The 57,671-nt window shown below is 48.8% G+C and carries 57 protein-coding genes, 1 pseudogene and 1 other annotated feature (1 of these 59 running past the window's edge); of the genes and pseudogenes, 6 read left to right on the forward strand and 52 right to left on the reverse strand.

The genetic code is table 11. The features are described 5' to 3' along the window. Window positions 1-75: 75 nt before the first annotated feature. The 22 genes from truA to rpsB form a co-directional block, all read right to left on the reverse strand. The gene (gene truA / locus DACE_RS02510) at window positions 76-831 is read right to left on the reverse strand and encodes a tRNA pseudouridine(38-40) synthase TruA (RefSeq protein ID WP_005998077.1); all 756 of its coding nucleotides are present in this window, start codon (window positions 829-831) and stop codon (window positions 76-78) included. Between the two features lie 6 nt (window positions 832-837). Further along, window positions 838-1,845 carry an aspartate-semialdehyde dehydrogenase gene (locus DACE_RS02515; protein WP_005998079.1) on the reverse strand — a complete coding sequence of 336 codons (1,008 nt, stop codon included), beginning with the start codon at window positions 1,843-1,845 and terminating at the stop codon, window positions 838-840. 92 nt (window positions 1,846-1,937) lie between these two features. Then, window positions 1,938-3,035, reverse strand: a complete 1,098-nt coding sequence (asd, locus tag DACE_RS02520) for an aspartate-semialdehyde dehydrogenase (RefSeq protein WP_005998081.1) — start codon at window positions 3,033-3,035, stop codon at window positions 1,938-1,940. Between the two features lie 50 nt (window positions 3,036-3,085). Next, complete coding sequence (gene leuB / locus DACE_RS02525) at window positions 3,086-4,177, reverse strand: 3-isopropylmalate dehydrogenase (RefSeq protein ID WP_005998082.1); 1,092 nt, start codon at window positions 4,175-4,177, stop codon at window positions 3,086-3,088. A 309-nt stretch (window positions 4,178-4,486) separates the two neighbouring features. Continuing rightward, window positions 4,487-5,017 (reverse strand): 3-isopropylmalate dehydratase small subunit, encoded by a 531-nt coding sequence (locus tag DACE_RS02530; protein WP_005998083.1) that lies wholly within the window; start codon window positions 5,015-5,017, stop codon window positions 4,487-4,489. Window positions 5,018-5,040: 23 nt separating this feature from the next. Further along, window positions 5,041-6,324: a 3-isopropylmalate dehydratase large subunit gene (locus tag DACE_RS02535; protein WP_005998084.1), complete on the reverse strand. Its 1,284-nt coding sequence runs from the start codon at window positions 6,322-6,324 to the stop codon at window positions 5,041-5,043. 160 nt (window positions 6,325-6,484) lie between these two features. After that, window positions 6,485-8,023, reverse strand: coding sequence for a 2-isopropylmalate synthase (locus DACE_RS02540; RefSeq protein WP_005998085.1), 1,539 nt, complete (start codon window positions 8,021-8,023; stop codon window positions 6,485-6,487). A 225-nt stretch (window positions 8,024-8,248) separates the two neighbouring features. Beyond that, window positions 8,249-8,470: a binding site (T-box leader), on the reverse strand. Between the two features lie 98 nt (window positions 8,471-8,568). Next, window positions 8,569-9,327, reverse strand: coding sequence for a CDP-diacylglycerol--serine O-phosphatidyltransferase (pssA, locus tag DACE_RS02545; protein ID WP_005998086.1), 759 nt, complete (start codon window positions 9,325-9,327; stop codon window positions 8,569-8,571). Then, window positions 9,324-9,968 (reverse strand): phosphatidylserine decarboxylase family protein, encoded by a 645-nt coding sequence (locus DACE_RS02550; RefSeq protein ID WP_005998087.1) that lies wholly within the window; start codon window positions 9,966-9,968, stop codon window positions 9,324-9,326. Before DACE_RS02550 ends, pssA begins: the two co-directional genes overlap by 4 nt. Window positions 9,969-10,141: 173 nt before the next feature. Next, window positions 10,142-10,639 (reverse strand): acetolactate synthase small subunit, encoded by a 498-nt coding sequence (gene ilvN / locus DACE_RS02555; RefSeq protein WP_005998088.1) that lies wholly within the window; start codon window positions 10,637-10,639, stop codon window positions 10,142-10,144. A gap of 82 nt (window positions 10,640-10,721) precedes the next feature. After that, on the reverse strand, window positions 10,722-12,419 hold the full coding sequence (ilvB, locus tag DACE_RS02560; RefSeq protein ID WP_005998089.1) for a biosynthetic-type acetolactate synthase large subunit: 1,698 nt from the start codon (window positions 12,417-12,419) through the stop codon (window positions 10,722-10,724). A 71-nt stretch (window positions 12,420-12,490) separates the two neighbouring features. Next, window positions 12,491-14,341: a dihydroxy-acid dehydratase gene (ilvD, locus tag DACE_RS02565; RefSeq protein WP_005998090.1), complete on the reverse strand. Its 1,851-nt coding sequence runs from the start codon at window positions 14,339-14,341 to the stop codon at window positions 12,491-12,493. A 175-nt stretch (window positions 14,342-14,516) separates the two neighbouring features. Next, window positions 14,517-14,735 (reverse strand): HP1242/YdcH family protein, encoded by a 219-nt coding sequence (locus DACE_RS02570; protein ID WP_005998092.1) that lies wholly within the window; start codon window positions 14,733-14,735, stop codon window positions 14,517-14,519. 101 nt (window positions 14,736-14,836) lie between these two features. Next, on the reverse strand, window positions 14,837-15,535 hold the full coding sequence (gene tsaB / locus DACE_RS02575) for a tRNA (adenosine(37)-N6)-threonylcarbamoyltransferase complex dimerization subunit type 1 TsaB (protein WP_005998093.1): 699 nt from the start codon (window positions 15,533-15,535) through the stop codon (window positions 14,837-14,839). Further along, on the reverse strand, window positions 15,535-16,857 hold the full coding sequence (gene rseP, locus DACE_RS02580; protein WP_005998094.1) for an RIP metalloprotease RseP: 1,323 nt from the start codon (window positions 16,855-16,857) through the stop codon (window positions 15,535-15,537). Before rseP ends, tsaB begins: the two co-directional genes overlap by 1 nt. A gap of 11 nt (window positions 16,858-16,868) precedes the next feature. Further along, entirely contained in the window at window positions 16,869-18,026 is a 1,158-nt protein-coding gene (locus DACE_RS02585) for a 1-deoxy-D-xylulose-5-phosphate reductoisomerase (RefSeq protein WP_005998095.1), read from the reverse strand. Between the two features lie 17 nt (window positions 18,027-18,043). Next, complete coding sequence (locus DACE_RS02590) at window positions 18,044-18,844, reverse strand: phosphatidate cytidylyltransferase (protein ID WP_081449916.1); 801 nt, start codon at window positions 18,842-18,844, stop codon at window positions 18,044-18,046. A 3-nt stretch (window positions 18,845-18,847) separates the two neighbouring features. Beyond that, the gene (locus DACE_RS02595; protein WP_005998097.1) at window positions 18,848-19,555 is read right to left on the reverse strand and encodes an isoprenyl transferase; all 708 of its coding nucleotides are present in this window, start codon (window positions 19,553-19,555) and stop codon (window positions 18,848-18,850) included. Between the two features lie 209 nt (window positions 19,556-19,764). Next, entirely contained in the window at window positions 19,765-20,322 is a 558-nt protein-coding gene (gene frr / locus DACE_RS02600) for a ribosome recycling factor (protein WP_005998098.1), read from the reverse strand. After that, entirely contained in the window at window positions 20,323-21,051 is a 729-nt protein-coding gene (gene pyrH / locus DACE_RS02605; protein WP_005998099.1) for a UMP kinase, read from the reverse strand. 27 nt (window positions 21,052-21,078) lie between these two features. Further along, entirely contained in the window at window positions 21,079-21,993 is a 915-nt protein-coding gene (tsf, locus tag DACE_RS02610; RefSeq protein ID WP_005998100.1) for a translation elongation factor Ts, read from the reverse strand. Between the two features lie 135 nt (window positions 21,994-22,128). Beyond that, window positions 22,129-22,899, reverse strand: a complete 771-nt coding sequence (gene rpsB, locus DACE_RS02615) for a 30S ribosomal protein S2 (protein ID WP_005998102.1) — start codon at window positions 22,897-22,899, stop codon at window positions 22,129-22,131. A gap of 221 nt (window positions 22,900-23,120) precedes the next feature. Here rpsB and lptF point away from each other — a divergent pair, with 221 nt between their 5' ends. Both lptF and lptG read left to right on the forward strand, forming a co-directional pair. Continuing rightward, on the forward strand, window positions 23,121-24,308 hold the full coding sequence (lptF, locus tag DACE_RS02620) for an LPS export ABC transporter permease LptF (RefSeq protein ID WP_005998104.1): 1,188 nt from the start codon (window positions 23,121-23,123) through the stop codon (window positions 24,306-24,308). Continuing rightward, window positions 24,305-25,387: an LPS export ABC transporter permease LptG gene (lptG, locus tag DACE_RS02625; protein ID WP_005998106.1), complete on the forward strand. Its 1,083-nt coding sequence runs from the start codon at window positions 24,305-24,307 to the stop codon at window positions 25,385-25,387. Before lptF ends, lptG begins: the two co-directional genes overlap by 4 nt. Before the next feature lie 169 nt (window positions 25,388-25,556). Here lptG and ahcY read toward each other — a convergent pair whose 3' ends face one another. The 24 genes and pseudogenes from ahcY to DACE_RS02745 all read right to left on the reverse strand — a co-directional run bounded on the left by ahcY (window position 25,557) and on the right by DACE_RS02745 (window position 46,446). Then, window positions 25,557-26,978, reverse strand: a complete 1,422-nt coding sequence (gene ahcY / locus DACE_RS02630; protein ID WP_005998110.1) for an adenosylhomocysteinase — start codon at window positions 26,976-26,978, stop codon at window positions 25,557-25,559. Next, window positions 26,962-28,068: a glycosyltransferase gene (locus tag DACE_RS02635; protein ID WP_040366016.1), complete on the reverse strand. Its 1,107-nt coding sequence runs from the start codon at window positions 28,066-28,068 to the stop codon at window positions 26,962-26,964. Before DACE_RS02635 ends, ahcY begins: the two co-directional genes overlap by 17 nt. Window positions 28,069-28,150: 82 nt before the next feature. After that, a complete protein-coding gene (gene metK, locus DACE_RS02640) occupies window positions 28,151-29,320 on the reverse strand; it encodes a methionine adenosyltransferase (protein WP_005998116.1) in 1,170 nt (389 codons plus the stop codon). A gap of 181 nt (window positions 29,321-29,501) precedes the next feature. Beyond that, on the reverse strand, window positions 29,502-31,283 hold the full coding sequence (gene ptsP / locus DACE_RS02645) for a phosphoenolpyruvate--protein phosphotransferase (RefSeq protein ID WP_005998118.1): 1,782 nt from the start codon (window positions 31,281-31,283) through the stop codon (window positions 29,502-29,504). Next, entirely contained in the window at window positions 31,261-31,530 is a 270-nt protein-coding gene (locus DACE_RS02650; RefSeq protein ID WP_005998120.1) for an HPr family phosphocarrier protein, read from the reverse strand. Before DACE_RS02650 ends, ptsP begins: the two co-directional genes overlap by 23 nt. A 166-nt stretch (window positions 31,531-31,696) precedes the next feature. Beyond that, complete coding sequence (locus DACE_RS16965; RefSeq protein WP_005998123.1) at window positions 31,697-32,455, reverse strand: PTS system mannose/fructose/sorbose family transporter subunit IID; 759 nt, start codon at window positions 32,453-32,455, stop codon at window positions 31,697-31,699. 2 nt (window positions 32,456-32,457) lie between these two features. Continuing rightward, entirely contained in the window at window positions 32,458-33,153 is a 696-nt protein-coding gene (locus DACE_RS02660) for a PTS sugar transporter subunit IIC (protein WP_005998125.1), read from the reverse strand. Between the two features lie 3 nt (window positions 33,154-33,156). Next, window positions 33,157-33,645 (reverse strand): PTS sugar transporter subunit IIB, encoded by a 489-nt coding sequence (locus tag DACE_RS02665; protein WP_005998126.1) that lies wholly within the window; start codon window positions 33,643-33,645, stop codon window positions 33,157-33,159. Further along, window positions 33,645-34,055 (reverse strand): PTS sugar transporter subunit IIA, encoded by a 411-nt coding sequence (locus DACE_RS02670; RefSeq protein ID WP_005998127.1) that lies wholly within the window; start codon window positions 34,053-34,055, stop codon window positions 33,645-33,647. The genes DACE_RS02665 and DACE_RS02670 overlap by 1 nt, the downstream gene beginning before the upstream one ends. Further along, window positions 34,052-34,915, reverse strand: coding sequence for an RNase adapter RapZ (gene rapZ / locus DACE_RS02675; protein ID WP_005998128.1), 864 nt, complete (start codon window positions 34,913-34,915; stop codon window positions 34,052-34,054). The genes DACE_RS02670 and rapZ overlap by 4 nt, the downstream gene beginning before the upstream one ends. 5 nt (window positions 34,916-34,920) lie before the next feature. After that, window positions 34,921-35,895, reverse strand: coding sequence for an HPr(Ser) kinase/phosphatase (gene hprK / locus DACE_RS02680; RefSeq protein ID WP_005998129.1), 975 nt, complete (start codon window positions 35,893-35,895; stop codon window positions 34,921-34,923). Between the two features lie 17 nt (window positions 35,896-35,912). Further along, entirely contained in the window at window positions 35,913-36,371 is a 459-nt protein-coding gene (locus DACE_RS02685) for a PTS sugar transporter subunit IIA (RefSeq protein WP_005998130.1), read from the reverse strand. 53 nt (window positions 36,372-36,424) lie between these two features. Next, window positions 36,425-36,973, reverse strand: coding sequence for a ribosome hibernation-promoting factor, HPF/YfiA family (gene hpf, locus DACE_RS02690; RefSeq protein ID WP_005998132.1), 549 nt, complete (start codon window positions 36,971-36,973; stop codon window positions 36,425-36,427). 28 nt (window positions 36,974-37,001) lie between these two features. Continuing rightward, window positions 37,002-38,457, reverse strand: a pseudogene (gene rpoN, locus DACE_RS02695) (RNA polymerase factor sigma-54). 82 nt (window positions 38,458-38,539) lie between these two features. Beyond that, on the reverse strand, window positions 38,540-39,265 hold the full coding sequence (gene lptB, locus DACE_RS02700; protein ID WP_005998133.1) for an LPS export ABC transporter ATP-binding protein: 726 nt from the start codon (window positions 39,263-39,265) through the stop codon (window positions 38,540-38,542). Then, window positions 39,262-39,696: a lipopolysaccharide transport periplasmic protein LptA gene (gene lptA, locus DACE_RS02705; RefSeq protein ID WP_162013581.1), complete on the reverse strand. Its 435-nt coding sequence runs from the start codon at window positions 39,694-39,696 to the stop codon at window positions 39,262-39,264. Before lptA ends, lptB begins: the two co-directional genes overlap by 4 nt. Before the next feature lie 53 nt (window positions 39,697-39,749). Next, window positions 39,750-40,340 carry an LPS export ABC transporter periplasmic protein LptC gene (lptC, locus tag DACE_RS02710; protein WP_005998135.1) on the reverse strand — a complete coding sequence of 197 codons (591 nt, stop codon included), beginning with the start codon at window positions 40,338-40,340 and terminating at the stop codon, window positions 39,750-39,752. Window positions 40,341-40,386: 46 nt separating this feature from the next. Beyond that, complete coding sequence (locus tag DACE_RS02715) at window positions 40,387-40,905, reverse strand: KdsC family phosphatase (protein WP_005998136.1); 519 nt, start codon at window positions 40,903-40,905, stop codon at window positions 40,387-40,389. Continuing rightward, complete coding sequence (locus tag DACE_RS02720; RefSeq protein ID WP_005998137.1) at window positions 40,902-41,879, reverse strand: KpsF/GutQ family sugar-phosphate isomerase; 978 nt, start codon at window positions 41,877-41,879, stop codon at window positions 40,902-40,904. The genes DACE_RS02715 and DACE_RS02720 overlap by 4 nt, the downstream gene beginning before the upstream one ends. Further along, window positions 41,876-42,700, reverse strand: a complete 825-nt coding sequence (kdsA, locus tag DACE_RS02725; protein WP_005998138.1) for a 3-deoxy-8-phosphooctulonate synthase — start codon at window positions 42,698-42,700, stop codon at window positions 41,876-41,878. Before kdsA ends, DACE_RS02720 begins: the two co-directional genes overlap by 4 nt. Next, entirely contained in the window at window positions 42,701-44,305 is a 1,605-nt protein-coding gene (locus tag DACE_RS02730; protein ID WP_005998139.1) for a CTP synthase, read from the reverse strand. Between the two features lie 155 nt (window positions 44,306-44,460). After that, complete coding sequence (kdsB, locus tag DACE_RS02735; protein WP_005998140.1) at window positions 44,461-45,228, reverse strand: 3-deoxy-manno-octulosonate cytidylyltransferase; 768 nt, start codon at window positions 45,226-45,228, stop codon at window positions 44,461-44,463. Between the two features lie 161 nt (window positions 45,229-45,389). Beyond that, complete coding sequence (locus DACE_RS02740; RefSeq protein ID WP_005998141.1) at window positions 45,390-45,821, reverse strand: Fur family transcriptional regulator; 432 nt, start codon at window positions 45,819-45,821, stop codon at window positions 45,390-45,392. 67 nt (window positions 45,822-45,888) lie between these two features. Continuing rightward, complete coding sequence (locus tag DACE_RS02745) at window positions 45,889-46,446, reverse strand: TlpA disulfide reductase family protein (RefSeq protein ID WP_005998142.1); 558 nt, start codon at window positions 46,444-46,446, stop codon at window positions 45,889-45,891. Between the two features lie 110 nt (window positions 46,447-46,556). On the opposite strand from DACE_RS02745, the gene DACE_RS02750 reads away from it, so the two are divergent. Next, the gene (locus tag DACE_RS02750) at window positions 46,557-47,153 is read left to right on the forward strand and encodes a 50S ribosomal protein L11 methyltransferase (protein WP_005998143.1); all 597 of its coding nucleotides are present in this window, start codon (window positions 46,557-46,559) and stop codon (window positions 47,151-47,153) included. Here DACE_RS02750 and DACE_RS16970 read toward each other — a convergent pair. Continuing rightward, window positions 47,150-50,968, reverse strand: coding sequence for an EAL domain-containing protein (locus DACE_RS16970; RefSeq protein WP_050769959.1), 3,819 nt, complete (start codon window positions 50,966-50,968; stop codon window positions 47,150-47,152). The two genes, DACE_RS02750 and DACE_RS16970, sit on opposite strands and share 4 nt — an antisense overlap. A 388-nt stretch (window positions 50,969-51,356) precedes the next feature. Between DACE_RS16970 and DACE_RS02760 the strand changes: the two genes are divergently transcribed. After that, window positions 51,357-51,848 carry a DUF4124 domain-containing protein gene (locus tag DACE_RS02760; RefSeq protein WP_005998146.1) on the forward strand — a complete coding sequence of 164 codons (492 nt, stop codon included), beginning with the start codon at window positions 51,357-51,359 and terminating at the stop codon, window positions 51,846-51,848. 232 nt (window positions 51,849-52,080) lie between these two features. Further along, the gene (locus DACE_RS02765) at window positions 52,081-53,067 is read left to right on the forward strand and encodes an integrase (protein WP_005998147.1); all 987 of its coding nucleotides are present in this window, start codon (window positions 52,081-52,083) and stop codon (window positions 53,065-53,067) included. A 70-nt stretch (window positions 53,068-53,137) separates the two neighbouring features. Here DACE_RS02765 and DACE_RS02770 read toward each other — a convergent pair whose 3' ends face one another. The 3 genes from DACE_RS02770 to DACE_RS02780 are packed head-to-tail and all read right to left on the reverse strand — an operon-like array spanning window position 53,138 to window position 54,818. Further along, complete coding sequence (locus DACE_RS02770; protein ID WP_005998148.1) at window positions 53,138-53,701, reverse strand: hypothetical protein; 564 nt, start codon at window positions 53,699-53,701, stop codon at window positions 53,138-53,140. Then, the gene (locus DACE_RS02775; RefSeq protein ID WP_005998149.1) at window positions 53,694-54,419 is read right to left on the reverse strand and encodes a hypothetical protein; all 726 of its coding nucleotides are present in this window, start codon (window positions 54,417-54,419) and stop codon (window positions 53,694-53,696) included. Before DACE_RS02775 ends, DACE_RS02770 begins: the two co-directional genes overlap by 8 nt. Window positions 54,420-54,458: 39 nt before the next feature. Then, the gene (locus DACE_RS02780; protein ID WP_005998150.1) at window positions 54,459-54,818 is read right to left on the reverse strand and encodes a hypothetical protein; all 360 of its coding nucleotides are present in this window, start codon (window positions 54,816-54,818) and stop codon (window positions 54,459-54,461) included. A 101-nt stretch (window positions 54,819-54,919) separates the two neighbouring features. Here DACE_RS02780 and DACE_RS02785 point away from each other — a divergent pair, with 101 nt between their 5' ends. Further along, complete coding sequence (locus tag DACE_RS02785; protein WP_005998151.1) at window positions 54,920-55,993, forward strand: SH3 domain-containing protein; 1,074 nt, start codon at window positions 54,920-54,922, stop codon at window positions 55,991-55,993. A gap of 40 nt (window positions 55,994-56,033) precedes the next feature. On the opposite strand, the gene DACE_RS02790 is transcribed toward DACE_RS02785, so the two are convergent. Together DACE_RS02790 and DACE_RS02795 are read right to left on the reverse strand one after the other, a co-directional pair. Beyond that, entirely contained in the window at window positions 56,034-56,849 is an 816-nt protein-coding gene (locus DACE_RS02790) for a DNA/RNA non-specific endonuclease (RefSeq protein WP_040366029.1), read from the reverse strand. Between the two features lie 208 nt (window positions 56,850-57,057). After that, window positions 57,058-57,671: the 3' portion of a hypothetical protein gene (locus DACE_RS02795; protein ID WP_005998154.1), read on the reverse strand. 202 nt of this gene lie beyond the right edge of the window; the window shows 614 of its 816 coding nt (coding positions 203-816); its start codon lies off the right edge, out of view — the gene reads right to left on this strand; its stop codon occupies window positions 57,058-57,060.

A 57,671-nucleotide genomic window follows, 5' to 3' on the forward strand; every position in this document is an offset into this window, starting at 1 on the left:
CCTCTCATCTATTAAAATCTGCGTACTGTACGGGGCTCACAGAAGCACGAAACATAGCCGATTCAAGGATGTTCGTCAAGTGATTTCAATATTTTTTTCATACCAGACCTGCATCAGACACAAGCCCTGTGCAGGCGCAGTCAAACCGGCCCGACAGCGCTGCCCCGAGGCTAGGATTTCGGCAAGTTGACCAGCAGTTAACTTAGCTCGTCCCACCTCGACCAAACTGCCGACAATGATGCGCACCATGTTCTTTAAAAAACCACTGCCACGCACATCAATGATCAACTCATCGCCCTCGTCAATAAGCAACACCTCAAACAGGGTTCGCTGTGTTGTTGCTGCAGCACAGCCTGACGCTTGAAACGCGGCAAAATCATGTGTGCCGACAAGAGCATCCGCAGCCTGTGTCATCGCCTCAACATCCAGGCCACCAGCAACATGCCAACTGGTTAAACGGTGCAAAGGCGATCGAATCCGTCCCCGATAGAGCCGATAACGGTACCATTTGCCCTGTGCATCAAAGCGGGCATGAAAATCATCGGCAACCCGACAGACCTGACGAACCACGATATCCTGCGGCAAAAAACGGTTGACCCCTTCGCGGTAAGCGGACAAAGGCAGCAGGGTCTCGACATCGAAATGAGCCTTCATGTCAATTGCGTGAACTCCTGCATCCGTCCGTCCGGATGAATACACCCGAACTGAAGCGCCGATCACCTGTGCAAGAGCCGATTCAATCTGTTCCTGCACCGTCTGAGCATTGGGCTGCACTTGCCAGCCCCCATAGGAGGTGCCGTCGTATTCAACAGTGAGACACAAGCGCGGCATAGCTACTTAATTTCTCCACGCCTGCTCAACCATCTGAACCATATTGACAGCCGTCCCCTTACGTAAATTGTCCATAGCGACAAACACCTGAAAGGCCGTGGACGCATCATTGGCTGGCCGCAAGCGACCAACCTGAACATCATCCACCCCCGCTGAATCAATCGGCATGGGATATTCTCCCTGCGACGCATCATCCAGCAACTCAATCCCTGGCGCATCGGTGAGGGCCTGCTCAAGACAATTCACGTCTACAGATTGGTCAAATTCAACATAAAGACTCGCACAATCACCGTAAAAAACCGGCACGCGCATCGCGGTTAAAGCAACCTCAAGCCTGTCATTTCCCAGCAAGTGAAGGAGTTCCATCTGCACCCGCTGTTCATGATCCGTTTCTCGCCCTTCACCAAACGTCCCAACCTGCGGCACGCAATTGAACGCCATTTGGTGGGGAAAACAACCTTTCTTTGCCGGACGGCCGTTAAGCAACTCACCGCACTGTTTGCGCAGGTCGTCCACCCCTTTGATGCCACAACCTGAAACCGATTCAAAGGTGGTAATGACCACTTTTTTCAGCGCCACACAAGACGCCAGTTGCGCCAAAGGCAAAGCCAACATCGTTGTTACACTGGCAGGATTGGATAAGACACGATGCTTGGCGCGGTCCAGACTAGCACCATTGATCTCCGGAACCACCAGAGTTGCCGCCTCTCGCGCTATCCACGGTGCAGTTGCATCAACACATAATGCACCGGCCTGCTTGGCACGCGGCAGGAATTCTTCCGAAACACTTTGCGTAGCACAGAAAAAAGCCACATCAACATCAATAAAGGAATCCTTGTCAAGAGCCTGAACCGCGACCGGCTCATCACAAAAGTCGATGAAATCACCGACAGAGTTTTCCGAGGCATACAAGCGCAAATTCCGCACTGGGAATTCCCGTTCTTCCAACACCTCAATCAACTGGCGACCAACAGCTCCTGTCGCTCCAACTACAGCAATCGTTAAAGGGATCATGACGCACTCCTGAAAAAACAACATGGCCCGCCCACATCAGTGCAGACGAACCATGTCATTGTGTCACAAACGTAATCGCTTTGAGCGATTTTTTATTTTTCCAGCAAGATTTGCAACATGCGGCGCAGAGGCTCAGCCGCCCCCCACAGAAGTTGATCACCGCAGGTAAATGCAGAAAGGTACTGCGGCCCCATCTTCATTTTACGCACCCGGCCAACCGGAACGGTCAAGGTACCGGAAACGGCTGCAGGAGTCAGTTGTTGTAACGTCTGCTCTTTGAAGTTGGGAACCAATTGCACCCAGTCATTATCATTGGCGATCAGCCTCTCAATCTCCTCGATGGGGAGATCCTTATTCAGCTTAATCGTCAACGCTTGGCTGTGACAACGCATGGCTCCAATACGCACACAAATCCCATCGATGGGGATTGGACTTTCAGCAGCCAGGATCTTATTGGTTTCCGCATAGCCCTTCCACTCTTCACGACTTTGACCATCTTCCACTTCACGATCAATCCACGGCAACACACTGCCAGCCAAAGCATGGCCAAATTCCGAAGTCGGCAATTGATCACTGCGCAGCATCTCGGTCACTTTTTTGTCAATATCAAGGATTGCTGAAGAAGGATCAGCCAGTAAGTCGGCGACAGAATCTTCCAGCACACCCATCTGTCCAAGCAATTCGCGCATATTGGGCGCACCGGCACCGGATGCCGCCTGATAGGTCATGGAAGACACCCATTCGACCAAACCGGCACGGAACAGCCCTCCGATAGCCATCAGCATCAGGCTAACGGTGCAATTACCGCCAATAAAGTCCTTCTGACCAGCAGCCAATGCTTTATCAATCACCTGACGGTTCACCGGATCAAGGACGATGACAGCATCATCAACCATGCGCAATGAGCTGGCCGCATCAATCCAATAGCCCTGCCAGCCGGCTTCACGCAGAGGGCCGTGCACAGCCTTGGTGTAATCGCCCCCTTGGCAGGTCACAACGGCATCCAAGGTTTTAAGCTCGGCAATATCGGTGGCATCCTTGAGCGTTCCCGCCCCCATAGGAGCATCTTGCCCCACCTGCGAGGTGGAGAAAAAGACCGGCTCAATCCCGTTGAAATCATTTTCCTCCTGCATACGCTGCAGAAGCACAGAACCAACCATACCGCGCCAACCGATAAATCCGACTTTCATCCTTTTGTTCCTTTACTGAAAAAACATCGTTGTTTTAAAATATTGCAGCGCTAAAGCGCCGCAACAATGGCATCACCCATCTCGCAGGTGTTTAATTTCTTTTCATCACTGGTCCCCTGGTAGATATCACCAGTACGGTAGCCCTGATTAAGCACCGTTTCTACGGCTTTATCAATAGCATCCGCTGCATCGCCCATGGAGAACGAGTAGCGCAGCATCATCGATGCAGACAAAATTTGAGCAATGGGGTTCGCAATCCCCTGACCTGCGATATCCGGAGCACTGCCGCCTGACGGCTCATACATACCGAAGGAACCTTCCGCCAGCGAAGCGGACGGTAACATCCCCAGAGAACCGGTCAACATGGCAGCTTCATCGGAAATGATATCGCCAAACATATTCCCGCACAACATGACATCAAATTGCTTTGGCCAGCGCACCAGCTGCATGGCCGCATTATCAACATACATATGTGACAGCTCAACATCAGGGTAATCTTTGGCGACACGCTCCACCACTTCACGCCAGACAACAGATGTTGACAGGACGTTCGCCTTGTCAATGCTGCACACTTTACTGCCACGCTTACGCGCCACATCAAAAGCTACACGCGTGATCCGCTCAATCTCCGGCTCGGTGTACATCATGGTGTCAAAACCACGCTTGACGCCATCAACCGTTTCAACCCCCTTGGGTTCAGAGAAGTAAATGCCGCCGGTCAGCTCACGCACAACCAGGATATTAAAACCACCTTCGATCACTTCTTCCTTCAAAGAAGAGCTGCCGGTCAATGCTGGGAAGATGATCGCCGGACGAAGATTGCAAAACAGACCGAAAATCTTACGCAACGGCAACAGTGCGCCGCGTTCTGGTTGCTCATCCGGAGGCAGGGTTTCCCACTTCGGGCCACCAACGCTGCCAAACAGGATGGCATCGGACTGCCGACAGGTTTCCACAGTTTTTTCGGGCAGAGCCTTGCCATCATTATCAATACCGGCACCGCCGACATTGGCCATGGTCTTGTCAAAAGACACATCGTATTTTTTCTCAATGGCATCAAGAACCTTGATTGCCTCAGCCATCACCTCGGGACCAATACCGTCACCGGGAAGAACCGCTACCTTAAATGTTTGCGTTGCCATAGTTGTCTCTCCTCCTCACCTTTCATTTGAGGCACCATTGCTTAAGCCATGCGAGCACAGCCTGCCGATTCAATGCGTCCGGTACCGTCATAAAAGTGTCATTACTATAGAAATCGGCTCAAATAATTGTCAAACAGTTTTGTCATTAATCAGCTCAAAACGCACCTACATGTGCCACAAACGTCACACATAATGAGCCAAACGAGACACATAGCCTTACATAAAAAAGGGCTGGAGAACTCCAGCCCTTTTCAACAAACAGTTCGGCTGGACACAGCTGAATAATCTCAGAAATGCCCACTCGTTGAATTAATAGCGTTCGTCAGCAAATTCAACCCAGCCACCGGCCTTAACCAGAGCTTTGTCAAATTCAGAGATTTCAAAATTAAACATCTTCTCCTGACCGGCACTACATGCCTTAATTTTCTGACCGTCAACATCAACGTCAATCGTCACCTGACCTGACTTGGCCAGCTCAAACAACAGATCAATATCCGACTTAGGCAATTCAATGGCCAGCATACCACCGTTAAACATATTTTGACGGAAGATACGCGCATAACCTTCAGCTATGATCGTATGAACATCATTGACCTCGAACACCCAGGGCGCATGCTCACGAGATGAACCACAACCAAAGTTTTGCCGTGAAACCACAACACGTGCATTTTTCAGCGCTTCACCCTTCGGATCAAAACCATCCAACTTGAGATCCTCAAGCATATACGGCTTCAAGGCATCCTTAGTGACTTCGGTCAGATACTTGGCCGGAATAATTTCGTCGGTATTAATATCAGAACGATCGAGAAAGATCGCCGGACCTTTAAAGATTTTTTCCATAACTGCGCTTTCCTTTCGTTCGTCTATTTCAATGTCCGTGCATCGGTGATTTTACCGGTAATAGCCGTTGCTGCAGCTGTTGCCGGACTCATCAGATGGACCATACCGCCCTTGCCCATGCGGCCATTGAAGTTACGGTTACTGGTAGAAGCACAGACCTCCCCTTCAGCCAATACGCCGTTACTCATCCCGAGACAGGCACCGCAGGTTGGATTGGTGACACAGAAGCCGGCATCCATAAAAATTTGGATAATCCCTTCAGCCAAAGCATCACGGAAAATCTTCGGCGTTGCCGGAGAAACAATGCCACGGACAGTATCCGCAATTCGCCGGCCCTTTAAAATCGCTGCCGCCTCGCGCAAATCTTCAATACGGCCATTGGTACAGGTGCCGATATAGATCTGATCAACAGGAGCGCCTGCCATTTCAGACACCGGTTTCACACAGTCAGGCTTGTAGCCATAGGTCACATGGGGCTCAAGGGTCGAGATATTGAAATCCAGCACCTGATCATAACTGGCATCCGCATCAGAATGCCATTTTTTGAAGTCCGCAGCCGCCGCAGCTTTATCAGCATACTCATCCTGGATAAACGGCCACAGATAATCCACGGTCACCTCATCCGGCATACAGATACCACAGGTGCCCCCGGCCTCAATCGCCATATTACACAGAGTCATGCGTGACTCCATACTCATGGCATCCACCACGGGTCCGGCAAACTCAATCACCCGGTCAGTGGCGCCATTGACGCCCAACTGGCCGATCACGTAGAGAATAACATCCTTGGCAAAAACGCCATCAGACAAGGCGCCATTGAGATTCACGCGAATGGTCGCAGGCTCACGAAACGCACAAACACCCTTGAGAATCCCCACTTCCAGGTCAGTGGTACCAACACCAGCGGCAAACGCACCGAACGCCCCATGGGTACAGGTGTGGCTATCGCCCATGATGGCGGTAAAGCCGGGACGGATGAACCCTTTTTCAGGAAACAGGGCATGGCAAACACCGTTGTGGCCGACATCAAAAAAGTCGGTGATTTCATGACGACGCGCCCAATCGCGCAGCATCTTCGCCTGAATGGCTGTTTTGGTATCTTTGGACGGAGTGACATGATCGATCACCGCCTTGATTTTTTCCTTGTCAAAAACCCGATCCTTACCGCGCCATTCCAGATCTGCTATAGCGATCGGGGTAGTGATCTCATGACACAACACACGGTCCAGATCCAGAACTTTTGTTCCGGAAAACGGCTCATCACGCAGATGGCTCGCAAAGATTTTTTCTGCAATCGTCTTTCCCATAATCTCTCCTTCACTCTATCTTTTACACGATCAATCGTGTCAGCACAAAACAGTCTGCCGACAAATCCCTATAACAGCGTAAACAGCAACGCACACCATACAGCAAAACGGGACGCCTGAACAGCGCCCCGTGATGCCAGCCTGTATTTTTACACCGATTCTACAGATCTACCGGTGTGCGTTTTTGCAACGAAGCAATCTTGTTCAGAGCGTTGATATAAGCCTTGGCAGCCGCAACAATAATATCAGGGTGAGCCCCCTGTCCTAATTGCTCACGACCTTGCTCTTCCAAACGCACTGTACACTCGCCCTGAGCATCTGTACCGCCGGTAATAGCGCCCACTGAAAAATGCAACAGCCGCACATCACAGCCGGAGAGATCTTTGATCGCTTTGAAGGTTGCGTCAACCGGACCGTCACCAATCACAGCCGTCTTGCATATTTCACCATCCACTTCCATTTGAACCGTTGCCGTCGGTGCGGCAAAGGAACCAGATGACACATTCATCTGCAACAACTTGTAACGCTCGGGAACGCGGATAATCTCATCGGCAACAATCGCATCAAGGTCTTCATCAAAGATCTCTTTTTTCACATCAGCCAACGCCTTGAAGCGGACAAAAGCTTTCTCAATATCCTCTTTGGACAGATCGTAGCCAAGGCTTTCCAAACGCTGAATAAATGCGTGGCGACCGGAGTGCTTGCCGAGAACCAACTTATTTTGATTGAGACCGATGGATTCCGGCGTCATGATCTCATACGTCGATTTCTCCATCAGCACACCATGCTGGTGAATTCCAGCTTCATGGGCAAATGCGTTAGCACCGACAATCGCCTTATTCGGTTGCACAACGATCCCGGTAATAGTCGTCAGCAAACGGCTGGTGGCATAGATGTGTTCGGTAACCACATCGGTCTTATAGGGCATGATATCCTGACGTGTCTTAAGCCCCATCACCACTTCCTCTAAAGAACAGTTACCGGCCCGCTCGCCAATTCCGTTCACAGTACACTCCACCTGCCCCGCCCCGGCGCGGATAGCGGCCAGAGAGTTAGCGACAGACAAACCGAGATCATTATGGCAGTGAACTGAGATCACCGCCCTTTCAATATTCGGCACATTCTCCTTCAGATAGCGGATAATGTCATAGTATTCATTGGGCATGGTGTAGCCGACTGTATCGGGGATGTTCACGGTAGTGGCACCGGCATCAATCACCGCCTCGACAATCCGTGCCAGAAATGGCAACCGGGTACGAACCGCATCTTCGGCGGAAAATTCAACATTAGGCGTATAGCCGGCAGCACGCTTAACGGCCTTAACCGCCGTTTCAACCACCTCATCCTCGGTCATTTTCAGCTTATGTTTCATATGAATATCGCTGGTCGCGATAAACGTATGAATACGGCCACGATCACCGGCATATTTCAAAGCTTCCCAAGCGCGGTCAATATCCTTGTCGTTGGCTCGCGACAGGCCAGCAATCTGCGGTCCCTTGATGGTCTGGGCAATCTTTTTGACCGCCTCAAAATCACCTTCCGAGGCGATGGGGAAACCGGCTTCCATAACATCAACATTCATTTTTTCAAGCTGATGAGCGATACGCAGCTTCTCCTCAATGGTCATACTGGCACCGGGAGACTGCTCACCATCACGTAACGTGGTATCAAAAATCAAAATCTTCTTGGGTTCAGACATATTGTCCTCCTGACATAACGCCCCGGCTATAACGAACAGGGGCCTGCGTAGAATAAGGGTACAGTGTAACAAAACAAAGAGACCTGACTAGCTCACCTAGGTCGGATTCCACACAACCACCCCCTTTCCTGTAAAATTTAGCAGACGCTTCACAAAGCCCATATCTGGACCACAACATCGACTGACTGGAGTTAAAAACAAAAAAGGCTTCCCCCCCTGAATAACTTCAGGGGCGAAAGCCTGTAGCTTACGCGGTACCACCCTGTTTCGGTCCGATCCTCAGGACCCTTAGTTAAACCCTTTACGCAGGCTCACGATCACGACTAGACTGTTTGCTTCATCGCAACGGCTCCAAGGCGAGTTCACCCTTATCCTGTACTGGCTTTCAGCAACCGCCAGCTCTCTGAGACAGGAATAGGAGTTACTACTCCTCTTCAACGCCTTTGACTAATACTTGAACTAAATCATACCTGAACAACCCAAGTCAAACAAACTTAGCGGAATTTTTTTTCCGCGTGTCGTTTTTCAACCCGGTAAGATTAAGTTTAGCCCTGTGAAACTTTCTTTTCCCGACGGCGTCGCAAATAACCCATCAAAGCAAGAACCGGGCTGAACATGGTATAGGTGAGGAAAATAATAAAGAACATTACAGCAGGTTGCGCCACGATGACAATAATCAGCACAATGGCCAGAACCAAGATACCGAACGGCCGCCGTTTATACAGTTCCGGGTCTTTAAAAGAGTAATACGGCACATTACTGACCATAAGAACAGCCAAACCATAAATCAGCACAAGAACAGAAACCATACGGATGGTTCCGGTACCACCAAGATGGTAGAACAGCAATACACAGGCCGCAACCATACTGGCCGCCGCCGGAATGGGCAAACCGATGAAATTTTTCGACTCGACCGTGCTGGCTTGAACATTGAACCGCGCCAGCCGCAAGGCACCGCAAACCACGTAGAGGAATGCAGCCAGCCAGCCGAGTTTTCCGAACGGCTGCAATGCCCAAGTGTACATTAAAACACCGGGAGCAACGCCGAAGGCGACCAGATCCGACAACGAATCGTATTCAACACCAAACTGACTGGTGGTATTGGTCAAACGGGCTATTTTGCCATCCAAGGTATCAAAAACTGCGGAGACCAGAATGAACCAGGCTGCCACATCGTATTTGTGGTTCATACTGGCAACAATGCCGTAAAAACCGGCAAACAAGCTTCCAGTGGTTACCAGATTGGGCAGGATATACACGCCACGGCGCACATTTTCCCGCCGGTCGCTGAACGATTTTTTCATTGTAATTGTCCTATTACGGTTTCGCCACCAACACAAACGTCGCCAATTCGAAGCTCGCTTACGGTATCTTTGGGTAAATAAACATCCAGTCGTGATCCAAACCGGATCAAACCAAAACGCTGGCCACACTCAAGTACATCGCCAATCACAGGATAGGTCACAATCCTGCGGGCAATCAAGCCTGCAATTTGAACGACAACGACTTTACGCCCTGACGTTGTTTCCACCAGCATGCCTGCTTGCTCATTTTCCAGGCTTGCCTTGTCCAGTGACGCGTTGAAGAACTGTCCTTTATTGTAAAATTGATCAACAACCTTGCCGGAACACGGCACGCGGTTGACATGAACATCTAACAGCGACATGAAAATACTGATTTTAAGAACTTCGTCTTTACAATAACGTTCTTCGCGGACAATATCGGCAAACACCACTTTGCCGTCCGCCGGTGCCACAACAAGACCTTCACCCTGTGGTACGGTGCGGTCTGGATTACGAAAGAAATAAACAGAGAACAACGTGACCGCAAGACACAAAACCGTAATCAAACTCCAGTCAAGCAGAGCCACAACAAGGGTTACAAAGGCAAATAAGCCCACAAACGGATAGCCTTCAACAGCGATCGGCTGATTTTGATTGCGCATCATCTCACCTTACATAAAATCGGGGGCGAAAAATCGCCCCCGTCTACAAATTCAACTCTGACTCAGTGCACAAAACCTGCTTTCAGGTACACTAACAGACGAACCTGTTTCATATACCATAAAAGCGCTTTAAACAAAACCGTGTTCACATATTGGCACGATGGATGACCACCTTACTCAGCGCTTTTCCACCCTTTTGCGCCGCGCCCCAAAACAACCGGGCCAGAACGGACCAGTTCTTTCAGCCCCAAAGGACGCAACAGTTCGATGAGCGCATTGATTTTTTGAGGTGTCCCTGTCGCTTCAAGAGAATAAGACCTTGGGGTCACATCCACAACATTGGCGCGAAAAATATCGGCAATACGCAACACTTCAGCACGCGTTTCTGCTTCTGCCGTCACTTTAACCAGCAACATTTCACGCTCGACAAAATCCTGGTCGGTAAAATCAATGACCTTGATAACATCAATCAGCTTATTGAGCTGCTTGGTCACCTGCTCAAGAATCCGCTCATCACCACTGGTTACAATGGTCATGCGCGAAATACTCTCATCAATGGTCGGGGCGACGGACAAACTGTCAATATTAAATCCGCGTCCGGAGAACAATCCGGCAACACGCGGTAAAACGCCAAACTCATTTTCAACTAAAACGGATATTGTGTGCTTCATGCAGCAATCTCCCTGGCTACGGTTCTTCGTTTCAGTCCGCAGCAATCAAGAATGGATATCAACTCAATCGACTCAAACGCCATCAGGAGGCCAGAACCATCTCATTCAACCCGGCACCGGCAGGAACCATGGGCAGTACGTTCTCCTCACGAGACACTTTGAACTCCATGATGACCGGACCCGGCGTTTCCAGAGCCTTTTTAATCACATCACCAACCTCTTCCACCTTGGTGGCACGCAGGCCGGTTGCACCATAGGCTTCAGCCAGCTTGATAAAGTCAATGGGCAGCTCCATGCACGTCTGGCTGTAGCGTTTATCAAAAAACAACTGCTGCCATTGACGTACCATACCAAGGAAATTGTTATTAAGAATCACAATCTTGACCGGCAGACGATACTGAACCAACGTGGCCAGCTCCTGAGAATTCATCTGAAACGAACCATCACCGGAGATATCAATAACCTGACGCTCCGGGAATGCGGCCTGCGCTCCGAGCGCGGCCGGCAAGCCAAAGCCCATAGTACCCAAGCCGCCAGAGGTAACAAAGGTGCGCGGCTGTGAAAAATCAAAGAACTGGGCAGTCCACATCTGGTGCTGACCAACTTCCGTGGTGATAATGGCATCGTCGTCCGTCAATTCACGCAACTTTTCGATAACATACTGCGGTTTGATGGTCGACTTTGTCTGCTTGTACGACATAGGATGCTGCTCTTTCCACTCATCAACCTGTGCCCTCCAGGCATCCGTCGCTTCGATGGTTTCTTTAAGCTCATCCTGGTCACGCTGTACTTTTTCCGTAAGGCGCGGCAGAACATCATCCAGCATACCGACAACCGGCAAGTCGACACGGACGTTTTTCTTGATTGAGGTCGGATCAACATCCACATGGATGATCTTCGCATGAGGCGCAAAGGTGGCAATTTTCCCAGTAACCCGGTCATCAAAACGGGCACCCAGAGCGATCAGCAGATCGGAATTGGTCACCGCCATATTGGCGTAGAAGGTGCCGTGCATACCGAGCATCCCCACAGACAACGGATGCGTTTTCGGGAAGCTGGCCATCCCCATCAAGGTGGTTGTAACCGGAGCCTGAATCGTTTCAGCAAACTTCAAAAGATCTTCAGAGACATCGGATAGCGTCGCGCCACCACCAACGTAAATGACCGGCTTACGGGCCGCTAGAATCATTTTTGTTGCTTTTTCCAACTGGCGGGGATTAGCGTTCACTGTAGGTTTATAGCCACGCAGCTCAACACTCTCCGGATAAGAAAATGTTGTTGAATCAACCTGGACATCCTTAGGCAGATCAATCAGAACCGGACCGGGGCGACCGGTACGGGCAATGTAAAAGGCTTGCTTGACAATCCGGGCAAGATCTTTGACATCACGCACCAGATAATTATGCTTGGTAATTGGACGGGTGATACCGATCATGTCGGCTTCCTGAAAAGCGTCATTACCAATCAGCGGCGTCGGAACCTGGCCTGAGATGATCACCATGGGAATCGAATCCATGTAAGCGGTTGCAATGCCGGTAATGGTGTTGGTTGCACCGGGCCCGCTGGTAGCAATCGCCACACCAACGTTTCCAGTCACACGCGCATACGCATCAGCCGCATGAACAGCAGCCTGCTCATGACGATTGAGAATGTGCTTGATCGGCGAATCCATCAGGTCGTCATAGATATTGATAACCGTTCCACCCGGATAGCCAAAAACTGTATCAACGCCCTCAAGGCGCAGACACTCCAACAATATTTGAGATCCTGTTTTTTTCACTGTGTATCCTCCTCCTGTGGCTTACGCCAATTCAAAATCGCCCTGTCATTTTTGCAATATGCATCATGTCGTTATTTTTTCAATTGTTCCAGATCACGCACTGCACCGCGGGCCGCACTGGTTGTCGTTGCCGCATAATTCTGCAGCGCCCGACTCACTTCGCGCTGACGTGCTTTGGGTTGCCAGGCCTTCTCTCCAAGCGCTTCCATGGACTGACGACGTTGATTGAGCACATCATCACTCACTTCTGCACGGATGACCCGCTTAGGAATATCAATGGTAATCTGGTCACCGTTTTCGATCAGCCCCATGGGTCCACCTTCTGCGGACTCGGGTGACACATGGCCAATGGATAACCCGGAGGTACCACCGGAGAAACGCCCATCGGTCACCAGGGCACAAGCTTTACCCAAGCCTTTGGATTTCAGGTAACTGGTCGGATAGAGCATTTCCTGCATCCCCGGTCCGCCTTTAGGCCCTTCGTAACGGATGATCACGACATCACCAGCCTTGACCTTGTCGCCAAGAATACCTTCAATCGCCTCTTCCTGGCTTTCAAAAATACAGGCCGGACCGGCAAAAGTCAGATTGGAATCATCAACACCGGCGGTCTTGACAATGCAGCCTTCCGGGGCCAGATTGCCGTAAAGAACAGCCAGACCGCCATCAGCACTGTAGGCATGATCGATGGAGCGGATGCACCCTTTTTCCCGATCAAGATCAGCCGACTCCCACAACGTTTCCTGGGCAAAGGGCTCCAGACAGCGCTTACGCCCCGGAGCGGCCAGATAACGCCGCTTGGTTGCAGAATCATCCGATGTTGCCAGGTCCCATTTCTCCAACGCCTCCCCCATGGAGTTGCAATGAACAGTGCCCACATCACGATGAACCAGACCGACACGATCCAATTCTGCAAGAATTCCGAGCACACCGCCGGCGCGGTGTACATCTTCCATATGATAATGCTGAACAGCGGGAGCCACCTTACACAGGTTGGGCGTGTTCAAGGACAGACGGTTGATATCCTCCATCGTGAAATCCACCTCGGCTTCCCGTGCGACGCCTAACAGGTGAAGCACGGTATTCGTGGATCCACCCATGGCAATGTCAAGGCGCATGGCGTTCTCAAAAGCTTCCTTGGTAGCAATAGAGCGTGGCAACACTCGGGCATCGTCGTTCTCATACCAAGCTTTTGCCAAACCAACAATCCGCTCAGCCGCTTCGACAAACAGCTCCTTACGATAGGCATGGGTAGCCAACAGGCTGCCGTTACCAGGCAGACTCATCCCCAGAGCCTCTGTCAGACAATTCATCGAATTGGCGGTAAACATTCCTGAACAAGAGCCACAGGTCGGACACGAATTTCCCTCATAGGCAGCTACATCTTCATCGCTTCTTGTCGGATCTGCGGCAACGACCATGGCGTCAACAAGGTCCAAGGCCACATCTTTATCACCGACCCGAGCATGTCCCGCTTCCATGGGACCACCGGTGACAAAGATCGTCGGAATGTTCAAGCGCATGGATGCCATCAACATCCCCGGAGTGACCTTGTCACAGTTGGAGATACACACCAAGGCGTCAACACAGTGAGCATTCGCCATGTATTCCACGGTATCGGCAATCAATTCACGCGACGGCAAGCTGTAGAGCATGCCGTTATGGCCCATAGCAATACCATCACAGATAGCCATGGTGTTCATCTCTTTGGCAATGCCACCGTTTTTTTCAATTTCCTTAACCACCAGTTGCCCGAGATCTTTGAGATGGACATGGCCGGGTACAAACTGGGTGAAGGAATTCACCACAGCAATGATCGGCTTGCCGAAATCTTCAGATTGCACTCCTGTCGCCTGCCACAAGGCACGAGCGCCAGCCATGTTTCTTCCTTGTACGGATTTTGCGGAACGATACTCGGGCATGATTTTTCTCTTATCCTTTTATAGGGTCAAACACGAGCCGTCAGACCATCCGACGACCCGATACATTATTAACAAACAAAAGTTTTCTACTGACAAACTTCTCCAAGATGCACAAAAAGGGCTTGAGATACCCTCAAACCCTTTTTGAATTTATTCGGTCACGAGATCACTTGATCTACGGGTTACTCGCTTTGATAATCTGCTCCATCTCATCTTTACCAGCCAGTTTCATTTTCTGGATTTTTTTTCGTTCCATCTCCTGGTCATCGGAGAGGAATGTCATATTGTCGAGCTGTTGCAACTGCTTTTCAAAAATTTGATGTTCTTCATACAGTTTACGGAACCGGGGATCCCCGGCAAAAAGTTCTCCGATCACTTCCTGGTCTAGATTCATAGAGCACCTCCTAGAAAGGGTCACAATACGTCCACCATGTAGTTTACATTAACCAATGGCTGTGCCCTTGTCAACAGACTGGCGCGCAGAAACGAACAGCGTTAAACCGCTGTCGTTGCGTGTTGCAACTCCGCGTCGGAGGGACGGATATAAACCGGATGAAGATGAAAAGGATCAAGACTGTGGGCTGCCCCACCTTTACGATGAATCAGCAATCCGACGGCACCGGCTTTAGGAACCAGGTTCACATCAGGACACGCTTGCACATTATCATGATCACACTCAAGGAACCAGTGAGAATAACTAACGACGCCATTACCAACAAACAGTGTTTTCTCACATAATTCTTCGATAAGAGATTGAGGAGAAATAACCCTCTCGCTGCCGACAAGATGAGGCAATCCGTCGAGCCAGCGATAGCAGGCGGCGTAGACCTCTTTTTTGCGGGCATCAATAACTGACATGACCGGAATTGTCGAAGGCCCGTTGGAAAAAGCAACAACCTCCAGAGAAGAGACCGGATAAATCGGCTTTTTCAGTGCTAAGGCCAGTCCCTGGACCGTTGCCAAACCAACACGCAAGCCGGTAAATGACCCCGGCCCGGCAACCACACCGAGCCCTTCAATCTGGTCAAGTTGCCCACCGACTTCTTCAAGAATAATATCGGTGTAACGCAACAGGTAATCGGAATGCGTTTTACCCGACACATCCAAGGTCATTTCAGCCAGAACGCGACCATCCTGACACACAGCCACACTGCCACAGGGTGTGGAGCTATCCAGGCACAGGAGCAACGCCATTAACCACTCCCCTGTAAAAACAGTCGAACAATATCATTATAAAACGCCAGGAGCATCAACATCAGCAACAATCCCAAACCAATCTGCTGCATCACCTCTCGGGCTCTTAACGACAACGGACGTCGCCAGACAATCTCGACGAGATTAAAAAACAGATGGCCACCATCCAGAACCGGTATCGGCAGCAGATTGAGAATCCCCAACTGAATACTCAAAAACGACAACACGGTCAGAATTGTACTGAAATCAGTCTGTGCAGCTTGCCCGGCGATCTGCATCACCATAATCGGACCACCGATGTTATCCGCAGGAACATGTCCGGCAACCAGCTTACGGAGAAAAACCAGCGTCAGGTCAATCAACTCCCCAGTACGATGGACCCCGATTTGCAGTGCTTCGAAAAAACCGTATTTGCGCTGTTCCATCATCTGTTGCGGCGTAATTCCGATAAGCCAGACATTGCTCTCGGCTTTTTGCGGAGCAATATCAAACTCGAGTTGGCGGCCGGAACGGTGCACAACAAACCGGGCTTCATCTCCGGCAAGTTGCTGAATTACATTATGCAGCTGATACCAGGAGTCGATGGCTTCATCACCAATGCGGGTAATACGGTCACCAACTTCAAGTCCAGCTTTCTGAGCAGGCATACCGGCATTAACGGTTCCAATCACAGCATCCCGCATCGGCATTAAACCGAGAGACTGTAACCCTTCTAAACTGCCGTTCTCTGCCGGAACGGCAAGCTCCACGATTTGACCCTGACGATCGACAGAGAAATGCAACCGGGCCCCAACCAAGGGGATCAGGGATTTGTCCGTTTGCGTCCAAGTCGTCACCATCTGGTCATTGACGGACACAATGCAGTCCCCAGCATGAAAACCGGCGTTGGCGGCATCGGAGGACTCGATAACGTAACCGATACAGGGTGGGTCATTGAGAAATGTCGGCACATTGACACCGACCATATAGGCCAAAGGCAGCAACATCAGAGGCAAAAGCAAGTTCATGATCGGACCGGCCGCGACAATCGCCATGCGCCGCGAAACCGCTTTTTCCGCAAAGGAGCGCTTTTTCTCCTCCTCAGTAAGGGGTTCCTCCTCTTCACCCACGCCTTCGCCAAGCATCTGCACATAGCCACCGAGCGGAATCAGACTGATCAGGTACTCGGTCTCGCCCCAAGTTCGGCTGACAAGGCGCGGCCCAAACCCCAATGAGAACTTGAGGACCTTAACGCCGGCGAGTTTTGCCACGCAAAAATGACCAAGCTCATGAATAAAAACCAGAACGCCAAGCATCAAAATGCCAGCTACAACGGTTATCATAGTTCCTCCTGTCAGCGTCCCTGCGCGATCAGCTCTCGAGCGATACAACGCGCCCGATCATCACAATGCAACACATCGTCAATAGAGTGAATCGACTCATTGCGATACTGGTCAAGAACCTGACGAATCACGGATGAAATATCCAAATACTGAATGTTCTGCTGCAAAAACTCTTCTACGGCGATCTCATTGGCCGCATTAAGCACGATCGGTGCCGAACCGCCTTCGGCAAGAGCCTCATAAGCCAGCTTCAGACAAGGAAATAGTTCCAGATCCGGACGACTGAAGCTCAAATCAGCCCATTGACACAAATCTAAAGCCGGTAGCGACAAAGGCAAACGATCAGGCCATGCCAAGGCATAAGCAATAGGGGTTTTCATGTCGGGAATTCCCAACTGGGCAACAACGGAACCATCAATATATTCAACCATCGAATGCACAATACTTTGCGGATGAATATGAACATCAATATGCTCTGCCGGAATATTGAATAACCAATAGGCTTCAATAACTTCCAGCCCTTTATTCATCATGGTCGCGGAATCAATGGTGATCTTGGCCCCCATCGTCCAGTTAGGATGATTCAGGGCTTGCTCAAGGGTAACATGCTCAAGTTGATCACGACTGAATTCACGAAACGGACCGCCTGATGCGGTTAAAATAAGGCGCCGGACATCTGCATACTGGTGCCCGGAAAGGGATTGGTAGATCGCCGAATGCTCACTGTCCACTGGCAGCAGGTTAACTTTGTGGCGCTGCACAGCATCCATAATCAACGCTCCGGCAGTGACCAGTGTTTCCTTATTTGCCAGAGCGATATCCTTACCCGCTTCAATAGCGGCCATGGTTGGCACCAGCCCGGCCGCTCCAACAATAGCCGAAACCACCATCTGCGCTTGAGGGAGAGTCGCACAACTGACAACACCATCAATTCCGCTAACGATTTCGACGGAGCAATCCTGAACAAGGGCCTGCAGACGTGGACAGTCAGCCGGATTAGCGACCGAGACAACGTCCGGTTTAAAGCGACGGATCTGATCGGCCAGCAATTCGATCTGTCGCCCGGCACTTAGGGCGACAACACGAAATTTATCCGGGAACTCTGCAACCACATCAAGAGTGCTGACGCCTATGGAGCCGGTGGATCCAAGCACACTGATTGATTTCATTGCATTTGCACTCTCTATCACCACAGAAGGCAAAAATAAACACAAGGGAACGCGAACAGCAGACTATCAAGGCGATCGAGCATTCCACCGTGGCCGGGGAACAACGTGCCGGAATCTTTAACCTCTGCGCTACGTTTCACCATGGATTCGAACAGATCACCAAGTTGGCCAAACACACCGACAACGGCACCGACAACAACAGCGCTGGCAACCGAAGTATCCGGAATAAGCCATGGAATAACCACCATAGCACTCAAAATACTGCCGACAAAGCCACCCAAGGCCCCTTCAATACTTTTTTTTGGACTGATCTGCGGATACAAACGATGACGCCCTACTGCCGTACCGACAAAGTAGGCACAGGAATCACAAACCATGGTCATCATCAAGACCAGCAAGACCCATAAATGACCATGTTCAAGATCATGCAATGCTGCAAAATAACTTATCAGCAAAGGGATATACAACCAACCGACGACGATCAGCCCCAACTCCAGAACAACACGGAAAAGGTCCTGATAACGGGCCAGGAAAATCAACGAAAAGACCATAAAAAAAACAGCTAGGACATGCTGGCCATGGTTTGGCCAATAACTGCTTACAGCCAGAAAAACGATACCACCCGTGGTAGCAACCACCTGTTCAATAAAGCGGCTATCGTCCAGAACCATTCTGTAAAATTCCCACAGGGCAATGCCGCACACGCCACACAGTGCCAAGGTAAACCAGACCGTATCGCAAGCAAATATTAATAATAAAACGACCGGCAATGCGATCAGAGCAGTGATGAGACGTTGTTTAATGGGACCCCTCCTCAATAATCAGTTTGGATCAACCGCACCAAAACGACGGATGCGGGATTCAAAATCCGCTAAAGCCTCTTTAAGCTCTACCACGGTAAAATCAGGCCATAAGCAGGAACAAAAATAGAGCTCCGTATAAGCCAGTTGCCACAACAAAAAATTACTGATACGCATCTCACCGCTGGTACGGATCAACAAGTCGGGATCCGGAATTCCCTGCGTATCCAGATAGCCGGAAAAAACCTCTTCACTGATGTCGTCTTCTGAAAGATTTCCATTCTTAACATCACTGGCAAGGTGGCGAACCGCTCGCAGCACTTCATCGCGCGAACCATAAGATAATGCCAGGGTTAACGTTAATCCCGGGTTATCGCTGGTTTCATTGATCGTTTGTTCAAGCGAAGCACGAATCTCTTGCGGCAAACGACTTAAATCGCCAATCACACGAAAGCGGATACAGTGCTTCAACAACAGGGGCAATTCACTACTGAGATACTGACCGAGCAGAGCCATAAGCGACTGCACTTCGTCATCAGGGCGTGACCAGTTTTCCGAACTAAAGGCATAAAGCGTCAAATAACGAATGCCCAGCGTTGAGCACTCTTCGACAACAGAGCGAACCGTTGACACTCCCTGCTGATGTCCGGCAATACGCGGCAAACCTCGCCGTTGCGCCCAACGGCCATTCCCATCCATGATAATGGCAATATGTTCAGGCAGAGCCATAGACCTTTTCCTTCATTCTCATCTGAATGCGTAATGACAAAGCGACGACTGAAGATTCCAGGATTGAACGCCTTATCATAAGAGCATGAAAATTTAGCATGAACCTGAAGCGGGGGCAATAGAACAGCTCAATTGATTGAGAAAAAACCAACAATAAAGGGGACCCCCTTGAGAGTCCCCTTTGTTTTATCAACAGAGCGTGTCGTTTTTTATACTTCCATCAGCTCTTTTTCTTTTTCAGCGACAATATCATCACATTTTTGCACATACTTATCGGTCAGATCCTGCATCTCTTTTTCAGATCGCTTAAGATCATCCTCAGTAATTTCTTTGTCTTTTTCGAGTTTCTTCAATGCATCGTTACCATCACGGCGACTGCTGCGAATACTGATCTTCGTTTCTTCACTCTTGGACTTGACCAGTTTGACCATCTCTTTACGGCGTTCTTCGGTCAAAGGGGGAATCGAAATTCGGATCAGATCACCATCAGACGAAGGTGTGAGCCCCAAGTCTGATTTAAAAATCGCTTTTTCAATTTCCGGCAGCAGATTCTTTTCCCAGGGTTGGATCGTAATCAGTCGTGCCTCAGGAACCGAAAGCGTTCCAACCTGATTTAACGGTGTCGGTGTGCCGTAATAATCAACACACACTTCATCAAGCAACGAAACGGAAGCTCGCCCGGTCCTGACTTTGCTCAACTCTCGCTTGAGAGCATCAATGGCGCCGTCCATAGACTTGCGCTCTTTTGACATGATGTCCTTAACCATTTATGACTCTCCTTTGACGATAGTGCCAATCGGATCTCCCAGCACAACCTTTTTGATGTTTCCAGGTTGGGTCAGATTGAAAACCAGGATCGGCAGGTCATTATCCATACACAACGAGGTCGCTGTAGCATCCATCACCTGCAGTCCCTTCTGGAGAACATCCAGATAGGAAAGAGAATCATATTTCTTCGCTGCAGGGTTCTTCGCCGGATCAGCATCAAAAACACCGTCCACCTTGGTTGCCTTGAGAATCACCTCGGCACCGATCTCCATCGCCCGCAAACTGGCAGCCGTATCCGTCGTGAAATACGGGTTACCGGTTCCAGCAGCAAAGATCACCACACGTCCCTTTTCAAGGTGGCGTACAGCACGGCGTCGAATATAGGGTTCAGCAATCTCACGCATTTCAATAGCAGACTGTACCCGGGTAATCACATCGACCTTTTCCAACGCATCCTGGAGTGCCAGGCTGTTCATGACGGTTGCTAACATCCCCATGTAATCAGCACTGGCACGATCCATGCCGGCAGAAGATGCCGCCAGACCGCGGAAAATATTGCCGCCGCCAATGACCAGAGCAACCTGCACGCCAAGATCGATGACTTCTCGAATCTCACCGGCAATGCCATTGATGATCTCAGGATCAATCCCATAACCATTGTCACCGGCCAGAGCTTCTCCGCTAAGTTTGAGCAATATTTTCTTAAATTTCGGGCCTTTGTCGGACATCAATCCACCTCTTAGACGAACGTAGAATTATTTGGTCAGAGCAGCAACCTCAGCAGCAAAATCGTCGGCGCGCTTCTCAATACCTTCGCCGAGCTGATAACGCTCATAGTTTACCAACGTCACATCAGCGCCAATCTGCTTGGCCAAAGCTTCGACAACTTTGTTGACCTTCTGATCCGGGTCAATGACAAAGGCCTGCTCGAGCAGACAGATCTCGCCGAAAAACTTGTTGATCTGACCGACGATAATTTTATCAATGATATTGTCCGGCTTGCCACTCTCTTTGGCCTTGACACGCATGATGTCTTTTTCTTTTTCAACAACATCCTCAGGAACATTATCGCGGCACAAATATTGAGGACTGGCAGCAGCAACATGCATCGCGATTTGACGTGCGGTTGCAGCAACAGCAGGATCATCAGCTTTTTCAGTCTGCAGTTCAACCAGAACACCTATTTTCCCGCCGGCGTGAATATAAGATTCAACAACACCGGAGGTAACTTCACTACGGACAAAACGGCGAATATTGATATTCTCACCGATTGTCGCAATTTGATGGGTCAACTCATCGCCGACATTTCGCCCGGTACCGGGGAACGGCAGCGCTTTGAGTGCATCAAGGTCTGCCGGTGCCGAATCGGCAACAACACCTGCAACAGCAGAAGAGAAATTGCAGAATGCATCGTTTTTAGCAACAAAGTCAGTCTCGGCGTTTACCTCAACCAAGACACCGACCGAACCTTCACCTGCAGCAACAATAGCGCCTTCGGCAGCCACACGGCCGGATTTTTTGGCAGCAGCAGACAAACCTTTTTTACGAAGAAAATCGATCGCTTCCTCAACGTTTCCGTCCGTTTCACCCAGAGCTTTTTTACAATCCATCATCCCTGCGCCGGTCTTGGAACGCAGTTCAGCAACCATTGATGCAGTAATCTTAGCCATAATTCGCCTCCTGTTCCACTATCTGTGGGAACATTCTTAACATAAAATCGTCGATTAAATCGTTTATACACTATAAAGACGTGAAAAAAGCGACCAGATGCCTGGTCGCTTTCAATCCTACCTGACACATGTGGCCTAGGCTTCTTTAGCTTCGCCTTCAACCACTTCAGCAGTTTTTTCAGCCGCTGCTGCGCCCTCGTTTTCAGAGCAGATCGCCGCTTCACGTGCCTGAGCACCTTCGATGCTAGCATCCGCCATGCTGGAAACAAACAGGCGAATCGCGCGAATAGCATCGTCATTACCGGGGATGATGTAATCAATCTCATCCGGATCACAGTTGGTGTCGACAACAGCAACAACAGGAATGCCGAGTTTTTTGGCTTCACAAACAGCAATGGCCTCTTTCTTGGGGTCAATGACAAACATTGCGCCCGGAAGCTTGGTCATGCCCTTGATACCACCAAGGTTTTTCTCCAGCTTAATCCGTTCACGATCAAGTTGCAGACACTCTTTTTTGGTCAGCAGCTCAAACGTGCCGTCTTCAGACATGGTTTCAATTTTTTTCAGGCGGTCGATGCTACCCTTGATCGTTGCGAAGTTGGTCAGCATACCACCGAGCCAGCGATGATTAACATAGTATTGACCCGCGCGATCAGCTTCTTCACGAATGGAATCCTGCGCCTGCTTCTTGGTACCGACGAACAGAATGCTGTCGCCATTTTCGACAACGCTTTTTACAAAGTTGTATGCCGAACGGAAATAACGAACAGTCCGTTGCAGATCGATGATGTAAATTCCATTACGAGCACCGAAAATGTAAGGTTTCATTTTCGGGTTCCAACGCTTGGTCTGGTGACCAAAGTGAACGCCCGCTTCCAGCAGCTGCTTCATTGTAACTTTTGCCATTGTTTTTCCTCTCATTTCACGTGGTTTAACCTCCGCCTCCATGAAAGCTCGCTATCGTCATTTACCCCACTGGTAAACACCACGCTTGTAACCATGAAGACGTGCGTCGTTTAACGTACCGCGCTTAAATAACATAGCCCCTGCCCCATCGCAAGGAAAAACATCCTTTTAAAGACGCAGAAGTTTACAATTTTTCGCAACTGTAATACCATCCTGCGGTTATGTCCTCACTACGTTTACAAACATATATTTCGCGGGAAATCATCGCTCCGTTTCTGCTCAGCCTGGTGTTATTTACTTTTGTTCTTTTGCTGAGTCGTTTATTGAAACTGATCGAGATGGTTGTTGATAAAGGAGTTGCGGTCAGCGAAATTCTGCACCTCTTTGCCTGCCTGCTGCCGTCGTTCTTTGTTATCACGGTACCATTGTCATTCCTTCTGGCCGTTATGCTGGCCTTTGGTCGCCTCTCTGCCGACAGTGAGATCGTCGCTATGAAAGCGGCCGGCTTCAGCCTTTATCGGCTATCCCAACCGGTACTGATTATCGCCCTTCTTGTGTGTGGCTTTACAGCCTACTTGACCTTGGTCGCCGAACCGGCCGGTCGCGTTAAGCTCAAGCAACGGTTGATCGATATTGCCTACAGTAAAGCCGCCGTCGCTCTGCAACCACAGATTTTCAATGAAGAGTTTGACGGACTGATGATGTATGCCAATGATGTTGATAATCAGACCAACACCATGACCGGCGTGTTTATCAGCGATGAAAGGATGGGCAACACCCCCTCAATCATTGTCGCCCAACGCGGTGAAATCCGCTCTGATCGCACCAATGGCAGCTTATTGATGCACTTAAGAGACGGCTCGATTCACCGCCCGGTGATCCGCTCCGGAAAACGGTCTTATCAGGTAGTGGATTTCCAAAGCTACGATGTCAACCTGAGCCTGAATACAGCCGACAAAGAGGAGAAGTCTCTTAACCTCAAACCCAAAGAGATGACAACCAAGGCCTTAATGCAGGCAGACCCTGAACTTTCTGAAGAGAAGCAGCGAGAGCGCCGTGTTGAATTGATGGAACGATTGGTCCTACCCTTTTCACCGTTGATTTTTGCTCTGCTGGCGGTCCCACTGGGAATACGTTCCCATCGTTCCCCAAAAGGGGGCGGTTTTTCCGTCGCTCTGTTTATCTTCCTGCTCTATTACTTGTGTCTGTCCGTCGCCAAGACCATGGTCCAGGAAAACAACTGGCCCCTGCTGGGCAGCCTGTGGGGACCAAGCGTCGCTTTCATCGTTGTCGGCATCCTGCTACTGATCCGGGCAGCCCAGGAACGGCCCCTGCCCGGCAGCGGAGCGGCAACCCTGTTCTACGATGGCCTGTCTGCAATCTTCTATCGCAAAAAGGATCGGTCATGACACTGATTCAGCGCTACCTTCTCACCACATTCACCAAAATCACCAGCCTGTCGCTGGCCGCTTTTGTCGGCATCTACCTGCTCGTTGATTTTTTTGAAAAAGTGGATGACTTTCTTGAACATGAGGCAGCGGCCCACCTCTATATCGCTTATTTTGCCTGGAAGATTCCACTGATTGTTTCGCAGATGCTTCCCCTGACAATCCTGCTGGGAACATTTTTGACTCTGGGCGGATTTACCAAGACCAATGAGTTAACCGCAATGCGTGCCGGTGGCATAGGCTTACAACGCATTGTTACGCCTTTTCTTGTGACTGCAGTCCTGTTAACCGGAATCAACTTTGCGTTAAATGAATTTCTCGTCCCCGTCGGTACCCAGCGCTCCAACCATATTTTTCGTACCGAGGTTAAGGGAAAGACGCAAATGCTGGCCAAGCGCAACGACCTGTGGTTCCGCGAAGCCAACACGCTGTACCATATCCAACTGGCTCTGCCTGAAAAGAAACAGCTGCGCGGGATCTCCCTCTACCTGGTAGACAGTCAATTGAACCTGTTAACACGCATTGAGGCGCAAGCTGCCACATTCAAAGAGGACCAGTGGCAGGCCGAACACGTGACCGTGCGTCACTTCGACCCACAAAGCCGTCAACTGACCGCGCAGAAAGAAGAGAATTTACGCCTGCTGCCGCTAAAGAAAACGCCGGAAGATTTCGGTACAGTGTCAGGCAAAAACGAAGAGTTGAGTTTTACTCAACTCTCAAAAATAAGCACCCAAATGCAACGAGAAGGCCTGGATGCAACCCGCTACCGCGTTGATATGCATTCGCGGCTCTCAACCCCGTTTGCCTGCATCATCATGGCCTTTCTGGCCATCCCTTTTGCGTTACAGAAGAGTCGCAATGTCAACCTGTCTCTGGGAATCTCCATCAGCGTATTGATCGGCATTTCGTTTTTCATCGTTCAATCAACGCTTATCGCTCTGGGCTATTCGACGGTTCTGCCACCATTCATCGCGGCCTGGGCGGCCAATATTATCTTCGCCCTGGTCGGACTATTCCTGCTGTTATCCACGCGCGATTAAACCTCGAAAAACACAACCGGCGCACAGCATGAGCTGTGCGCCGGTTGTGTTTGTACTCATCAAGACAAAAATCGCTTCAGGGTTTCCTTAACAGCAGCGATCAAAATCAAGGGTGGGCATTCAAATACCTGCTTGGTCAAAAGCCCCGATTTGAATTTTTAGCATCTTGTTAATAACGATAGTGCTCTGGCTTATAAGGACCTTCAACCTTAATATCCAAATAATCAGCCTGCTTCTGGGTCAGCGTGGTCAGTTTGGCTCCAAGCTTACCAAGATGCAAACGGGCCACCTTTTCATCCAGCACCTTCGGTAACACATAAACCTGCTTCCCATACTGATCGTTGTTGAGCCACAATTCGATCTGTGCCAGCACCTGATTCGCAAAGCTGTTACTCATAACAAAGCTGGGGTGGCCAGTGGCACAGCCGAGATTAACCAGCCGGCCACGGGCGAGCAGCGTAATGCGCTTGCCATCGGGCCATTCAATCTGATCAACTTGCGGCTTGATTTCATGAACAGTCAGAGTGTCATCGCTAAACAGAGATTCCACCTGAATTTCAGAATCAAAATGGCCGATATTGCAGACAATAGACTGATCTTTCATCTGGTCCATATGACTACGATTGATCACATCAACGTTACCGGTTGTTGTTACAAAAATATCTCCCCAACGGCAGGCTTCATCCATGTCAACAACGTTGAAGCCCTCCATGCATGCCTGCAGCGCACAGATCGGATCTATTTCCGTCACCGAAACCATGGCTCCCATACCACGAAAAGCCTGAGCACAGCCTTTTCCGACATCGCCATAACCAAGCACCACGCACTGCTTCCCAGCTACCATCACGTCGGTGGCCCGCTTGATGCCATCGATCAGCGACTCGCGGCAACCATAGAGGTTATCAAACTTACTTTTGGTCACAGAATCATTGACATTGAACGCCGGGAACATCAAGACGTTATCACGGGCCATCTGGTAAAGGCGATGAACACCGGTGGTTGTTTCTTCGCTTACTCCGATCAGATTGGCAGAGATTTTCCGCCAGAACTGCGGGTCCTCCTGCAGGGTTTTGTTCAGTAACGTATCAAGAATCTGAACCTCTTCATGATCCTGACAAATCTCAGGAAGTGTGCCGGAGGCTTCATATTCCTTTTCACGGGCAACCCCACGATGCACCAGCAATGTCGCATCACCGCCATCATCGAGAATCATAGTCGGGCCGTCAGGGAAGGACAGCGTCTTCTTGGTAAACTCCCAATACTCTTCGAGAGACTCCCCTTTGTAAGCAAAGACCGGAACACCAGTCTCTGCAATAGCTGCTGCGGCATGATCCTGAGTGGAAAAGATGTTGCAGCTGGCCCACCGCACATCAGCACCAAGCGCGACCAGAGTCTCGATAAGTACAGCAGTCTGAATCGTCATATGCAATGAACCGGAGATACGTGCGCCCTTGAGAGGCTTTTGTGCCTGATACTCCTCACGCACCGCCATCAAACCGGGCATTTCCGTTTCAGCGATGGTGATCTCTTTGCGACCCCAGCCAGCCAGAGCCATATCTTTAACAATCGATTCTTCAGACATCGAACTCATCAATCTCTCCTTTAACAGATGATAAACGACGACGGAACACGCTATCCGCACACCATGGCAAAGACAACAGAACCGTCAGATAAAACACAATAATAAGCGTAACAGCTGCCGCACTATGGCACAAACGGCGATCGAGCACAGTGAGAATTGTCACGTTCCAGCGACTGACCAGCTTTCGCGCCAATCGCGGCGAACCACCCCGCCACCAATACACGCGAAATGGGACAACCCAAAGATAGCGCACCACGGCAGATCCGCAACAATACCAGAAACACCACCACGCGGACAGGGGCAATTGCCATAGTCGTTGCATCAGAACAATCAAGGCGCGGGCAATACCGTGATCAGAGCGATAGCTGCCCATGGCCACCGGCAATAAAGAGCGTTGACCGCTGGCAAAAATCACGAGTAAAAGTGCGTTGAGAAACTGCCGGTACAGTCGACCGTCCTCTTCGTAACGGCGGCTGGAAGTGATCAGCACGCCAGGCAAAGAAATCATACGTCCCGAACGTGAAAGTCGCTCCACCAGCTCAACATCTTCAAGAACAGGCAGAGTTTCATCGTAACCATTCAGGTCATGCCAAGTGGTTCGGTGGAGCATCATCCCTTGATCACCAAAGATGGTGCCCGGCAAATTCAACGCGGCTTTCTCAGACAGATAACGATAAAAACGGGGACGCAGTGCTTCACCGCTGAACCTCAAAGAAAAATGACCGGCAACCGGACCGTCTTCCCTCTGCCGTTCATCATTCAGGGTCTGCACGGCTCGGAAAAACAGATCCGCTTGCGACCAAACGCTATCAGCATGCAAAAACAGCATCCAGGTGCCATGAGCAAGCTGTCCGCCACGATTCAACTGACAGCTCCGCCCTCGCTCCCCCCGTGTCAACACAACCCGGTGACGAGAACTCAAGCGGTACGTATCAATCAATGCCGTGGAACGATCTTCAGAACCACCATCACTGAAAATTATCTCCAGAGACAGGCCAACCTGAGATTCCAATGCAGCAAACAATCCAGGCAACGCGTCCTGTTCATTGAAAACGGGGATGACAATAGAAAGATCATAGGTAGGATCGCAGCAAGTCATCGTATCAAGGTCAGATCGAAGTTTCCTGCGGGACATGGAGAACAAGCCGGCCAGACCCACTTAGGGTCTGGCCGGAAATCACTTAAAGGCCAGCGCGACTGCGTAGTGACGCCACCCGATCGGTTTTTTCCCAGGTAAAGTCTGGCAGTTCACGACCAAAATGGCCATAAGACGCTGTCGGACGATAAATCGGCCGCAACAGGTCCAAGGTTTCAATAATACCAGCCGGACGCAGATCAAACTCTTCCTGAACAATGCGGGCAATCTGGTCCGAGGCAATCACCCCGGTTCCGAACGCATTAATCATGACACTGACCGGTTCAGCAACACCGATCGCATAAGCAATCTGAACTTCGCATTTTTCGGCCAGACCGGCAGCGACAACATTCTTCGCCACGTAACGCGCCATATAGGACGCACTGCGATCAACCTTGGAAGGATCTTTACCGGAAAAGGCACCACCACCATGAGACCCTTGCCCACCATAAGTGTCGACAATAATCTTACGACCAGTCAGACCGCAGTCACCCATCGGGCCACCAACAACAAAGCGGCCCGTCGGATTGATGTAATACTTGGTTTTGGCATCGAGAAGATCAACAGGAAGAACCTTTTTGACAACTTCCTCCATGACGGCTTCTTCGATCTGGGCCAGAGTCGCTTCAGGAGCATGCTGAGTCGAGACAACAACAGCATCAATGCGTGACGGCTTGTCGTCAATATACTCAATCGACACCTGCGATTTGCTATCAGGGCGAAGAAAATCAACAACCCCCTCTTTACGCACCGCAGACAGGCGTTGGGTAAGATTGTGCGCATAAACAATTGGCATCGGCATCAATTGCGGCGTATCGTTGCAAGCAAAACCAAACATCAGGCCCTGATCACCGGCACCCTGTTCTTTGTGAAGCCCTTCCCCGGCAGTAACGCCTTGAGAAATATCAGGAGACTGGCGATCCAGTGACGTCATAACCGCACAGGTATCCGCGTCAAAACCTACATCGCTACCAACATAACCGATCTCACGGATTGTTTGGCGAACAATATCGGCATAGTCAATACGAGCATGGGTGGTAATTTCACCGGCCAGCATGGCCATACCGGTGGTTACCAGCGTTTCGCAGGCGACACGTGCCGTATTATCCTGGGCCAGGATCGCATCAAGGATCGCATCAGAAATCTGATCCGCCATCTTATCGGGATGGCCTTCACTGACCGATTCCGAGGTAAACATAAAGTCTGTCATTGGCATGGAAAAATCCCTTTCACTCTAAAATTCGGATGAGAGTATATGTCATTCTCAATGGGCCAGCAATCCAATAATGCATTGCCCTGTGGGTCCAGAGAACATTTTTACAAGAGGCTCGCAATCCTCGGAAAAAGAGAAGATCTCTTTTATCCCCGAGAAAAACACAACAAGCACCAGAAATTCATCAAATCTCCCATTCCTGCATATCGTCGGGAAAATGGCGCAGGACGGTCTGGCGTAGATCCGCAGCAATCTGTGTGGCGGTGGATCGAGAGAGAATCTGTTCAAGAAGGGCATGACCATCCGCTGAATGCCATTGACGCATGATCTTCTTGACGCGCGACAACCCGCAACTGTTCATGGACATATCAGTATATCCCATAGCCAGTAAGACCAAACTATACATGGGCTCTGCCGCCATCTCACCACAAATAGATGCTGAAATCCCCGCTTGTCTGGCCGCATCAGAAATTGTTTTCAAGGCCCTGAGAATCGCCGGATGGCAGGGATCATAAAGATAAGCCACATGTTCATTGCTGCGATCAACAGCCAGACAGTATTGAATCAGATCATTGGTACCGACTGAAAAAAAGTCTACCTCGCGGGCCAAAAGGTCTGCCAGAAAAACCGCCGAAGGAGTTTCAATCATGATCCCGACAGGAAGGTTTTCATCGAACGCAACGTGTTCCTTGCGTAATTCATCCATGACTTCAGCAAGAATCTTGCGACAGGCGCGCACTTCGGCCACACCGGAGATCATCGGAAACAATAAACGGACACGACCATAGGCGGATGCACGTAAAATTGCCCGCAACTGGATACGAAAAAGATGCTTTTCGTGTAAAGACAGGCGAATTGAGCGTAAGCCCATGGCCGGATTGGCCTCATCCTGCAAACTGAGATCCTGAACAAATTTATCCCCACCAACATCCAAAGTGCGGATAGTCACTGGGGATGGATGGATCTTTTCCACCAGAGCTTTGTACCCTTCAAACTGATCCTGCTCCGACGGCGGGGTTGACCGGGCCATGTACATGAATTCGGTGCGCAGCAGACCGATCCCCGTGGCACCGTTTTTCAGGGCAATATCCGCCTCATCGGGCAGCTCAATATTCGCCTGAAGCGTGACCTTAACGCCATCAGCGGTACAGGCGGGTAGCGCACAGAAAGTTTGAAGATGTTGCTGATAAAATTCGTAGCGTCGTTTCTTTTCCAGGTACTCCTGCAGTGTTGCCGGGTCAGGATTGAGGATCACCTCGCCATGACTACCGTCAATGATGATGGCCATCCCAGTTGAAACTGTAGAGGTAATCGTTTCAAGACCTACCACCGCAGGCAGGCCCAAAGAGCGAGCCAGGATTGCCGTATGGGACGTCCGTCCCCCAAGATCCGTCACAAAACCGATCACCTGCTCCTTGTCCATCTGCAGGGTATCGGCAGGAGACAGGTCGTGGGCAACGACAATCGACTTACGGTCAAGGTTCTGTATCTGCTGCTGGTTTTTACCGCGGATATTGCGCAAAATCCGCTCCCCGACCAACTCAATATCGGAACCGCGCTCCCTGAGATACTCATCCTCAATACACTCGAATGTCTTTTTAAATTGCTTTAGAACTCGCTTTAAGGCTGCCGATGCATTTATCTGTTTTTCCTGGATAAACCCTGTCGTCCCCCTCAGAAGCATCTCGTCATCGAGAATCATCAGCTGAGTGTCGATGATGTAAAAATGTTCCGACTGGGTATGGTGGGATAATTGTTGCTGGATGTCGCGAAGTTGCTGACGCGATTTTTCGACAGCGGCATGGAAAATATCGATTTCCACAGATATTTGCTCGTCGGAAATATCATATTCGACAACGCTTACTCGTTGACGATCGAGCAAGTAGACTTCTCCTATGGCAATACCAGGAGAAGCCGCAACAGCATGATAGTGCTCTGCCTGTTTACTCTTCACCGAATTTGTCATGAATTAATTTCTCCAGACCATCCATTGCCTGTTGGGCATCCTCACCTTCTGTGCGAATTTCGATGAGTGTCCCCTTGGGAGCGGCAAGCATCAAAATCCCCATGATGCTTTTACCATTAACCTCAAAACCATCTTTATCAACAAAGACTTCAGCGGCGTATTGCCCGGCGACTTGAACAAACTGGGCGGCAGCACGTGCATGGAGTCCAAGACGATTGGTAATTTCTATGGTTTTCTTTACTTGCATGAAAAATCTATCCTATCAGTTTTTAGCAAAAAAACGTCCGGGACTATTTGCTAACACGGTTTAGACTACTGTGACGTTCAAAACCTTATAAAACCATCGGCAGGTCAACACCCCCGGCTATTATGATCACCCATCCATGGGCTCCACGTACCTTTTTAAAAGGCTCCTATAAAAAAAATTGATCAACAACGCCGACACATCCGAGAAGACCTAAAATCACAAGATACAAAGGAATTCCCTGACGTAGAATAAAAGTACAACCAATCACACCAGCTAAAACAACAGGAACCATGGCCCCGGTATAAGGTGACACCATATCTATCTGATGGCAAAGCACTGCGGCGACAGCACCAAGCATAACAACAGCTAAACGCTTAAAAACGAACGCAGCATCAGCAATCCTATACGTTTGCAGAAGCTGAACCACCATGACTCCATGTTGATAACCAAGCCACGGGCCGACCAGGCGAACAAACAGCGCCGGGATATTGAACAAAAGCAGAAACAGCACGGGTGACCACCAATAGCCCAAGCTACCGACAACAACGGCAACAGCGCAACACAAAGGACGCAGCCCTCCCCAGAAAAACGCATCCCCTGCAGCCGCAAAGGGAGCCATCACAGCTTCAGTAAACGCTTGGGGTGACATGGGAACCGGCTCTTCAAGCCGTTGGCGTCTCTCCAGCGACAACACAGCCGCGGCAATGGTCGGCACCAAAAAAACATTACTGTTAAAGTAGCCTAAATAGCGTTGAACAATCGGCCGCAACGTGCGATCAGCAGGATATAAGCGGCGCAACTCCGGCAACAGGAGATACACCCAACCCAAACCCTGAAATTGCTTAAAATTCCAAGAACATTGCAGCAAGAGGCTGCGTAGGCTTAAAAGGCACAAACGTCCTTTAGGCAACGGTTCAATAGCCATGGCTACAGCTCCAACAATTGCAAAAGACCGTAGGTCAATAAAAAACCGCTGACAAACAGGGGGATCGTCTTTCGAACCTGTAATACCGCCATCATCGCCGCAATACCAACGAGAGGAAACACTACAACCAGCAGAGCCGGATGCCCATCTGCAAGGGGCATCAGCCATGGCAACACGAAGGTTAAAAGCAGACCACCCACGGCAACCACACACACCACGGACATCAGGGACGCCATAGCGAAAAGCACGGTGCAACGTAAATGGTTTTGCTGAAGAACAGACCACTGCTGACCGGCAAGATGGGAAACCGCATTCTGAAAGCGTTTTTCGTTCTGGTGGCGAGTACGGATATCAAGCAATTTACCGATTTCCGCCGTCACCAGAGCAACCACGGCCACTGCAACCACCAGCACCAAGTCCTGCTGGGTGGTGCCAAAAGAAAAAAAGTACAGCAGAACGACCCCCCCCAGGGTGGCGCTGGTATCATCAGGGGCAACGGCGGCCCCCACCGGAACACGCATCAGCCAGAGCAGCTCCATCATCAAGCCCAACTGAAAAGCTGCGGGAAACACCCCCAGCAGATATCCGGCAGCAGCAGAACATACCAACGGCCGTCCAAATTGAAATTGGCCAATGGCCGTTCGGTCCAGTCCACAAAGGAGAATTACACAGAGAACACCCAGCCACGCCAAGATCACAACCTACCCCTTGAGTTCCTCGTCATGACAATCCCAGCGCATGGCGCGATCCGTCGGAATACATTGAGCGGAAATCATCACCCCGAGTTGACACAGTGCATTGAGATCGTCTTGATCTTCAGGACCGACAAACAGTGTGCGGGACAAACAGCGTTTCCCTTCTTGAGCGTGCATATTACCGAGATTTAAGCGAGTGAAATGAATCCCTTCACGGTAGGCTTGAAGCGCATCTTGCGGTGTTGAAAACAATACAATCACATTGCGTGAATCGAGGAGATGGGCTGAACACAATTGATCGACTTCAGCATGAGAACAAACTTCAACATCCAATTCACCCGGAACGACAGCAACCATCAACTGCTTGCGAAACGGATCCTGAGCAACAACATCGTCGACGACAATCAGGCAATCCGCCTGAACATGGGGAACCCAGGCTTCCAAAACCTGACCATGGATCAGTCGATTATCAACACGTGCCAACACAATCGACATCAGCTGATCCCACACCCAATCAGGTCACGAGAGACAACGACACTTTTTTGTCCATAGTCCTGTAGGAATAGAGTCAGTTCAGCCAGTGTTTTAGACTGCCGACCACTCGGAAATTTCAACAGCATCGGCAGGTTCACCCCATTAATCACTTCAATGTCGGGATCAGATAAAAACCGTGCAGCAACATTCGCGGGAGTGCCGCCAAACATGTCGGTCATCACCAAAACACCATCACCGTCACTTCCCACCTCAGCAATCAGTTGCGCCATCTGCTGCGCAAGAGCCTCAGGATCACATTGTTTATCAAGACACATGGTACGGGCACGACTCACCGGGCCAATAATGCCCTGCGCCGCTTCCAGTAACTGTGCGGCCAAATCGGCATGTGTGGCAATGACCAATCCTATCATCCTTCCTCCTTTATCAGGTCGCGATGAGTGATGGTAACATCTTGTGATTCTTTGAGACAATCCCGTAATGCTTCGACAAGAGCAACACTACGGTGGTGCCCTCCCGTACAACCAATAGAGATGGTCAAATAGCGTTTCCCTTCACGCCGGTAGCGTGGAATGAGAAAATCAAGCCACGATTGGGTCCTCTGAAGAAACTCCTGGGATTCCTGTTGGCCAAGTACAAAATCACGCACAGGCTTGTCACAGCCCGTCAACGGCCGCAAGGACTCATCGTAGTGAGGGTTCGGCAGGAATCGAACATCAATGACCAGATCTGACTCAAGAGGAACACCGTAGCGAAAACCAAAAGATTGCAAGCGGATACTCATAGGCACCCCGGCATCGGGAGACCCATGCAGCGTTCTCAACACGGCCGCCTTGAGCTGATGAACCGACAACAAAGAGGTATCAAAGACTACCGTTGCAATATCACGTAACGGCTGCAGCAGGCTGCGCTCTTGGCAGATCGCTGCAGACACCGTGCTGTAATTGGACAAGGGATGACGACGACGTGTTGTTGAAAAGCGCCGGATCAATTCATCGTCTGCAGCGTCAAAAAAGAAAATTTCCGGCTCATGACCAGCCTGACGCACTGCGGCAAAAATCTGTTCATAGCCCGTGACAAAATGGGGATTACGCACATCCATAACGATCGCCACACCGACCGAATCGACGACATTTCCTCCCCCCTGCTCAAAGAACGTCGGCAACAAGGTCAGAGGAAAATTATCAATAACATAAAAACCCTCATCTTCGAGGACTTTAGCTGCAGTTGATTTTCCCGAACCGGACAAACCGGTAATGACAATAAACCTCACAATCGCTACTCCAGATTGTCACCAATAATAACGTGTGAATGTAGCTGAGCCACTTCAGCCATCCGTTTTTCCAGGCGATCCTGAAATTCACGTGCAGAATTGTAGCCCATCTCTTTAAGAAGTTGATTGCGTGCACCAACTTCAATAATGGTGGAGATATTTCTCCCCGGACAGACCGGAATCCTCAACAGCGGAACTTTTATACCCAACAACTCGTAATGCTGTTCATCCAAGCCAAGGCGGTCATACGTGGCTTCATCGTCCCATTCCTGCAATTCCATAGCGACGTCAATTTTCTTTCGCTCACGGATAGCAGCAACACCGAACAGATGTTTGATGTTGATGATCCCCAAACCACGAATTTCCATATGGTAATGAAGCAGATCGCTGCCCTCGCCAAACAACACAGCCGGCAACTTCGTCCGGACTTTGACCACGTCATCCGCCACAAGCCGATGCCCACGCAAAACCAGATCCAAAGCACATTCACTTTTGCCGATACCACTTTGTCCCATAAGAAGCACTCCTACCCCAAACACATCGACCAGAACACCATGGACGGATGTCGACGGCAGTAAACGCTCTTCAAGAAATTTGGTGATTAAAGAAATAAAAGCCGAACTTTTCATCTGGGTACGCAACAGAGGGATCGCGTACTGTTCGGTCATATTCAATAAAACTTTCGGCGGGGTTTGCCCTTTGGTGATGATCAGACAGGAAAACCCCAGAGAACAGAGCTGCTCAACATTTGCAGCGGCGGTTTCCGGGGTAAGTTTTTCAAGATAGCTAAGCTCAGTGGAGCCAAGAATCTGCAGGCGGTTCGGATGGAGATAACTGAGATGACCAGCTAAAGCTAATCCAGGTTTTTGAATGCGATGTGATTCAATACATTTGTGAAGACCGTCAGCACCAGCCAGCACTTCGAGTTCCAATCCAGTGTTCTGCTCTTCCAGCAACTCACGTACACTCAACTGCGCCATGCTCTTCACCTATCGTTTCAGGTTGTTTCTTCTACACGGATAATCTCGTAGATCTCCTCACCACTCGTTGCCATGAGTAACCGGTCTCGCACGTCGGTATCTTTGAGCAATTTAGAGATACGCGCCAAGGTTTTCAAATGGACACTGATCGATTCTTCGGGGGCCAGCAATAAAAAGAAAAGGTGTGCCGGTTTGCCATCCATAGAATCAAAATCAACCCCTTTACGACTACGCCCAAAAGCCAGAATCAGCTGATCAATCTTTTTGAGCTTACCGTGGGGAATGGCCACGCCTTCACCAATACCGGTGCTGCCAAGACGTTCACGTTCGAGAAGAACCGATAAGACGTCTTCACGATTGAGATCTTTAGCTGAGCGCAATAACACATCGGTCATCTCAGCCAATACCTCGTTTTTAGTCACCGATTGAATATCGGCTTCAACAGCAGCAGGATCTAGCAATTCAACAATTTTCATAATCACACAACAAAAGAGATCAGCGCGGGGAGCAAGCTCCCCGCGCTGAATAATTAGCTTTTCGGGACAATCAGACCGTAGTTACCATCTTTGCGACGATAAATAACGTTCACCTCTTCGGTGTCATCATCGGTAAAAACCAGGAACTCCTTTTGCAGCAAATCCATTTGCATCACCGCTTCATCAACTGACATTGGCTTGATGGAGAAGCTGTGGCTGCGGATAACCTTTGGCTCTGGATGGCCTTCCTCAACACTGGCTGCTTCATAAATGGTCTTCGTCAGGTCACGCTCTTTGCCTTTACGGCTGGAGTGACGTTTGAGTTTTTCCTTGTAGCGCTTGAGCTGACGTTCCAGCTTATCAACCACAGCGTCAATTGCTGCATACATATCATCAGTCACTTCAGCAGAGGCTTTAATGGTAACCCCTTTGGCAACCAAAGCGACCTCAGCATTGTGACGAATCTTTTTTTCAACGGTCAGAACAACCTGAGCGTCGATGGGTTCTTCAATATACTTATTAACGCGAACAAGTTTTTCTTCAACATAATTACGGACCGGCTCACTGGTGTCCATATGACGAAACGTGACTGAAATTTGCATAAAAACCTCCTTGTTCTTTACCCGTGTATTAAAATAAACGCTTACGCGCCGTAGAGGAACCTATTCCTAACATTTCCCGATACTTGGTAACAGTACGTCGGGCAATGTCAATGCCATCCTCTTTTAACATATTAACAATCTTTTGATCAGAATACGGCTTTTTCTCGTCTTCACCGGCAATTATTTCTTTAATGCGGTTTTTTACGCTCTCCGAAGCAACGGAATCGCCACCCGTAGTCCCTATTCCACTGTTAAAGAAGAACTTCAGCTCAAAAAGCCCCTGAGGCGTCTGAACATATTTGTTGGTTGTGACACGGCTGATCGTCGATTCATGCATTTCGATATCTTCAGCCACATCGCGCAAGACCAGGGGTTTCAAATAACTGATGCCATGATCAAAAAACTCACGCTGAAATTTGACGATGCTTTTTGTCACCCGGAAAATCGTCCGTTGTCGCTGATGAATGCTTTTAATCAGCCATAAAGCACCACGCATCTTCTCCTGAATATACTCACTAGTCTCGCTGTCGATCTCTTTTCCAGACAAAGCATTGGAGTAATAGGAGCTGATCTTAAGATTGGCCAGACCATCATCATTCAAGGAGACAACATATTCGTCGGCAACTTTATAAACAAAAATATCCGGCGTAATGTAATGAATGTCCGATTCACTGAACTGACTACCTGGGCGAGGATCAAGGCTTGAAAGGAAGCGAGCCGCATCAAGAACTTCATCGACACTGACTTTACATTGCTTGGCAATGACCGGATAGCGGCGCTCTTCGAGTTCTTTGGAATAATCGGTAATAATCCGTTCAGCCAGACTACCCTTCAAGCCAAGATAGGCCAGCTGCAATTGCAGACATTCCGGAAGATCTCGTGCGGCAACACCTGCCGGATCAAAAGATTGTACCCGATAGAGAACATCTTCAACCTGATCCTGAGTTGACTCCGTTTGCTGACAGATATCTTCGAGAGGAGTTCGCAAATAACCGGCATCATCGATATTGCCAATGATTGCAGCAGCAATTACCTTGTCGTGGTCAGCAATACTCGACAGATTCAACTGCCACATCAGATGATCAGACAGTGTGGTTTTCGGGGTTAGCAGGTTTTCGTAGGACGGATGATCCTCATCATCGAAGGATTCGGCGACACTTCCCCCCTGGGAAAACCCCCTGAAGATATGTTTGCCAGTCATCTATCTGAGCCAGGCCATCCGCCTCGACAACTTCCTGGGTCTTTTCCGGATTGTTATCAGGAACGCCCTCATCTGCATCAGGCGAAACAGCTTCAGTTTCTATTTTACGATTTTCGTCAACCTCGGAGACTTCTTCAAGCACTGGATTCTCTTCCAGTTCCTGATTGACCACCTCTTCCAGCTCAACACGAGACAGCTGCAGCAATTTGATTGCCTGCTGTAACTGGGGTGTCATTACCAGCTGTTGACTGAGTTTTAATTGTTGACGTAACTCAAGGGCCATTCTGTTTCCTGGTCAATGGATTGGCGACATATTCAAAACAATAATTTAGATTCACTACAGTGTATTACGTACACGGTATTTTTTATAGCCGGAAATCCTCACCAAGGTAAATTTCCCGTGCTGTCGAACTTGTTGCGATCTCTTCAGGGGTACCGTGTTCGAGAATAGTGCCCGCATTGAGGATGTAAGCACTGTCACACACGCCGAGCGTTTCACGGACATTGTGATCAGAGATCAGTACACCGATGCCCCGTTTTTTCAAATCAAGAATAATATTCTGTATATCGATCACCGCCAGCGGGTCAATACCGGCAAAAGGTTCGTCAAGCAGAATAAACCGGGGATCGATCACCAACGCCCGAGCAATCTCCGTGCGTCGCCGTTCGCCACCGGATAAGGCATACCCGGGAGACTTTGCTACATGCTCCAAACGAAAGTCACCCAGCAAGGTGGCCAGCCGTTCACGACGCTGCTCAACATCACTGACATGGTATTCAAGAATCGCCAGCAAATTCTGTTCAACCGTCAGTTTACGAAAAACTGAAGATTCCTGAGGCAGATAAGCCACCCCTGCGCCGGCACGTTGATACATGGGCCACTGGCTCACCTCAACATCATCAATAAACACCTGTCCCTGATCTGGTTTAACCAAACCAACCATCATATAAAAAGAGGTTGTTTTACCAGCTCCATTTGGTCCCAACAGCCCGATAACCTGGCCGGAGCGAACCTCAAGATCAACGCCGTTGACAACAGTACGGCGCCGATAGGACTTTGTCAGACCTGTGGCTTTGAGAAGATGGCTCACTCGGTGGATTCTCCCGGCACAAAGACGGCTTTAACACGCCCCTGCTTGCCGCCTTCAACGATACTACGGCTCTCATTGAGGTAAACGATAATCTTCTCACCCTCAACAACGTTTTCCCCCTGGACAACACGGGGATCACCCGTCAACTCCACCCGTCCGTCTTTTTGCCAGAAAACGGCATTTTGTCCCGTAGCAACCCGATTCAACTGGACTATGCGCACGTCTTTTTCAGCCACAACGCGATCAACCTGCCTCTGCTCACCATCCGAATAGTAAATCGTCATTTTGTGAGCATACATGGTGACATCGCCCTGCTGCGCCTGGACCTCACCGGTAAAAATGAAGAACCCTTTTGCGTCGTTGGCTTCGAGACGCTGTGAGGTCACATGGATCGGTTGACTGGCGTCATGTTCCATGTCAGGTTCAGCCATAGCGGGTGTAAAGCCTACCAGAACAGTACATATAATAAGAAACAACAAGCGCATCAAGGCTGCTCCTTTTGAGCTTCAGGATAAAACGTCGCCGAAACATCAGTATTCAACTGCATGGTGCGTAAACCAACATCCAAAACAAGCCCGGTTCCGTGTAACTCCAACTGGTCAGAACGAATCGTCACAGCCACCGGCGATTCAATGACACCACTTTGAGAACGATTTCCATAATAGGTGGCTCGCTCCGTCAACAGCGTATATCCGTTATCTGACTTTATTACGACATCTCCGTCAACGTTAACTTGTTGATCCGACAAAAGAGCTGTGCCCTGATCAGCAGTTAACACAACATCGCCCATATCTTTCTGATCATAGAGTTTCATCATCACCCGGTCTATCCGGGTTTGTTCCTGATTGAAATCATGTGCCGCAGATTCACCAGTCAATGTCCAATGCTTGGCGCCATCGACGGTTTCTGTGTAGTTAAATGTTGTCAACTCAACATCAGCATCCATGACGACATCATCAATGATTTCAACAGAAGTCGGCAAATTCTCGTAATAGAGAACCAACACCAGCAATCCCGCACAAAAAGCCAGAAGTGCAGCAACAAGAAAACGGCGTATGGTATTGCGTCTAGTCATTGAAAAAGGATAACACTAATTGGCGACAGGGGTAAAGAAAGGTGCGCTAGTCAAAATAGCGATCCGTAACGGAATCCCACAAACCAGATTGCCGCAACAGCATGTCACACACTTCACGCACAGCGCCATGACCACCAGGCAGCGTGGTGATATAGTCCACATAAGGTTTGATATCAGCAACAGCATCGGCCACAGTAAATGAACACCCGACTCGACGCAAAATCGGCAAATCGACCAGATCGTCGCCTACATAGGCCACCTGCTGATCAGACAGTTTCAAATCTGCAAGAATCTGTTCGTACGGCTCCAGCTTGGTCTTAGCCCCCTGATAGACAATATCGATCCCCAATTCGGCAGCTCGGTGGCTGACGATCTCAGAACTGCGCCCAGTGATGATACCAACCTTGATTCCAGCACGCTGCAGCAACTTCAGACCATGGCCATCACGGACATGAAACGCTTTGCTCTCAATGCCGTTATTATCATAGATGATCCGACCATCAGTCAGAACTCCATCAACATCCAGTAACAGCAGACGAACTTTTTCGATGGATCGCTTTTTCATACCACTCCTGCCTTCAAAAGGTCATGCAGGTGAATAATCCCAACCGGGGTTGCATCTTCCTCGTGCTCAAAAACAAACAACGAAGTGATCGAGTACTCTTCCATCAACTGTAATGCTTTGGCAGCCAGATTAAAACGCAGCACCCGCTTGGGATGTCGGCTCATAACCTGATCCATCAAGTGTTCCAAGGAGTGTTGATCTTCAAGACAGCGCCGCAGGTCACCATCAGTGAAAACACCTACCAGCCCATTATCCGCATCAACAACACCGGTTATGCCAAGCTTTTTATTGGTAATTTCAAACAATGCGTCCTTGACAGTCGTTGTCTGGGCCACCAGAGGAATCGCATCACCCGTATGCATCAAATCTTCAACACGCAACAACAGACGTTTTCCCAACGCCCCGCCCGGATGAAACAGCGCAAAATCCTCGGCCTGAAAATTTTTCTCCTGCAACAAGGCAACGGCCAGAGCATCACCCATAGCCAAGGTTGCCGTTGTACTGGCGGTCGGAGCCAGGCCGAGAGGGCAGGCCTCTTTGTCAACAGAGATATCCAATGATACATCCCCGGCACGGGCCAAGGTGCTGGCGGGGTTACCACTCATAGCAATCAGCTTCAGCCCCAAACGCTTGATCACCGGCAGAATACGCACAATCTCCTCGGTTTCACCGGAGTTGGAAACTGCCAGAACCACATCACCTTTCATCAGCATACCAAGATCACCATGGATGCCTTCTGCAGGATGCAAAAACAATGCAGGCGTACCAGTAGACGCCATCGTGGAGGCAATTTTCTGACAAATCAAACCGGACTTGCCCATACCTGAGATCACCAGGCGCCCTTTACAGGCCAGAATCAACTCAACAGCCTGACAAAATTCACCATTAATTCGGTCATGAAGAGCCAGTACGGCGTCCGCTTCAATTTTCAGGGTGTTTCGAGCAACATCTATAATAGAATTGGTCGTATTCATCGATTTTTCACCACGGCATCTACGGCCAGCAGTGACTCCAGAATCGGTTGAAGATCTTTGAGGTACAAGGAGTTCGGCCCGTCGCAGCGGGCACACTCAGGATCAGGGTGGACTTCCCAGAACAACCCATCAATACCAATGGCGACGGCCGCTCGAGAAAGTGCCGCAACATATTCACGTTGACCGGCCGAAGCACCATCCGCGCCACCGGGAAGTTGTACCGCGTGAGTGGCGTCAAAAATGACCGGCTTGCCCAACTCGCGCATAATCAGCAATGAGCGCATGTCCACAACCAGATTGTTGTAACCAAAACTGGCGCCACGCTCGGTCAGCAAGATCTGCTCGTTCCCGGTAGAAGCAACCTTTCCGACCACATGTTTCATGTCCCAAGGCGCCTGAAATTGACCTTTTTTGACATTGACGACCCGGCCACTGTTTCCGGCCGCAACCAGCAGATCAGTTTGACGGCATAAAAATGCCGGAATTTGAATAATATCGAGAACTTGAGATGCAGCAGCCACCTGAGTTGCATCATGCACATCGGAAACCACCGGCACGTTGAATTCACTCTTGACCTTGGCCAGCATCTCCAGACCCGCATCAATGCCCGGGCCACGAAATGATGATACTGAAGTCCGATTGGCTTTGTCATAAGACGCCTTGAAAACAAAATCGATCCCTAACTGATCCGTCAGTTTTTTTAAAGATTCCGCAATGTGTAGCGTCATGTCCAGATCTTCAAGAACACAGGGACCTGAAACAAGAACAAACGGATGCTGGTCGCCAAAGGCGACATCGCCGATTTTTACTTCCGTAACCATTTATGCTTCCTTTGCCTGATGAAGGCAGGCACCAACAAATGACTCAAATAACGGATGCGGATCCATGGGCCGGGAACGGAATTCAGGATGAAATTGGCATGCCAAAAACCAAGGATGGTTGGAAATTTCGACAATCTCGACCAGATCGGCATCGGGATTTACACCAGAGATTTCCAGACCACATTCGCTCAGTGTTTGGCGGAAACCGTTGTTAAACTCGTAACGATGGCGGTGGCGCTCGGAAATACATTTCTGACCATAAATACGCTGGGCCAAGCTACCCTCCGTCAACTCACAGTCATAGGCTCCAAGGCGCATCGTCCCGCCCTTAGTGGCAATCTCCTTTTGCTCTTCCATGATATGAATGACCGGGTTCTCTGCCTCTTCACGAAATTCCGCAGAGTACGCGTCAGGAAGCTTACACACGTTACGGGCAAACTCGACAACCGCCATCTGCATCCCCAGACAGATCCCAAAGAACGGAACATTGTTTTCTCGGGCAAAACGGATTGCAGCGGTCTTACCTTCACTGCCACGCTCACCAAAACCTCCCGGAACGAGAATACCATCGACATCGGCAAACGTATCTCCCAGGCCATGGCGCTCGAGTGACTCGGAATCAACATATTTCAGGTTAACCCGGCAGTCATTGGCAATGCCGCCATGAATCAAAGCTTCGGACAGAGACTTGTAACTCTCAGTCAATTCAACATATTTGCCAACAATGGCAATCGTCGTCTGTGAAGCCGGGTCCTTAACCCGTCGAACAACATTCTGCCAGGGAGCCAGATCAGGAGCTTTAGTCCAGATGCCAAGACCATCAACAACGCGCTCGTCCAACCCCTGCTCATGATAGATCACCGGCACTTCATAAATAGAACCGACGTCACGGGCTGTGATCACCGAGTCTTCGCGGACATTACAGAATAACGCGATCTTGCTTTTCATATCACGGGGAATTTCGCGATCACATCGACACAACAGGATATCCGGTTGAATACCGATCTCGCGCAACTCTTTAACACTGTGTTGCGTCGGCTTGGTTTTCAACTCACCTGCCGCAGCCAGATAAGGCACCAGGGTCAAATGAACATAAAGAACATTCTCGTGCCCAAGGTCGGTACGAAACTGACGAATCGCCTCAAGAAACGGCAAAGATTCGATATCACCAACAGTTCCACCAACTTCAACAATCGCCAGATCAACATCTTGAGCGTTTTCGATGATCTTACTTTTGATCTCATTGGTGATGTGCGGAATGACCTGCACCGTACCACCGAGATAATCGCCGCGCCGCTCTTTACGGATAACCGCATCATAGACCTGACCGGTCGTAAAATTCGACTTCCGGGAAAGACGCGCCGACGTGTAGCGCTCGTAATGTCCCAAATCCAGATCGGTTTCAGCGCCATCATCGGTAACAAATACTTCGCCGTGCTGAAATGGACTCATGGTTCCAGGATCAACATTGATATACGGATCAAGCTTCTGCATGGAAATACGTAATCCACGAGCTTCCATCAAAGCACCAATTGATGCCGCGGCCAGCCCTTTACCCAGAGAAGAAACGACACCTCCGGTAACAAACAGAAACTTGGTTTTCATCGATTTTGCCTCCACGTTAACACCTTATGTTTTTTTTTGCGTATCCATCGCGCTGTCAGGCCCTTCCCAACGAAGCATCATGGATATTTTCACCAAACACAAGTGCGAAACTCTACACTGAACAACACCAAAAAGAAAGGGAAAATCATCGCGATTCAGCGACTGTTTTTCTGCCCTGGTGCAGAGAGAATTTCACAGACCCGAAGCAGATCTTGCGGGGTGTCCACCCCCTGAGATTGAAGGTCTGTTTCCACCACGCGAATCCGATAGCCATTCTCCAGAGCACGTAGCTGTTCAAGCTTTTCCATCTGCTCAAGAGGCGTTGCCGTCAAAGTTGGATACGCGAGCAGAAAATCCCGGCGATACACATAAAGCCCGACATGTTTAAATGCACGGATCTGGTCAAAAGTCTCAGCCGCCGTTGCACTGTAATCACGCGACCAGGGGATCGGTGCTCTGGAGAAATACAAGGCATCCCCCTGACTGTTGGTGACCACCTTAACAACATTGGGGTTCAGATATTCTCGAGACTCTGCAATGGAAATCATTAATGTCCCCATGGCAATGGTTGCATCCTCTTTTAAAGGAGCAATGGCTTGATCAATCATGCGTGGATCAATCAGAGGCTCATCCCCCTGAACATTGACCACTAGATCGCAATCAAGCTGGGCAGCAACCTCAGCCAAGCGATCCGTTCCGGTTTCATGTTGGTCCGAGGTCATACAAGCTCGACCACCAAAGGCTTCAACAGTCTCGACGATCCGAACATCGTCCGTTGCCACCAGAACATCATCCACCAGTTGAGCCCGGACCGTTTGTTCATAAACCCATTGAACCATCGGCTTACCAAGAATGTCGGCAAGAGGCTTTCCCGGAAAACGGGACGACGCATAGCGGGCCGGAATAATGGCAGTAATACGCACTACAAACTCCAGTTAGTCGAGCTTTGAGATAAAAGTTCTCAGAGCCCTTGGATGGGCTATCAGAAAATGATCAGTTCCATGTACAGCATGTTATTTCTTCAGAATCAAAAATCGTTGTTTCCAAAAGCGACAAACGACTGACGGCAAAAAGCTTAGTCAAGCTAGCCACCCTGACAGGACGGACACAAGCCATACAGTTCCAGACGCTGATGCGATAGAGTGAATTGATGATCTGCCGCAGTTTGCTGCAGCAATGTTTCAATTTTCGCATCTTCAAATTCGATAATCCGGCCACACGAATTGCAGATCAGGTGGTAATGATGATCTTCGCTGGTGTTGGGCTCGTAGCGGGTCTGACGGTCACCAAAATGACGCTCACTGGCGATGCCACTATCCGCCAAAAGCTTCATGGTCCGATAGACCGTTGCATAACCAATATTGGGATGATCCTTGCGCAGGCGGAGGTATAACTCCTCTGCGGACAGGTGCGAGGGCGAACTCATAAAGCCCTCAAGAATAATCTCGCGCTGCCGTGTGACCTTTAATCCATGCTTGGCTAAGTAATCACGAAACAGGTCCTTGACTTTTGCCATCAGCCGCCCCCTCTAATTGAAATGAAAATGATGTTCAAATTATCAAACCCCCCTGAAGCCGTCAAGCTCAGTCAGCAGACTCTGGCAATAAACGACGCATAAACTCAACCACACGCGGCTGACTCCAATTGATACCACCAATGACTTTTTCAACAATCCTCCCCTGAGGGTCAATAATGAAGGTCTCCGGATATTTAGCAACTCCATAGGATTTTCTGACCTGACCGGACTCATCAAACAGGATGGTAAAATCAACGGGATTTTTCTGCAAAAAGACCGGAACGGTCTTACGCCCATCCTGTTCAATGTTCACCGCCAGCATCACAAACTCAGTGCCGGACATCATGCCATGCAATTGCTGCATGGATGGCACTTCTTCACGACAGGGGGGACACCAGGTCGCCCAGAAATTAAGGACAACAACCTTGCCCCGCAACTCTGAAAGTCGGACGGTTTTTCCCTGTAATGAACTCAGCTCAAAATCGGGTGCCAATGCCGGCTGCGCAGTGGCATCTTTCTGCGACTGCTCCGGTTCAGAACTGCAGGCGCAAAGCAACACCACTGCAAGCCACAACAAGACATGCCCGACATTTTTTACCCCAGCGCCAGATCGCCATACGTCCATGAGATACCCCCTTTGTGCATTTTTCTATGTATTGACGAGAACAACCTCGCATGAAATACTCGGCAACTTCACGCTATGGTATACAACACTCATGCTGAAAGGAACAACCCGTGGGACGTGTTTTTTCCCCTTTTGTCATTGGCCGCTCATTTCGTATTTTGCCTCAAGGCCATCCTGCCATCGAGGACGAGCGGATCAATTTATGGATGGCGCCCGGCGCCTTCGGCTCCGGTGAACACGAAACAACAGCCAGCTGCTTGGAGATCCTCGAAGACCTCGAAGGAGTCAACGGAGCAACCATACTCGACCTGGGAAGTGGAACCGGCATCCTAGCGATTGCGGCATTGAAGCTTGGGGCACGATCAGCGGTGTGCATCGACATCGATCCAGCCGCAGTTGCCACCTGCCGTCTCAACAGTCAACTCAATGGCGTTGATGCCGACATTGACCATGTCTGCGGCACCCTCAGCAATCTGCCGGAAGCGGCCTACGACCTGGTTCTCGCGAATATTTACGGGGACATCCTTGTCAATGTTGCTGAAGATCTTTCACAAAGAGCATGCGCAGATGCCCCCCTGCTGCTTTCCGGAATTCTTTACGAATACAACTTTGACGTGCGTCAACGTTACCAACAACACGGTTGTCATGTGGTCAAAAACCTCATGCTCGACGAATTTAGCACCGTCTTACTGCAAAAAGGATCTTAGAGCGGCTTCTGCGACTGCCGCAGGGCGGCGAATTCGCAGGCTGGCACCGGCGGGCTACAATAATACCCCTGATAATAATCACAGCCCAATTGTGCCAGACAATCTCTCTGTGCAACCGTCTCAACACCTTCGGCAAGCAGGTCAAAACCGAGACCATGCCCCATCTGCACAATGGCCGTCACCATTTTACAATCATTGGCATCTGCTGGCAGGTCGTCGATAAACGACTTATCAACCTTGAGCAAATGCAACGGAAAGTATTTGAGATACGCCAGAGAGGAGTAGCCGGTACCAAAATCATCCAGGGCGAGGCGAACCCCCAGCTCATTTAATGACTTAAGCAGATCGATGGTCTGCTGTTCTTTGTGCATCAGGGTGGATTCCGTCACTTCCAATTCCAGATACTCCGCCGGATAGCCGGTTTCTTGCAGAGTCTCCTTCAAACGACAGGCAATATCCTCCTCAGCAAACTGTACCGCCGATAAGTTTACGGCCAGGGTCAACGGCGGATAGCCGGCATCCAACCAGGCCTTCCCTTGCTCGCAAACCTGCCTGAGAATCCAGGTCCCCATCGAACAAATACAGCCAATCTCCTCAGCCAAAGGGATAAAACGATCCGGAGTCACCAGGCCCAGTTCGGGACTGTTCCAGCGCATCAACGCTTCTGCTCCAACAATCTGCCCGGTCCCTAAATCAACCTGAGGTTGGTAATACACTGCAAACTCCTTCTTTTCCAACGCCTGGCGCAAATGAAAACTCAGCTGAACCCGTTCCTGAGCCTGCTCAGTCATCTCTTCGTTATAATAGGCAAAGCGAGCACGACCATGTTGCTTGGCCCGATATAATGCTGAATCAGCACGCTGCAACAATTCCAGAGCATCGCGGCCATGCTCTGGATAAACAGCAATACCAACACTGACACTCACCTGAACTTCCAGATCCGTTTCCGTCAAACAAATCGGCTGTTGCAACTGATGAAGGATCTCTTCAGCCATCATTGTTACACGATGGGAATCAGCAACATCTTCCAATAACAGGACAAACTCATCGCCTCCCAAGCGAGCCAACATATCGCTTTCTCGCAAGCAACTGCGTAATCGATCCGCTATTTTTCGCAACAGAGCATCGCCGACCAGATGACCAAAGCTGTCGTTGACATCCTTAAAATGATCAAGATCAAAACACAGAACCGCAAAAGAATGATGCTTACGTTCGGCGTGTTTCACTGCTTGGTCAAGGTGGGTGCAAAACAGGCTACGGTTGGGCAAATCGGTCAGGGGATCATGCCAAGAGAGATAGTCGAGTTTTTCCTGCGACTCTTTGGCCTGACTGATATCAGTGAAAACAGCAATATAATGGCTGACTTCTTGCTGGTCATCGCAAACGGCACTCATCGACATCAGCTCCGGATACACCTGTCCATCTTTGCGGCGATTCCAGATCTCTCCCTGCCAACAACCGTGCTCTGCCAGGCAATGCCACATGTTCTGATAAAAATCACGGCCATGACGATTGGATTTTAGAATTCGCGGAGTTTGGCCAAGAACTTCATCGTCGCGATAACCGGTAATGTCGCTGAATGCACGATTGACCGACACAATCTTCTCGTTTTTATCTGTAAGAACAATCCCTTCACGACTGTTGTCAAATACCGTTGCTGCCAGTTGCAGCTGCTTCATGGAAAATGCCTGCTGCTGCTCATGCTCGTGAACGTCCAAAGCAAACGCCACATCCTGAACTAATTCATCGAGCAACTGCTGTTCATCGTCCTGCTCAAGCAGTTTCTTATCCTGGGTATAAACAACCAGAAGAGCACCAGCAGCTTGTTTAGGCTGAATTGGAAAACTGGCAACCGCCTGAAACGGTGAGCGCTGATAAAGTCGATACCCTGTCGGGCACAAGACCTCCTGAGCTGATTCAGCAGTGATGTTTGTTGTTAAATGGTTTAGCTGACCATTGTTATGAATACAGTGTTGTGGCTCTCCCAGAACTTCCAATGAAATTCCAGAAGAGACTACCGGCTTATAGACCCCCATCTCATTAGGCAGGCCAATCCAGGCCATGGCAAAGGTGGTATCTTCCAACAACGTGTCACAGACAAACTGAAATAGTTCAATGGGTTGCGGCTTATGAACAATGTGCTGGTTGACGGCTGACAAAATCCGGTACAACCGTGACAGACGCATGGTTTCCTGCTCGAGCTGTTTTTCCCGGGTAATAATGCGTGCCGAACCAACAGTACCGATGAGCTCACCATCAGCGCCATAGAACGGCGCCTTGTAAACATCCAGGCAGATCAAAGTGCCTTTAACATGGCCCACCTCCTGAAAGCGCATGGACTGACGCGTCCTGAGCACTTCACTATCAGACTGGCAGCAAAGCTCACTGAACTGATAGGCTAAAGGATCTTCAGGAAATTCCTTCAAAATTTTATCAGAAAAAAATTCATGATTCTTACCGATGGCAATGTCGGTAGAATCGACACACAACAAAGTGCGACAATTGGATTTATTGGTAAAAATATAATGGTGCTCAATATCCTTCGCCCAGATAAGGTCCGGGACATTATCGCAAATATGTTGCAGCAAACGAGCGGTTTCCTGATGACGTTCCGAAGCGATATGCAACTGTTGCTGTGCCTGCTGTCGCGTCTGCACTTCGGACTCAAGTCGTTGTGTCTGCAGACGAAGCGTCTCAACTTTTTCAGCGATTTTATCCCGCTGTAGATCAACAACCTGCAACATATGGTTGAAACCCTCTTCAAGCTGCTTGATCTCAGAAGAGAGGTGCCCCTGCAGTGCAATCTTGCGCTGGGTGTCCTGCCATTGATCAAAACGACGCAAATGATCGGTTAATGCCGCCAGTGGGCCAGTCACACTCCGAAGTCCCACCCACGTAATGGCCATTGCCAAGCCACCGAGAACGGTAATAATCACAACCAGCGCTCCGGTAACACGACGAGCCGGGACCAAGGCCTCATCCTCAGGGTAATTGGAGGCTAGAATCCATGGCACATTTTTCAACGGTTTAAAACTGGAAAAAGAGCCTATTCCCCGAGACGTTACAGTAAAGTCCGTTCCCTGCCAGCCGCCAATCGCCTTATCGAACAGAACATTGCTTCCCGGAGGAACATCTTTTTTCATAATGCGGCTGGAATCAGGATGCACGAGTATCGTGCGATCCTTGGCATAGAGATACAGATAACCGGTTTTGCCGATCTGGTAGCGGGCAAGACCCCCAATCAGGTTTTGGCCATCGAGACGAATACCACCACAGAGAAATCCCAGCAAGCGGCCGTCCATCCCCCGGATCGGAGCAGAAAATTGCGCCACCGGATGGCAATGGCTTCGGTTACAGTAGCGCGCCTCAACATCAATACGCGGCCCAGGTTTTTTGAGAGACTTAAGGATAAATGGTGTCTGTTTATCGGCGGACACGCCACCAGACAAGTCGCCTGTTGCAGCAATTCTCTGCCCTTCGACCGTATAGATCTCCAGCCCGATATCAAAAATAGAACCAATGCCAACCCGGTCCTCTAAAAAGAGTTGAGTTTCGTGTCCGCCAGCCATCACCTCGGGAGGCACAACACCAGCGACGGCAGCCAATTGCTTAAGTGCCGATGCGACCTTGGTGTCAATCTCCGTTTGCAATGCTGTTAATAATGTTTTCTGCTGAATAGCGAGGCTAGAGGATAGATTCCAACGAAACAACGGAACCAACAAACCAATGACAGCAACCAGAAAAACAATACTGGTGACGAGCATCATCAACACCAGTTTTTTTCGAATTGCCATTGTGGTGAGATTAACAGCCAAAAAACCGTTCCTTTCAAGCTTTAGAACAACCAGAAAGCATTGATACATGTCGACATGAAGGAAGCCCCCCCCCTGTTAACACACATCCAACTTGGCAATTCTACCGTATATCTCAGAGAGCCGCCACACACTTTCTAATTTTATTTCAGGGCAAATTAAAGAGTGATTTCTAAACTATGACAATTAAATCAGTTATTTAAAATTGCCGCGGCATCTATTAAAAATCTTCACAGGAAATTATTGATCTATTTGTGACTATAGACTTGTCGCAAAGCTCAGAGATTAAAACTCTTGAACTTGCCTTAACGCTCTCGTACTGTTAGACATAACAACTTCACCACATAAGAACGGGAACGGCATAACACCAAATAGATCAACGGAGAGACCATTGAAAAAAACTATTATTATTCTAGTGCTGACCCTGCTCACGACACCATCATTCTCTGCGGACTTCTATACCTGGCAAGACGAGAATGGAAAACTCCATGTTACAGACAAACCACCAGAGTGTCAGAACAAAGATGACGTACTTGTTAAGGAATACAGTTATTCAGACCACGAAAACAACCAGCCCTCTGAAACGTTTCAGCACCGGGTGTATAATCAGATCGACGCCGTAAATGACCATCGCTATCAAGATGCAACCCAAGTTGATACGGTTCAACGAAAAAAAGAAAAACAACGCTTTGAAAAAACGATTGATGTTGAGAAGAAAATGCTCAAAGAACGTATCCACTATTACAAATTCCGCTGTGCCGAGATCAACTCACCTGAAAACCGCAAAAACTATTGCGATGGACAACAAAAATTATACGAAAAGAAACTGGACCTTCTAAACCGCGATCCAGAAGAATATTTCATGCGAGAAACACGACATTAAAACACGCTCTATTTTTGAATAACATCAGACAAAGAAAAAGCCCCTGACGAATCAGAGGCTATTTCTTCTTTATGGTACCCGGGACGAGAATCGAACTCGTACAGTCTTACGACCGAGGGATTTTAAGTCCCTATTTTATCTACCGTTTTAAAGTTGCAACATACCGTTATTATGATATATATTATTATCAGAGCATCAACAAAGTCATTAACGGGGACAAAACGGGGACACCATGGCAACATTCAACCAACGAAAAAGCGGTCGCTGGCAAGCGAAGATCAGACGAAACAATCAAGCCATCAGTAAAACATTTTCACGGCGTTCTGACGCTGAGGCTTGGGCAAGAAAAACAGAAGCAGAGATCGAGCGCGGTTTGTTCGTTCAGGACCTGGACGCCGCACAACGGATCACGATACGCGAGGCCGCCGATGCCCTGACTCTAGAGTACTTACTACCTCGACTCAGTGATGGACACAGAGAAAAAAATCGCTTAGAAGCGCTCCTGGAACGTTCTGGATGGGAAAATAAGACACTAGCCCAGCTCCGAAGCAAAGACATCTACGACTACATGCGCAATCGAGAACAAGCAGGTGCCTCCGCAAACACTATACGTCTTGACTTAGCTCTCTTAAGCCGTCTTTACAAACACTCAATCCAAAAATATGGCCTGGAGGGATTAGCGAACCCGGTTAAGGCCGTTGATCGGCCCTCAACGGCTTCGAGCGCACGAACAAGACGCCTTGAGGAAGGAGAGGAAGAAACGCTCTTGAAGTCTGCTCACGATGATTTCAAGCCCGCTATTGCCTTTGCATTGGAAACTGCCATGCGCCGCGAAGAAATTGCGACCCTTACCTGGCAGAACATCAACCTCGAAAAGAGAACGGCCCACCTACCAAAAACTAAAAACGGATCAGCACGAACTGTCCCGCTTTCAACTGCCGCAATCGGGATACTTAAAGCCCTTCCCCGCCAACTTGATGGCCAAGTTTTTGCGCTTACAAAAAAACGAATCACAGATCGAATGCGAACGACGGTAAAACGTGCAGGCTTAAAGGATTTGAGATTCCATGATTTACGACATGAAGCAACGTCACGCTTTTTCGAACGTGGGACCTTGGATATGATGGAAATCAGCAGAATAACAGGCCACAAGACCCTGTCAATGCTGTCCCGATATACGCACTTGCGAGCTGCAGATTTAGCCAAGAAACTGGGGTAATGCAAACATAACACGACAAACAAAAACAGCCACGAAACGAAGAAATCAATCCACACAGGACGCATACATATTAGGAGATTTTTGAGACTATATAAATAATTACACCAACCAATACCCACAGAAACGATGCGTTCAAACCTAAACGCAATCGATGCATCTTTACGTCGCGGATGTAAATCAACTTCATGTGCTCAAAAGTCAATTCAGAAACAAGCCCATCCTCACAGTCGGGATAATCTCCAGAAAAACTAACTACATCTTTTGACGCCTTCACCACACCACGATTCACAATTGCATCTAACAATCCAAACTCATAGAGGCCACCACCATAAAACGAGCCATTATAACTTGATGAATTAACAATATGTCGTGATGGATTATCAATAGCCGATATAGACCGCACTAGAGTCAAAACAGCAAAAAGCCATAAAAACAAAAAAGTTCCGCCAAAAATCAGCCCCCAACACAGACCAACAGACAGTGAAAAATGGCTCACATGGGCCCAAATCCTTCCCAAGGAAGAAATCGGCAACAACATTGCTGCCAACAGTGCAGCAACCTTAAAATCAACCGCCCGTATTACAGCTTGAGTATCCCCAATGGCGGCAACAATAAAGTTTGTTTTACTATCCATTATCCTTGACCCACTTATCCATAGTCTTATTGATTACGTTACCATGATAGCAATTACGGAATTCATTTTTCTCAAGAAGTCCTTTATTATGATTATTCAAATTCAAATAAAAGGCGTTCGACACCATAATTTCTTTATCTCCTGATGACTGATTCCCATAAGAACATAATTGCGCTGCCCGACCAACCAACTCACCAAGCCAAACAACTTCATTCACCCCTGTACCTTTATGTCCTGCCTTAATCAAAAATGACGATCCGTAATCTAAACCAACCCCTACACTAATTTCGCTATAATTCTTTTTCCTATATTTTATATTTAATATATCAACAAGAGATGACACCCTTGCAGCAACGCTAAAGAGATTATCTATATCTTTCTTCTTAGTAGTATTATATATACCCCACACACAGTCCCCCTCAATGTAAACTTCACTCACCCCTGAATGATCCTTAAGTAAGGCAACAAGCTCAGAAATATAAGTTTTAAATATCTTTGCCAGCACAGGCCTTGTGTGTTTACCACTATTAAGTTCTTTCGAACCTCTCATATCTACAAACAACGCAGAACACTTAACATAATAACCATTATTAAATGTCAGCAACCCCCTTGAAGGGATCTCTTCCTTATCTTCATAAAGAGAGTCTGAGCTATTCAGTATTTCATCTATCCTTTCAATACTTCTTTGATAATCAAAAGAACGAAATCCTGCTTCCATTAAAAATACTCCAAAATATTAAAAATAAAATCAAACAATTCAGCCACCAATAAGAGTATTCAATTCTGTACTAGCCCTAATTTTATTTAAAAATTCGCATTCATTCCCAGGCAGTAGAGAAATAAGCTCTTTATATTCCGTAAAATGCGTTTCATGAAAAGAAACAGCTCTCATCGCTGATTGAAAAGCTTTCCTTCCTGCATAAAACTTCCCCTCAGCATGAAGACAACAACCAAGTGCAAAAAGATTTCTCAATGCGGCTTCAAGCTCATGATTTTGCAAACCATTAATTGCATCATCTAGCGCAATAAAACATTTAGCGACCACCCCTTCACCTCCCCTCAAAACAAACAATTCTTGCGTCGTACGATTTCGATTGCCGCCAACGACTTCAATCACCTAAACTTTACAAAAGCAACATAATGCTACATTGCACAAAAGACAAAACTCAATCTTTTTAACAATAGCCACATGACCCCACCTAAAGACATAGGCACGCAATGATTAAGATCCCAAAAACATGTTCACTACAAAGCACCTTGAATGCTTTAGATGAAACCAGAGCAGCCCAAAGAGCAACCGATGCGATGGAGCTAACCAACTCCTATCGATTCATGATGGACGCACTAGCCCCCACCAGAAGCCTTCAAACAATAACCGACGCAATGGAGCTAACCAACTCCTATCGATCCATGCTGGACACACTAACACCCACTGGAAGCCTTCAAACAATAACCGACGCAATGGAGCTAACCAACTCCTATCGATCCATGCTGGACACACTAACACCCACTAGAAGCCTTCAAACAATAACCGACGCAATGGAGCTAACCAACTCCTATCGATCCACGCTGGACACACTAACACCCAAAGGAACCCTTCAAGCAATAACCGACGCAATAAGGGGCAACAATTATTATCAAGCCGCAACCAACTACCTCATTCAGGACATTGGCAAGTCAACGCTACACGACCTAAACGAAAGCATTACTTTAAAAAGTTCAATAGAAGGCATTCTAAAGAAAGACTATCTTGTTACCATAACGTCCTTCCTACAAGACAACAATTTACCATCATACGAAAACGTTTACCCTAGCTACACTAAACAAGAAATAGAAGATGTACTCAATGAAATATCGTCTTCTAAAAACATTGATTCACTAAACAACAAACTAAACAATACAAACACTAGAGCAGTAGCAATACTTCTTGCTTTATTAATACATTTCATAATCCCTCAAATAAATAATATATTTTATGATATAGCCAAAAACGTTTCAAATGATATTAAATCAGAAAAGACAACTAAAAGGGATAAACTAAATGAAATAGATAGGGCAATATCTGCATCTGGAATAAGAACAGATACGCTAAGAATTGTAACTGTAAACAACTTAAGGTTAAGGGCATCTCCAAACAAAAATAGTTCAATAATAAACAAACTTCAGCTTGGACAACTTGTAATGGTAATCTCGAAAAAGAAAAACTGGATTGAGATTCAATATACTTGCAGTGATACTGAAATCTATCAGGGGTGGGTTTTTACGAGATACACGACACGATTAAAGAAATAACCTCGAAAATATTCAGAGGTTCACCCAAATAGGTTATCTTTTACTTTGCTGTTGATTTTCGTTTCAAGTTTTGAAGGTCAAAGTCAGGGAAAAAATTCAATCCAGTCAATGCTTCTATGTGCCGGACCGATACCAGATAGTCCTCGGGATCTCCATGAGCCTTCTGGTGGTGAGGCAGTAAATAAGCCTCCCATTGAGGAGCTCCATTTTCATCTTTCCATGCCACGATCTGGAAAAACAGTGGTGCAACATGAACATTGTCACCAACAACATCATAAGATCCTGGGCCAAAAATGGTTCCAACGAAAACCCAAAGTTCTCCATGTTCATTTAACAGGTCTTCCCGAATTCTTGTTTCCAGTTCGTACCAAACTCCTCCTGAGCCGTTGAAAGCATTATGGTGCTGTGGGGTCAAGTTTGTCTGGTAATTGATCTGATAAACAGTTTCTTTGTCATCAGTATCCTCTTCAGCCAACTTGCCGTCACCGTCTCTGTCACCACCAGATATGAAATATGGTGCCAAATGTCCGTGAGCGTAATTCCTTATCTCGTCCTGGAAGACTCCCGAATAATCATTATCACTGGGTTCTTCGGTTAGGTCAGGATCGTTTCTGTATGTTGCCCACTTTCCGGTTCTCTTGGGAACATCTCTGTAACCGGGAACGAGATGGTAAGCCAGCCAGCGAGGTGCTTTATGTACGGTGTCATATTCGACCACGTAAGCATTTCTTTCCAGCACAGTCCCATTAGAGGGAAGCCCTCCTAAAACATGCTCCTCTGTCAGTGGTCCGGCTTGGGCGAATGTAGCGAAAGATAAAATGAATATGCTTAAAAAGAACATTGATGATTTTGACATGGCACCCTTCCTACGTGGCATAAGTCACCACTCGACCCTAGTGTTTTTTCGGGCTTAGATGGATCGTTGCTGGCCTGATCCAAGAAGTTACTCTAGAGCCGAGAATATGGCGTCCTGCCTCTCTTATTGCCCCTCACAATACAAAACTAGCGGCGGAGGGCATAACAGGACACGCAGACAATCGAATCTCACTTGGTTGATTAAAATCTCAAATTCCGAATAAACTTTTCGCTCCTGAAACCATACGTACAAATGGCTTCATGATTGGATTTTCTTTCGGCGGCGGGGGCAGTTCTTTTTTAATCCATACTTTCGGGGCTCTTTCAGAATCTAGCTTAACAGTGTAACCTACATTGGAGGTAATATTCACCCAAGCGACCGTTTCTACTTTTATGTATTTCCCGTTCTTCTTGATCGCTCCCTCAGCTGTAATACGGTACAGGCCAAAAGGAATCTTTTTTTCAGGAATTACGGTCGTAAAATATGAGTCCCAGTTTTTACTTACAAGGGTAATACCAACAACCTTGTCAGGTTCCCCCATATACGTGATCGTTCCTTTTGTTTTCGTTTTGTTTTGAGGAATGAGCATACGATCATACAATTCGATCGTTAAAGGAACGTCCAGATAAACCTTTTTCCCGTACTTGTCACTTAATACGTCTGGGATATCGATGTTATAGTTTGGCCGAGCAACAGCCACCAAAGGGTAATTTCGGTACTTTTCCAGAAAGCTATCTAATTCCTGAGGCAAAGCCCTTTCTTGAGCCAGTTTTTTTACGGCTGCGACCTCTTTTGCGTATTTCTCACGTTTTGGGGCCATGC

Source organism: Desulfuromonas acetoxidans DSM 684, assembly GCF_000167355.1.
Taxonomy (GTDB): Bacteria; Desulfobacterota; Desulfuromonadia; order Desulfuromonadales; family Desulfuromonadaceae; genus Desulfuromonas; species Desulfuromonas acetoxidans.

What these genes read in the sequence shown, in the direction of transcription:
- truA (WP_005998077.1), bottom strand. Translation starts at nt 831, where the DNA reads ATGCCGCGCTTGTGTCTCACTGTTGAATACGACGGCACCTCCTATGGG.
- DACE_RS02515 (WP_005998079.1), bottom strand. Translation starts at nt 1,845, where the DNA reads ATGATCCCTTTAACGATTGCTGTAGTTGGAGCGACAGGAGCTGTTGGT.
- asd (WP_005998081.1), bottom strand. Translation starts at nt 3,035, where the DNA reads ATGAAAGTCGGATTTATCGGTTGGCGCGGTATGGTTGGTTCTGTGCTT.
- leuB (WP_005998082.1), bottom strand. Translation starts at nt 4,177, where the DNA reads ATGGCAACGCAAACATTTAAGGTAGCGGTTCTTCCCGGTGACGGTATT.
- DACE_RS02530 (WP_005998083.1), bottom strand. Translation starts at nt 5,017, where the DNA reads ATGGAAAAAATCTTTAAAGGTCCGGCGATCTTTCTCGATCGTTCTGAT.
- DACE_RS02535 (WP_005998084.1), bottom strand. Translation starts at nt 6,324, where the DNA reads ATGGGAAAGACGATTGCAGAAAAAATCTTTGCGAGCCATCTGCGTGAT.
- DACE_RS02540 (WP_005998085.1), bottom strand. Translation starts at nt 8,023, where the DNA reads ATGTCTGAACCCAAGAAGATTTTGATTTTTGATACCACGTTACGTGAT.
- pssA (WP_005998086.1), bottom strand. Translation starts at nt 9,327, where the DNA reads ATGAAAAAATCGTTCAGCGACCGGCGGGAAAATGTGCGCCGTGGCGTG.
- DACE_RS02550 (WP_005998087.1), bottom strand. Translation starts at nt 9,968, where the DNA reads ATGCGCAATCAAAATCAGCCGATCGCTGTTGAAGGCTATCCGTTTGTG.
- ilvN (WP_005998088.1), bottom strand. Translation starts at nt 10,639, where the DNA reads ATGAAGCACACAATATCCGTTTTAGTTGAAAATGAGTTTGGCGTTTTA.
- ilvD (WP_005998090.1), bottom strand. Translation starts at nt 14,341, where the DNA reads ATGCCCGAGTATCGTTCCGCAAAATCCGTACAAGGAAGAAACATGGCT.
- DACE_RS02570 (WP_005998092.1), bottom strand. Translation starts at nt 14,735, where the DNA reads ATGAATCTAGACCAGGAAGTGATCGGAGAACTTTTTGCCGGGGATCCC.
- tsaB (WP_005998093.1), bottom strand. Translation starts at nt 15,535, where the DNA reads ATGGCGTTGCTCCTGTGCCTGGATAGCTCCACACCCTGTGGCAGTGTG.
- rseP (WP_005998094.1), bottom strand. Translation starts at nt 16,857, where the DNA reads ATGATAACCGTTGTAGCTGGCATTTTGATGCTTGGCGTTCTGGTTTTT.
- DACE_RS02585 (WP_005998095.1), bottom strand. Translation starts at nt 18,026, where the DNA reads ATGAAATCAATCAGTGTGCTTGGATCCACCGGCTCCATAGGCGTCAGC.
- DACE_RS02595 (WP_005998097.1), bottom strand. Translation starts at nt 19,555, where the DNA reads ATGGCTCTGCCTGAACATATTGCCATTATCATGGATGGGAATGGCCGT.
- frr (WP_005998098.1), bottom strand. Translation starts at nt 20,322, where the DNA reads ATGGTTAAGGACATCATGTCAAAAGAGCGCAAGTCTATGGACGGCGCC.
- pyrH (WP_005998099.1), bottom strand. Translation starts at nt 21,051, where the DNA reads ATGTCCGACAAAGGCCCGAAATTTAAGAAAATATTGCTCAAACTTAGC.
- tsf (WP_005998100.1), bottom strand. Translation starts at nt 21,993, where the DNA reads ATGGCTAAGATTACTGCATCAATGGTTGCTGAACTGCGTTCCAAGACC.
- rpsB (WP_005998102.1), bottom strand. Translation starts at nt 22,899, where the DNA reads ATGGCAAAAGTTACAATGAAGCAGCTGCTGGAAGCGGGCGTTCACTTT.
- lptF (WP_005998104.1), top strand. Translation starts at nt 23,121, where the DNA reads ATGTCCTCACTACGTTTACAAACATATATTTCGCGGGAAATCATCGCT.
- lptG (WP_005998106.1), top strand. Translation starts at nt 24,305, where the DNA reads ATGACACTGATTCAGCGCTACCTTCTCACCACATTCACCAAAATCACC.
- ahcY (WP_005998110.1), bottom strand. Translation starts at nt 26,978, where the DNA reads ATGAGTTCGATGTCTGAAGAATCGATTGTTAAAGATATGGCTCTGGCT.
- DACE_RS02635 (WP_040366016.1), bottom strand. Translation starts at nt 28,068, where the DNA reads ATGACTTGCTGCGATCCTACCTATGATCTTTCTATTGTCATCCCCGTT.
- metK (WP_005998116.1), bottom strand. Translation starts at nt 29,320, where the DNA reads ATGCCAATGACAGACTTTATGTTTACCTCGGAATCGGTCAGTGAAGGC.
- ptsP (WP_005998118.1), bottom strand. Translation starts at nt 31,283, where the DNA reads ATGACAAATTCGGTGAAGAGTAAACAGGCAGAGCACTATCATGCTGTT.
- DACE_RS02650 (WP_005998120.1), bottom strand. Translation starts at nt 31,530, where the DNA reads ATGCAAGTAAAGAAAACCATAGAAATTACCAATCGTCTTGGACTCCAT.
- DACE_RS16965 (WP_005998123.1), bottom strand. Translation starts at nt 32,455, where the DNA reads ATGGCTATTGAACCGTTGCCTAAAGGACGTTTGTGCCTTTTAAGCCTA.
- DACE_RS02665 (WP_005998126.1), bottom strand. Translation starts at nt 33,645, where the DNA reads ATGTCGATTGTGTTGGCACGTGTTGATAATCGACTGATCCATGGTCAG.
- DACE_RS02670 (WP_005998127.1), bottom strand. Translation starts at nt 34,055, where the DNA reads ATGATAGGATTGGTCATTGCCACACATGCCGATTTGGCCGCACAGTTA.
- hprK (WP_005998129.1), bottom strand. Translation starts at nt 35,895, where the DNA reads ATGGCGCAGTTGAGTGTACGTGAGTTGCTGGAAGAGCAGAACACTGGA.
- DACE_RS02685 (WP_005998130.1), bottom strand. Translation starts at nt 36,371, where the DNA reads ATGAAAATTGTTGAATTGCTAGATCCTGCTGCTGTTGAAGCCGATATT.
- hpf (WP_005998132.1), bottom strand. Translation starts at nt 36,973, where the DNA reads ATGCAAATTTCAGTCACGTTTCGTCATATGGACACCAGTGAGCCGGTC.
- lptA (WP_162013581.1), bottom strand. Translation starts at nt 39,696, where the DNA reads ATGGCTGAACCTGACATGGAACATGACGCCAGTCAACCGATCCATGTG.
- lptC (WP_005998135.1), bottom strand. Translation starts at nt 40,340, where the DNA reads ATGACTAGACGCAATACCATACGCCGTTTTCTTGTTGCTGCACTTCTG.
- DACE_RS02715 (WP_005998136.1), bottom strand. Translation starts at nt 40,905, where the DNA reads ATGAAAAAGCGATCCATCGAAAAAGTTCGTCTGCTGTTACTGGATGTT.
- DACE_RS02720 (WP_005998137.1), bottom strand. Translation starts at nt 41,879, where the DNA reads ATGAATACGACCAATTCTATTATAGATGTTGCTCGAAACACCCTGAAA.
- kdsA (WP_005998138.1), bottom strand. Translation starts at nt 42,700, where the DNA reads ATGGTTACGGAAGTAAAAATCGGCGATGTCGCCTTTGGCGACCAGCAT.
- DACE_RS02730 (WP_005998139.1), bottom strand. Translation starts at nt 44,305, where the DNA reads ATGAAAACCAAGTTTCTGTTTGTTACCGGAGGTGTCGTTTCTTCTCTG.
- DACE_RS02740 (WP_005998141.1), bottom strand. Translation starts at nt 45,821, where the DNA reads ATGGCAAAAGTCAAGGACCTGTTTCGTGATTACTTAGCCAAGCATGGA.
- DACE_RS02745 (WP_005998142.1), bottom strand. Translation starts at nt 46,446, where the DNA reads ATGGACGTATGGCGATCTGGCGCTGGGGTAAAAAATGTCGGGCATGTC.
- DACE_RS02765 (WP_005998147.1), top strand. Translation starts at nt 52,081, where the DNA reads ATGGCAACATTCAACCAACGAAAAAGCGGTCGCTGGCAAGCGAAGATC.
- DACE_RS02770 (WP_005998148.1), bottom strand. Translation starts at nt 53,701, where the DNA reads ATGGATAGTAAAACAAACTTTATTGTTGCCGCCATTGGGGATACTCAA.
- DACE_RS02775 (WP_005998149.1), bottom strand. Translation starts at nt 54,419, where the DNA reads ATGGAAGCAGGATTTCGTTCTTTTGATTATCAAAGAAGTATTGAAAGG.
- DACE_RS02785 (WP_005998151.1), top strand. Translation starts at nt 54,920, where the DNA reads ATGATTAAGATCCCAAAAACATGTTCACTACAAAGCACCTTGAATGCT.
- DACE_RS02790 (WP_040366029.1), bottom strand. Translation starts at nt 56,849, where the DNA reads ATGTCAAAATCATCAATGTTCTTTTTAAGCATATTCATTTTATCTTTC.